The sequence below is a fragment of the Nostoc sp. LEGE 12454 genome (genome assembly GCF_056620565.1).
Window position 1 is genome coordinate 173,015 of sequence record NZ_JBWQXL010000001.1, and the last position, 57,671, is coordinate 230,685.

Here is a 57,671-nt window from a genome sequence, read left to right on the forward strand (position 1 = left end):
TGCCCCAGTTCCAATCAGCGTCAAGTTCTCTAGGTTATCTCCCAACGCCCAATTTACCGAAGAGTTAACTAAATCTGTGCCTGCATTTAAGCCTTCAACAATAACATCGCCGAGGTTGTCTACAGTGTAGATGTCATTGCCAACTCCACCATTAAGACTATCAATCCCTGCGCCTCCATCCAAGGTGTCATCGCCGGAACCCCCCAACAAAGTGTCATTGCCTGAATTACCAAAGAGGCTATCGTTACCATCTCCTCCGCTCAAACTATTAGCACCAGTATTTCCAATCAGGATGTTATTAAGGCTGTTACCAGTACCAGTGATTGCCCCACTTCCAGTCAGGGTCAAGTTCTCAAAGTTCTCTTCTAATACCCAATTTACAGCAGACTTGACTAAATCTGTGCCTCCATTTAAGCCTTCGGCAATAATAATATCGCCAAGATTATCTACGATATAAGTGTCATTGCCGGCTCCACCATTGAGAGTATCAATTCCTACACCTCCATCCAAAGTATCATCGCCTGCACCGCTTGACAAACTATCATTACCTGAACTACCAAAGAGGCTATCGTCACCATCTCCTCCACTCAACTTGTTAGCACCACTATTTCCAATCAGGATGTTATTAAGGCTGTTACCAGTACCATCTATTGCCCCGGTTCCAGTCAGGGTCAAGTTTTCTACGTTATCTGCCAACACAAAACTCACCGAAGACTTAACTAAATCTATGCCTAGATCTAAGCCTTCGACAATAATATCGCCGAGATTATCTACGATGTAAATGTCATTGCCTGCTCCACCATTGAAGCTATCAGCTCCTAAACCTCCATCCAAGGTGTCATTGCCTGCACCACCTAACAAGGTGTCATTACCTGTACCACCAACGAGGCTATCATTGCCATCTTCCCCGCTCAAGCTATTAGCACCAGTATTACCAATCAGGATATTATTTAGGCTGTTACCAGTACCATTGATTGCGTCGGTTCCAGTCAGAGTCAAGTTTTCTACGTTATCTGTCAACACAAAACTCACCGAAGACTTGACTAAATCTGTGCCTGCATTTAAGCCTTCAGTAATAGTATCGCTGAGGTTGTCTACGATGTAAGTGTCATTACCGATTCCACCATTAAGACTATCAGCTCCTAAACCTCCATCTAAGGTGTCATTGCCTGTACCACCTAACAAAATGTCATTACCTGCACCACCAACGAGGCTATCATTGCCACCTTCTCCGCTCAAGCTATTAGCACCAGTATTACCAATCAGGATATTATTAAGGCTGTTACCAGTACCATTGATTGCATCGGTTCCAGTCAGAGTCAAGTTTTCCAGGTTATTTCCCAATACCCAACTCACCGAAGACTTGACTAAATCTGTACCTGCACTGGCGGATTCAACAACAATGTCGCCGATGGTGTCTACAGTATAAGTGTCATTGCCTTTACCACCAATGAGGCTATCGTTACCTGTACCACCATCTAAGAAATCATTTCCATCGCTGCCATCAAGTGTGTCGTTATCACCTAGTCCGTTGAGCGTGTCATTGCCCAGCAATCCTGAGATGATATCCATGATCGCTGTACCATTCAGGCTGTCTGCACCTGAAGTACCATTAATCAGATTGAATTGATTAATGGCCAAATTTACAATGGCAGTACTGCTGCCACCCTGCCCATCACTTATGGTATAAGTGAAGCTGTCGGAGCCATAATAGTCTGGGACAGGGGTATAAGTGTAAGTACTATCAGGATTTTTAACTAAGCTTCCTTGGCTAGGTTGGGTAAAGCTAGTGATGCTCAATACGTCATTGTCCGCATCTGTATCATTGCTCAACAGAGTCGTAGCGTTAATGATAATAGGTGTGTTTTTGTTTGTGGTGATGCTGTCGTTAACAGCGACAGGAGCATCATTCACCGCCGTAATATTAATATTGCGGGTAATGACGGTACTACTAACAGTCCCATCATTAACTATAAAGCTGACAGTACGAGGTGTGAGACTGGGATTATCACTGCTGTTGGTATAAGTAATGGAACGTAGTGCAGTTTGATAATTAGCAGCACTAGAACTGCCAGTTAAAGTTAAGACACCTGTGCTGCTGTTATAGCTGCCTGTAATCTCATTTTGATTGATAAAGGCGAGGGTATCTTGAGCAGAGACAAAACCACTGGTAATGCTGATAGTGGCACTAACCAGGTTGGGGGAGTCTACATCACTAACGATGATGGCTGAGTCGATGGCTGTAGTGGCGTTCTCTGTATATGCCAGGGCAGAGTTAGTGGCAGTGGCAATGGGCGCATCATTCACTGCCGTAAAATTAATAGTGCGGGTAATAGCTGTACTATTATCAATTCCATCATTGACCGTAAAGCTGACAGTACGAGGTGTGAGACTGGGGCTATTAGTACTGTTGGTATAAGTAATGGAACGCAGTGCAGTTTGATAATTAGCAACACTAGAACTGCCAGTTAAAGTTAAGACACCTGTGCTGCTGTTGTAGCTGCCTGTAATGCCATTTTGCTCAGTAAAGGCGAGTATGTCTTCGGCAGAAACAAAGCCACCGCTAATCCTGACAATGGCACTAACTAGGTTAGGGGAGTCTACATCGCTGACGATGATGCCTGAGTCAATGGCTGTAATGGCGTTTTCGGTGTACAGCAGAGGAGAGGTGGTGGCAGTAGCAACGGGCGCATCATTCACCGCCGTAATATTAATGTCACGTGTTAGGGTTTTACTACTAACATTCTCGTCATTAACTATAAAGCTGATGGTACGAGACGTGAGACTGGGGTTATCACTGGTGTTGGTGTAAGTAACCGAACGCAGTGCAGTTTGATAATTAGCAACACTAGAACTGCCAGTTAAAGTTAAAACCCCTGTGCTGTTGTTGTAGCTGCCCGTAATCCCATTTTGGTTGGTGAAGGCGAGGGTATCTTGACTAGAGATGAAACCACTGGTAATACTGACGGTAGCAGTAGCCAGGTTGAGGGAATCCTCATCGCTGACAGTGATGGCTGAGTCGATGGCTGTAGTGGCATTCTCAGTGTATGCCAAGGGAGAGACAGAAGTAGAGGTGATTATCGGAGGAATGCCACTTTTGTATAGTTGGGCATATATTCCCCCCTTATTATCTATTTCTTCACCCTGGGCTATTGCCTCGTCTTGACCATAGCTAGTCCAGGAAATCACAAAGTCTCCCTTTCCATTCATCGCTACTGTGGGAGTACTTTGATCGTTGGGGGTGTAAGCATTGACCTGAAATTCGCTCCCTTGAGCCACACCATAACGGTTGTAGCGTTGCGCATATATCCCAAATCCAGAATTATCCTGATTATTACTTTGCCAGGAAATGATAAAGTCCCCATCTGTATCTATCGCTACTGTGGGGTTAACTTGATCGCTAGCTGTCTCGGTATTGACCCGAAATTCACCCCCTTGAGCATCCCCAGCACTGTTATAGCGTCGGGCATATATTCCATAACCAAATCCGTCCTGATTATTGCTTTGCCAGGAAATGATAAAGTCCCCCGTTGCATCCATCGCTACTGTAGGGTTAACTTGATCGCTAGCTGTCTCAATATTAACTCGAAATTCATCCCCTTGAGCATCCCCAGCACTGTTGTAGCGTTGGGCATATATCCCATTCCTAGACCCGTCCTGCTCAAAACTAGACCAGGAAATGATGAAGTCCCCATCTGCATCCATCGCTACCGCAGGGTTGTATTGAAAGCTGTCGATGGTAGTATTGACCTGAAATTCGCCCCCTTGAGCATTCCCAGAACTGTTGTAGCTTTTAGCATATATTTCATAGCTAGTTCCTTCCTGATTAAAACTAGTCCAGGAAATTACAAAGTCCCCCGTTGCATCCATCGCTACTGTGGGGTTAGCTTGAAAGCTAGGGATGTTGGTATTTACCTGAAACTCAGCCCCTTCAGCCACCCCATCACTGGTGTAGCGTCGGGCATATATCCCATTAGTTCCGCCCTCATCAAAACCATTCCAGGAAATTACAAAGTCCCCCGTTGCATCCATCGCTACTGCTATGGAGTTATATACAGTACCAGTAGTATAAGTATTGACATGGAATTCAGCCCCTTGAGGCTCCCCATCACTGTTGTAGAGTTGAGCATATATCTCAGTCCCGTCTTGAACATCACTTTGCCAGCAAATAATAAAGTTACCTCCTGCATCTATAGCTACTGTGGAGTTAGATTGATTGCCAATGGTGGTGGTATTAGCTTGGAATTCAGTCATGAAAAAACCTCTGAAAAAACTAAAAATTTGATTTCAACAATTACGGCCTGATTAAACAGATTTCTTACTCATTAGGAATCACTGCACTCGGTCGCAGCCAGTAGTTCAACTCTGGTGCAGTAAATGCTTGGCGGATTTCTTTTCGTTCTTGATTCAAAACCATCGGACGCTGCACACCAGCAAGAAACTGTACATCATAAAGTTCTTGACAGCCTGCGGTGAACTTCAGCATTCCCACCTGTTGCCCATTTCGCAAATCCACTACTGCCACGCCACATAGTAACCGCTTAAACCGTTGGGTTATGGGCAACCCTCCGAAAATATGCCGTTCCCGAATCTGGCATAGTCCAACTAGGGCGTAATATCCTACGCAGCACAGCCCCCGCAGAAATCCAGGGAGTACACAAACTACTTGTTGGTCTTCCGATTCTGGATGAATGCGCCATATTTCCCCTGCTCCAGAGTTGAGTAACCACAAAAACCCGTCATGCCAAATTGGGGAATGGGGCATTGATAATCCATTTATAATAATTTCATTGCTCTCTACTTCCACTACGACTCCACCGTTGGCTTTGCCCGACCGCCATCCTCCAACGGTATCTGTCGCACCGAGGGCAGTCACATACTTGGGTTTGCCATCCACCATCGCTAATCCATTCAGGTGACATCGGTCTTCTGGCACTACTTCAGAAATAAATTTCGGATGCCAACGCGGTACAAAGCTAAAGTCTGGACTCAAAGCAGAAAGACACGAAAAGCGGGTATTGACGATCCACAGCCCTTCTCTGCCAAATTCCAGGTCGTGAATATTAAGGTCGCCTGTAAAATATGTCATCCGTGGCAGATAAAGGGCATCGTAGCGTCCGGGCTGGTCTTCTAAAAACTCATAAGCTAAAGCGGGGGCATTGGCTAATAAACAGACTTCGTGATGGGTAGCCAGTGCCAGTCGTGAACCATTCACTGCCAATCCCATTGGTTTAGAAAATTGGCGTAACAACATGGTTATCTGTTCCCCATTCCAGCCTACTAGTGCCAGTTTTCCAGCTTGGTAGGTGCTGATGGCAATTGAACCTCCGGCTTGACTTAGCCAGGAAATAAATCCCTCATCGGCATCACATTGAATTAAGTTATTCTCTTCTGGCGCAGTAGTAGGAAAAGTGGACAACATAAATCAGTTGAATTAAATTTCAAATTTTGTTGAGGAACTTTAGACTTAGTTAGATACAAAATATACTCAGTGACTATAGCCCTTAAAATTGAGCGGTCAATTACCAACTACGAACCCCAAAAATTACTGGCACAAAGCACTAGTAAAGCATGGCGTAAATCCAGCTATCACCTCAATTAAGCAGAAAAGTTGCTCTGAGCAACTGATTAAAGGTGAACAAATTTATGCCAAAGTGTACTAGTGATTGATGTCATTAGTTTTGATGAGTTGTGAAAGTTTGTAGTTAGGGCTAAAACCCTTGAAATTGGCTGAGAAATCGTTCACTACGAAACTCTCAGAATTGATGACACAGACCACTAAGCGTGCCATCATTGTCAATAAACAAGCTTGTACCAGAAACAGTACCTAAAGGAATCGACCCCAGAAAATAGGTCGCGCCGCCATAAAGCTTCACTGGATCTAACTTTGCAAATATTTTGAACTTAGTTTTTTATAATGTCCTAGCGGTAAATATTGTTTGGTAATCTACTGTTATAATAAAGACTTTTTTGTTTAAAAATAAACTGTATATATACTGAATGTAAAAATTAGTTAAAACTTCAATAATTTAAAAACTCAATCGACAAGTTTTGTTACTATGAGGGCAAATTGCGTTGTTATGGTAGAGAAAATGCGTAGATGTAGCCCGTCGTATACATCGCCATCCTTCGTATTAAATATTTAGCCTAAATACGTATAACTATGCGATTTTTCACTTGAAATCAGTAGCGGTAAAAGTCGCAAGGTTGACATAGAGTACCTTGCAATTGCTGAAATTGCTGCTACAAAAGGATTATAAAAATAAAATTACTATTTGACCCACAATTACCTAAAAAAGCTTTTTTGGTGTGCCATTTAAAATTTACGACGAAAGTAGGATGAGACAACAAGAGTGTGGTGTGACAGTATGGTTCACTGGTCTGAGTGGTGCAGGTAAAACTACTATCTGTCAATTTGTGGAGAAGGAACTGCGGATACAGGGATATAAAGTTGAAGTTCTGGACGGTGATGCGGTACGTCAAAACCTATGCAAAGGATTGGGTTTCAGTAAAGAGGATCGAGAGGAGAATATTCGGCGCATTGGCTTTGTAGCTCAACTTCTTGCTAGAAATAATGTCATTGTATTGGTTTCGGCAATTTCACCGTACCGCAAAATTCGGGAAAAAGTGCGCCAAATGACTCCATTTTTTATTGAAGTTTACGTCAACGCATCATTGGCAGTTTGTGAACAGCGAGACGTAAAAGGGTTATATAAAAAAGCAAGAGCAGGAGAAATTAAGCACTTCACTGGTATTGACGATCCTTATGAAATACCACTCTGTCCTGAAGTCGAATGCAAAACTAACCAGGAAAGCGTTGCTCAAAGTGCAACTAAGGTCTTAGAAAAGCTAGAAGAGTTGGGTTATATAGTTGCTAGAATGAATGATTTATGAGTTAAATAAAGTTTTTAACTCATAACTTTTACTAAGATGCCAATAATTGCCGAATCAACCTGGCCACAGCTTTCTGCGTGAAGCGGTTGGCAATTTGTTGACCTAAACGTTGTACATCTGAATTTACCAATAACTGAGCAATTTGGGATGTAAGTTGCACTGGGTCAAAGCCTCTTGTTTCTCGGAGAATACCTAATATACGTTTGATATGCTCCAAGGTTTGTTGTTGCTCAACTGTAGCTGCTGGAGTTTTATTAACTGCTGTCAATCCTACCCGTTCTCGTAACAAGGAGGTAAAGTTATGCAAAACATTTTTACCTAAAGCATCGAGTCCGTTAACAGATTCATCTACTAGCTTGTCACGAATAAAAGCACCGCGTTCAGATGACAGAAATTCTATCCCCTGATTTAGCACTAAGTTAAAGTCGTAGTCTTGACTATTACGCGCATTTTTTAACAAGTTTTCTAAGCGATTCCAGCGAAATCTGCCATCTTTAAATAGCAAATCTTGCAATGATGCTCTTAATTGCGGTGCTGGATCTGTTAACAGGCGTTTAGAAACGTAGGGATAAGCTTCGCTGAGGACTTTAAAGTTTGGATCTATATATATTGCAATACCTTCCAGTGTCACCAGGGAGCGAATAATTAAGGCGTAGTAGGGCGGTACGCGGAAAGGATACTCATACATCAAAGCTGATAGTTCATCGGTGATGCTTTTAATGTTAAGTTCGGCAACGCTGGCTCCTTGAGCATCAGCAAAGACTCTGGCAAAAGCTGGGATAATTGGTGTTAAATCGGTTTCTGGTGATAAGAAATCTAACTTTACGTAGTCTTTTGCTAATCCTTCAAAGTCGCGGTTGACGACGTGAACGATCGCTTCTATCAAACCATAACGCTGTGGTGGCTTAATCTCGCTCATCATCCCAAAGTCGAGATAAGCTAACTTACCATCGGTTGTTGCTAACAAATTACCAGGGTGGGGATCGGCATGGAAAAATCCATGCTCTAGCAGCTGGCGCAGGGAACACTGCACACCCACTTCAATGAGATAACGAGCATCTATACCTTGGGCGCTAATTTCTTCTGTCTGGGTTAATTTAGTGCCGTTAATCCACTCCATCGTCAAGACGCGACGATTGGTGTATTCCCAGTAAATTTTCGGTACGTATACGTCTTTTATATGACCGTATAACTCAAAAAATCGTTCGGCGTTTTCACCCTCATGGATGTAGTCCATCTCTTCAAAGATGCGATCGCCTAATTCATCGAGAATCCCAACTAAATCACTTCTTACCCGTTTAACCCTTTTCTGCACCCAAGCGGCGAGGTTACGCAAGATATACAAGTCGATGGTGATCCCCTCTCTTAAGTCGGGGCGTTGAACTTTAACAGCAACTTCTTCACCAGTTTTTAGCTTACCTTTATAAACTTGCCCCAATGAAGCCGCAGCAATTGGATGGGCTGAGAGTTCAGCGTAAACCTCTTCTGGAGGTGCGCCTAATTCTTCTTTGATAAACTGGTAAGCAAGTTCGTTCGGAAAAGGCGGTAATTGGTCTTGTAGCTTAGTTAATTCTTCTAGGTATACGGGAGGAACTAGATCCGGTCTGGTAGATAAAGCTTGTCCAATTTTGATGTAAGCAGGCCCCAGTTGGGTCAGCAATACTCGTAGCTGGGTGGCTCGGCGGCGGTCATTTTTGACGACAATTCCCCGTTTACTATCCGACCACAACCCAAAAGCAAAGGATAGAGCTGGCCCCAAAACGGCAAAAATCCGCCGCAAAACTTGCATTTTTCTGTTTTGGTAATGCGCCGCTATGCCTACGGGATCGTAAAGAATCTCAGGTTGGGCTGTTGTCCTCAACTGTTGGGCTGCTAAGAGTCTTGGCGAGCGCACAACTAAGCTTGATGTACCATCTTCTGGCACTATATCAATAACGTCCAGTTCGCCTCGGCTATTTGTGCCGTTGCTACTGTCCTCCTGAATCGGTCGGGAACTAGGGGGAAGTGTCTTAACAATCATGAAGAATGGCCACCAGTCAGAACGATCACATTAAGTATTGTAACAATATGTTGATGGATTGGACATAGGCCATTAGGCATTGGGCATTAGGATTCAAAAATTCTTTTCCCTACCCAGTCGCCAGTACCCAGTGGTTTGCTACACTTAAACGGGCATACTAGTTCAATAGTATTAGGTATTGCTAGTTGCTCAACGATGAGACTTATTATCCTGTAAGTTGGAAGTATCCGGCATCTGCCCTCATGGAGAATTTGGCTTGATGTTGCTTTGCCTGCGAATTGAAAACTTTGCCCTAATTGACCAACTGGAATTGGAATTTGGCGCGGGACTAAATGTGTTAACAGGTGAAACCGGCGCTGGAAAATCGATTATCTTGGATGCCATTGATGCCGCCTTGGGCGGTAAAGTCTCTAGTAGAGTCATTCGCACGGGGACAAGTCGGGCGATGGTAGAAGCTACTTTCACCTCAAACGCTCCTCTAGCCGCTTGGTTGACTGAACAAGAAATAGATTTGCTTGATGAAAATTCTGTAGTCATTAGCCGAGAAATCACAGCCACTGCTAGTAATGTCCGCAGTCGATCGCGGGTGAATGGTGTGTTGGTGAATAGGCAGATCATGGCAGGAATGCGCGATCGCTTGGTGGAAATTACCGCCCAAGGTCAAACTGTACAAGTGGGACAATCTGCACAAGTCCGTGACTGGCTAGATTTATATGGCGGCGACTCCTTGATGCAACAGCGTCATAAGGTGGCCACGAGCTTCAGTGCTTACCAACAGGCGCATTTAGCACTAGAAAAACGCCGGACATCGGAACGAGAACGGTTGCAACAACTCGACTTGCTTACTTATCAAGTGCAGGAATTGGGAGCAGCCAATCTCAGCGAAACTAATGAATTGGAACAGTTGGGACAAGAACGGGAACGCCTAAATCATGTCGTCGATTTGCAACAGATGAGTTACAAGGTTTATCAAGCTTTGTATCAAAACGATCATGAAACTCCCGCCGCAGGTGATTTGTTGGGAGACAGTGAGGCGATATTAAATGACATGGTGGAATATGATACCCAGCTGCAACACCTGTTGGAATTGGTGCGGGACGCGCAAGCTGCGGTAATGGAAGTGGGAAGGCAGATTAATGCTTATGGGGATGGTTTGGAAGCCGATCCGCAGCGCTTGGAAGAGGTGGAAGAACGAATTCAGGAGTTAAAGCAAATTTGCCGCAAGTATGGGCCGACACTTACAGAAGCGATCGCTTATTACCAACGTATCCAAGCAGAATTAGCCCAACTTAACGACAGCGAACAATCTATCGAAAGTCTGGAACAGCAAGAAAAGGCGTGTTTTGAGAAACTTACCCAAGCAAGTAATCAGTTAACTCAATTGCGGAGTAAGGCGGCGGCTAATTTAGAATCACGTTTGATAGCTGAACTCAAGCCCCTAGCGATGGAAAAGGTGAAATTTCTGGTTGAAATATTACCAGCTTTCCCAACTGCGATGGGAGCAGACAAAATTACCTTTACATTTAGTTCCAACCCCGGAGAACCACTGCAACCTTTAACAGAAGTTGCCTCTGGTGGCGAAATGAGCCGTTTTTTACTGGCTTTAAAAGCTTGTTTTTCTCAGGTTGACGTGGTTGGGACAATGGTATTTGATGAAATTGATGTCGGGGTTTCGGGAAGGGTAGCCCAAGCGATCGCGGAAAAATTATATCAGTTAAGTCAACGCAACCAGGTGTTATGTGTTACCCATCAACCTTTAGTTGCGGCAATGGCCGATCGGCATTTTCGTGTAGATAAGCAAACTATCAATCAAGGCAAAGGTAAAAAAGCCAACAATGATAATGGCGAACAGCGTACCGTTGTTAGAGTTACTACCTTAGATAATTTAAACACCCGTCGGGAAGAACTAGCGCAGTTGGCTGGTGGTAAATCTGCAACTGATGCGATCGCTTTTGCAGAATCTCTATTATTACAAGCTGCTAATCACCGTCGTGGAAAGCATAATTGACCAAATAATTACGAATTACGAATTACGAATTACGAATTATAAATTTAGGCTGCCAATTCTGAAAGGCGTAAACCAGCAATATTTTCACAGGAAAAAGTCTCTTTGCCCATACATCGCCGACAGATTAGCTCTATAATTTGCCCTGCCCAATTGCGGAAAAACCATTGGCACAAGGAATCATCTTCTTGAGGAGTTAGAGACAGAGGAATAAAACCTTTTTTCTGCCATACTTCTGCTGCTGTATAGATCTCATCAACAAGAATGGCAACGTGATGGACAGTATTAAAACCTTGCTCCTGGAATAAGCTAGCAATCTGTTCATCTGGTGCGTTAGGCGCAAGCAGTACCAAAATCATGCCTGACGGCATTAATGCTGAGAGAAAGTACATGCTAGCATCTTCAGGCAATAGGTTTTGCTCAGGACAAAAATCATCAGGCCATTTTCCTGGCCCTTCAGTAATTTTAGCATTATAGTTAATCAGAGCTTTAGCATAGTCTGTAAGAGCTTCTGAATCAGGAAACAACACTACATAGTGATCTACGATAACTCGTTCACCAAATAGATGTATGCAAAAAGATGAGTTTAGAAATTCTGGAGTCTTGCACCCATCTTTATACAATAGTAATCCATCATTTTCTACAAAAGGCGACTCCTTATTCATTGAAGTTTCGGCTAAGTTAAAACCTTTTCTAGGATCTAATGAAAGGTTATTGTTCATAATGCTTACCTATAAAAACAATTTATAGTATTTATTCAAAATTGAGGCTTAGAGCTAATTTGTAAACTCAAGTAAAGTACTTGTCTAATAAGGGTTGCAGTAATTTAAGTCAATACAGCACTTATTTGCTGAAACTTAGACCTAGTAATGAGGTGAGTACTCTTAAGATTTTCTTTACAAATCAGCTCTTAAAAACAGGGTTTATGTTTATATCTACTATTATACTCAAATGCTTTGAGCTAATCTCAAACACCCGCAAGGCAATTATAGTAACTAAGAATACTAACTGTCTCTAAACTTGCGTCGAATAATTCCTAACTTATCTCTTCCTTTTATTCCTGATGAAAGGTACTACGTAGCTTGTCTCTTTGTATTCTTCTGAGCGAGACGCTGTACTTAGCAGGCAAGGAACAGCTTTGTTGCCCTCCCACTCTAGGTAATTTTTCAAGTATACGAGCAATCTGTTCTTTGAAATTTTCAATCAAATACAGCATTATAGTCTTTCTACTCATGAAGCCCATTTGTCAAGTCCGATCTATACAAATTTCAATGAGTTTACCCTGCAAATTTCAATAGAAAAAGTATCTAAAAATTTGACATAAGCATCTAAAGATTTTTCATTGTATAGATCGGTGATTTTTTATATATTTTTTATGTAAATAGCATTAATTATAAGTGTTTTTTAGAGTTAGTAAAATTCATAAAAATACTCTGTCATTTATTCCAAAAAGCTCAAAATTAGTAATTCAAAAAACAATAAAAAAGCTACACATGAAGCTTCGTTGTACTTTTTGATATTTATTAATGAAGCAAAATTTATATCCTAATAGGAGAATTAACTCTAATGGCATCTGATTCAAATTCTGTTTTTGGTAATACCGTTAATGGTGGTGGTCAGGGTAGCAACCTGAGCGATCCTTTCGCACCTGGAGGCGCTTTTGGCATCCCAACGGCTGACAGCTTCGATTTTGATAAGTATGGAATTCCCAAAGAAGGCAGCTTCGATCCTGCTAAGTATGGCATCCCAACGGCTGATAGCTTCGACCCTTCTAAGTATGGTATTCCAAAAGAAGGCAGCTTTAGTTTAGGTAGCTCTGGCATTCCAACGGCTGATAGCTTCGACCCTTCTAAGTATGGTATTCCAGCTGAAGGTAGCTTCAACCCTTCTAACTTTGGTATTCCAAACGGAGGCAGTGTACCAAATATTGGTGGTAGCCCAACTGCTTAGTATGGCAATTGGTAAATTTAAGTTAGACATAATCCTAAAACTCTGGGTTTGTCTACCTCTTAATTAAGCAATATGCAACTTCCACTAAACAAAAATCCCATCCTTTGCATAGGGTGGGATTTTTATTATCTATGGAAGACTTAGTAGTGGATATAACTCCATCATCTAATACTGCCATTTTAAATTTATTTATACTCTTGCAAAGCTCCTAACTTACGAATTCCTGGCCAAATCATTGCCGTAGCAATCACTACTACAATTGTGCCAATTCCACCACCCACAACGGAAATTACCGGGCCAAATAAAGCAGCAGTCAAGCCGGACTCAAAGCCGCCTAATTCATTCGAGGCACTAATAAACACGCTATTAATAGCAGCAACCCGACCACGCAAATTATCCGGTGTTCTGATTTGAACTAATGTGTGGCGAATCACAACGCTAATACTATCTAATGCACCACCAAGGATCAGCATCAACATAGACAGCCAAAAGGAACGAGAAAGTCCAAAGATAATTGTGACAACTCCAAAGCCAACCACTGACCACAATAAGGCTGGACCTGCTTTGCGTAACGGTGGTAAATACGCTAGGGTAATCGCCATAGTCAAAGCACCGATGGAATGGGCTGCTTGTAGATATCCCAATTCTACTGGCCCCACATGTAAAATATCTTTGGCAAAGATTGGGAGGAGCGCGATCGCACCACCCAACAATACTGCAAACATATCTAATGTAATCGCTGCTAAAATCAACTGATTCTGCCAAACAAATTTAGCACCAGCTGCAAGTGCTTTAAATGAAATTGGCTCGGTTGAGCGAATAGTTTTTTGCTCTTTGATCGCCAGCGTTAAAATAAAACACAGTAAAGCTGCGATCGCTGCTAACACATAAACTCCTGTAGCACTTCCCAACAGCGCAATCCCAAATCCTCCGAAGGCTGGGCCTATGACTGCGGCTAACTGAAAGCTACTACTATTCCAAGTAGCTGCATTCGTAAACGCACTGACAGGTATCAACTGCCACATCAGAGCATCACTGGCAGGTTTGAGGAATGCTCTCGCTACACCTGTTAATACCAAGCAGGCGTAAATTAGAAAAATTGCACCCTGAGTATAGGAAAGTACTGCTAAAGCTAGTGAGCAGAGAGCTAGCAGCATTACCGAGAGTAACATGGTCACTTTGCGATCGCGGCGATCGGCAACATCTCCGGCAATTAGGGTGAGAATAATCATCGGTAGGACTTGCGCCAGTCCTACACCACCTAAAGCGATCGCTGAGTTAGTCCGCTCATAGAGTTCCCAGCCAATCGCTACAGTTTGCATTTGCGACCCTATGAACAGCACCAGCCGTCCAATGGTAAATAGCCGATAGTCTCGAAACTTAAAGGCTGCAAAAGGATCGTGTTGTGCAACCTCAAAGTTATGGGGCTTTGAGTTCTGTTTTCTCGAAGACATTTTTTAGTAGAGTTAAGCCTTCTTCAATGTTGGAAATTTGGTCTTCTGAAAGACCTTTCAGCAAGTCGGTAATATGAGCGCGAGTTTGATCTTGGGATTGCTTAAGATGGTGTTTTCCATCTTCAGTTAAATTGAGCAGCACCCGCCGCCGCTCTTGAGGATGAGCAATCCGTTTCACGAAGTCGCGTTGTACCAAGCGTTCTATGGTTGCTGATGCCGTGGCAGAGGTGACACCTAAATGCTCTGCTAAGTCAGATAATGAAGCACCAGGATTCCGGTTGATAAATGCTAGCGATCGCAACTGAGGTATAGATAAAAAAGCGGCACTATGGGCACGCATATCCGCTCGGATAAACCGCATCACTAATGGAACTGTTTCCATTACTCTAGCGGCACATTCTTCGGAAGTTGCACCTTGATTAGGTTTATCCAAGGTCATGGGCTTGTTGTTCTCCTAGTTACATGGCTACCCGTGGATAAAGTTTTCCACCAAGGATGGCCAAAATTATTAATGTGAATAAGAGAATTGTACAATCCAGACCAAAGCCATAGATGCTAGTGCCGTTTAACAGCATGCTGCTACGTAAGCCGTCAACCAGATAAGTCAACGGATTTAAATGGGAAACGAACTTTAACCAATTGGGCATCAACGAGATCGGATAGATGGCATTGCTAGCAAAAAATAAGGGCATGGTTAACAATTGTCCAATACCCGTCATCCTTTCTCGGCTTTTCACCAAACAGCCAATAATTAATGAAAAAATACAAAATGTTCCCGCCCCCATTATGACTAGCAGCAGTACTTGGAGAATAGCTAGGGGATGAAGATTTAGTTTGACACCTAATAAAAATGACAATCCGTAAATGAATATTACCTGAGATAAGCACCGTACCCCACATGCTAGACCTTTGCCCAACACCATCGCTACACGGGGTGTAGGACTAGCTAAAAATTTATGTACAATTCCTAAATCTCGCTCCCAGATTAGCGTCATTCCACCACTGAAAATTGCCACAAACAAAATACTCTGAGCCAAGATGCCAGCAGAAATGAAGTCCAAATAGGGTAAGTCGCCTGTTGGAATCGCGCGAGTCCGGGCGAAAACTTGCCCAAAAATTAGCAGCCATAAAGCTGGTTGCACAGCCCGAACGACTAAATCAGTGGGATCGTGGCGGAGTTTACGGATTTCCAATTCTGCGATCGCCAGGGTTTTTGTAACTAGCTCTTTAATTGCAGAGATCAAATTTACTCGGACGGTGGGTGGTGCTTTAACCCAACCGTTGAGCAGCACGTCATGGCAATAAAGGATGTTCTTGCAGATTTCGAGGGAGATAATTTCGTCACTCCCAGAATTATTCGTGCTGTTCGCAGTTTTAATGGTCAAGGTACTTCACTTTATTATTATATTGATGCTAAAGATTCTGATGGGCTTGTTGCTGGTCTAAAACTAGACTTTTTTAAAGAAGTTCGCTTTACTAACTTTAAAAAACCTCATCCAACAGAGAAATATAAACCTTATTTTGATAAATTCATTTCTGGATGGACTTGTAGGCATGATGATGTGCTGCAATGTTTTACATCATCGAATTCAATAACAAAAGTGCAATTAGACAAGATGGCTAAACATTGGAAAATTCCTGTAAAGCGATTTATCAATACCTTGTTACTTGCATATATGTTGTTGTGCGATGCTGAGGATGATGACTGGATTGATGGAGCTGATTGGGACTGCGGAGATTTCGGGGGTTCCTTACCTTCACCAAAGCGATGAAGCGTCTTGCTGAAAAATAGTGCCATATTCTTTTATAAATAGTTAAAACACAGATGCTAATAATATTTATTATGGGCTACCTCTTATGTACATCAACATAGAGAATTTGGCGATAGCCTATATGTAGTGATAAGTGCGATCATAGCACTAAAATTAGAAAAGAAGCATTACTAATTACGAATTATATAACATTTCTAGTTATCTTCAACATTCGATTTCCACCAGGCTGTAGTTCGTATTCAACCTTTTCAATATCTACCTTGTAACCTTTTGAAGTGTAATATTTTACTATTTTATCTAAATGTTGTGAATGCTTCCACATTAAAGTTATCAGGGGAAATATTCTGACTTCTTTAGCAATACGCAGCATCTCACCTATAGAATCTAAGTGAAAATTGTAATCGAGATGGTCTGAATATAAAAACAATAAATGTGAACAAAGGGCTATATCAAATTCTTGATTATTAAATGCCAATTTTGGCAATTCACCGACTGTGTATCTGTTGGTTTTTTTGCCAATTTCATAATCAGACAGAAATTCTCGAATAACTTTCACTCTATTGTGTCGCAAATCATCTGGAGATTTATGATAACTCCATACCCAATCATTCGATGTAGCCTTGACTTGGTTAATGATGTTATCTACCACTTCATTAAATCTTTGCAATATCTCATCGCCAGAAAATTGGTAGAGTGGATCAACAGAAACTACACTTTTACCTTGACGTGTCATTTCTGCATTAAAGCTTGCTGGGCCATCTCCAATCCCAATAATTCTTCTATTTAAATCTGCATTTGTTAAATTGAATATTTTTATATATTCATCCATTGACCTCCCAAAAGGAACTACTTTATCTAGAACCATTGCCATAGAATTCATCTCATCAATAGACTGATTAAAGAGGATAAAATCATCAAAATGTTTTATTCACTGCGAGACGGCAATCATTCAGAAGTACGTCAAGTTCTTTTACAACTGTCAAGGGATTTTTACCTCTAAATACAGCAGCGATCGCAGCTTCATAAGGATTTCTACCTGTTTTTTTGACAGCATTTATTGCAGCTTGATTTGATAATCCTCGGACACTAACTAGCCATGCCGCTAATACATGTCCAGTACGTCCAATTCCACCAGAACAGTGTACAACAACTTTCTCATTTTGTTTATCAGCTTCTATTAAGAAAGGAAGTATTTTCTGTGTGAGGGTTTCTAAATCACATAGATGGAAATCTGCAATTGGTGCCCAACAAACTAGCTGATTCCCAAATTCTTGTTTATATATGCTTAGAAGATCGGAGTAAGAAGCTAGCTGTTGTTCAGCAAGAAGACAGCAAACTCGCTTGATATCTTGACGCTTGATGAATTCTATCCAATCCTGAACGTTCTTATCAGTATGTCCAGGTCGCGCAGCACCAAAGACTATTTGCTCCTTCTCCCAAGCTGGGGCAAATTTGTACATATTTAACTGTCTAGAGTCGAGGTTGATAAATCTCACTAATGGCAGAAAATAGCGATGGCAGTTTAAAAATCTTTCTACAGCCGATGCCAGCTAAAGTAACTATATCTAAAGTCCTAATACAATACCTACGTATACACGCTATATTACTTTAGAGTTATACTGTACTGATATAATCTACCTGGAAAATAATAAGGTAGAACGAATGCTAAAAATAAAGTTTTTCAAGAAATTTTATATTTTTGTGAATTGCTTTGCTGGCTATACTACCTCTAACGCTTGTTTTTAGGACTTTTGCAGCTTACTTTGCTAGCTCCAGTTGTTACCTTGACTAATCAATGAGGTTAAGAGAAACTAACTAAATACTGACGTATGTGCTTATAATATTAATAAGTTTTGTAAAGATTCTGAGATATATATGTTGAAACATGGAACATTAGTCAACAAATGGCAAGTTTGTATCTAAATATGTTCCTACGGCTATATTTTTAGCCTTCTGCTAAGGCAGTACAATTTAAGCGTACTTATCCTGGTTGACCAAAAGAATGGAGACATTAGAGTTCATAATCTATCCAGACGGTCGGGTACAAGAGAAAGTCACTGGCATTGTGGGTAATTCTTGCGCTGAAGTTACAGCAGCAATAGAAGCACAGCTGGGGCAAGTACTTAATCATGAGCCAACCTCAGAATATTTCGCCGCGAAGGTGCAGCAATCTAATGTGGCGAATACACACACCACTTACAGCGATTGGTAAGTTTTCACAGTAGTTTAGTGTTATTAATTCACAACCACCATGTCACACTTTAGCCAAATTAAGACTCAAATCCGTAACCTTGATTCTTTGAAAGATGCTTTAACTGAATTGGGCGTAGACTGGAAACCCGGCCCACGAGAAGTCCGTGGCTATCGCGGTCAAACCCATCCTGCGGAAGTTAGTATTGAGCAGGAAAATGGCTATGACATCGGCTTTAGATGGAATGGCAAGGAATATGAATTGGTGGCTGACTTGCAATATTGGCAGCAAGATTTGTCTGTAGATGGATTTTTACGCCAAGTAACACAGCGCTATGCTTATCAAACAGTTGTGAAAGAAACCGCTCGTGTTGGCTTTCAAGTTTCTGAACAACAAAAAAATGAAGATGGTTCAATTCGCCTGGTAGTACAGCGCTGGAGTGCGTAATGGCTGATTTTCTGCCGTCGCCGGAAGAACAAGAAGATAACCGTTCCGGTTTGGAACCAGAACTAGGGGGTTTTTTACGGGATGCCCCAGAACGTTCTGGTTTAGAACCGGAATTGGGAGGTGTCCTGCGCCAAAATGGTGTTTATGTTGACGAAATCACCTGTATTGGTTGCAAGCATTGCGCTCATGTTGCGCGTAACACCTTTTATATTGAACCAGATTATGGGCGATCGCGCGTGGTTCGGCAAGATGGGGACGCTGAGGAACTTATCCAAGAGGCGATTGACACTTGTCCGGTTGATTGCATTCACTGGGTTGATTACACTGAACTGAGAAAATTAGAAGACGAGCGCAAATATCAGGTAATTCCTTTAGTGGGTTATCCTGTAGAACAGGCAGTTGTTGCTAGCGAACGTCGGCGTAAAAAGCAAAAGTTAAAAACCAAAAAATCCCGTTATTAAGATAAAAACCTTAAATCAATATAATAAAGGACTGGTATATCCAGTCCTTTTATTTTTTGTTATGTAGTTAATTTCTGATGTCAGGGTAATTTTGAATTCCCTGTAAGAGCTAACTCTCTTCATTTTAAATTTAGAGGATCGTGTTGTGAAAGCAATTTTTCTACTTTTGCCTCGTCTAACCTAGCGGTTAATCTTCTAGTTTCGTGCAAGTCTCTAGTAGTTTTTGCCAAAGTAAAAGTTGAGCCAACAGAGAAAGCCATACCCATACCCATAAAGCCTTTCACCCAGCCATTTACAGGTAAATTTACAATACCGAAGGTGGTCATAGAAATAGAAATTACAAAAGCTGCCCAAGTTTGAATAATCCAAGCTGCACTATCTTTTTGGGTACCAATTGTTTGCATATTTTCTACCTTTGATATGAGTTATTAATACCAATTCTTAATTCGTAATTAAGAAGCGTAAGATTTAATCTGGGTTTCCAGACTTGTATCTATAGTTTAGTTTTGGAGAATTGGTGTTAACAGTAATTATATTTATTGGTAGGTTTACTGGTATTAATATTAAGACCAGTTTCATAACTGGACTTTAACAGGTAAGCTCAAGAACAATTGTAGTAAGTAGAAACTGGCACAAGATTTGTACCAGTTTTACAAGTGGCATTGAAAGGATGAGTTTAGTTATTCATCTGGAAAAGTCTGTACCTTGCCATCAGGACTGAGAACAACTCTAATTCTGACATTTTGTCCATTTTTATTAGCGGAAACAAAAGGTTTGCCAACTTCAGGCATCCCAGCGTTATCAACGAATTCTCTTGCTGCCTTATTAAGGGGGAAAATTCGTTCAATTGTGCCATCAACACCAACTATCAAACTGTACTCTAATGTTTGTCCCATTCCAGTAGGTGGTTGCCAACGCTTTGTTAGGTATTGTCTAGCTTCTGCTATTTGAGGTGTGTCAAATAATGTGCCAGTAGCTACTTCCCTGGATGTGGGGTTTTTACCTGCGTCCCCTAATTGATCGATAAATGGATTATTAGCAGCAGTTCTAGAGGAGGGAAGTTGTGAAGTAGGTTTCTCTCCAGCAGAAGATTGCTGTAAGGCACTGATTCTTTCGTCTAGCTGTTGTGAGGTTAGTGGGGAGGGTTGAGTTGGGGTATTGAGACGATTCTTATTGGGTATGGTGTCAAGAGATGGAGGCAGAACTGGTGAGATATTAGTTGGTAAGCTATTGGCGTTAGAAGATAGTCTGGGTGGCAAATTCCGCAGTTGGGGGATAGCACCGGGTTGGGAACTTGACCCAGTTGGATTCTGTGCCAGATTTGGTAATATGGCAATTTCCTGGCCTGGGATTTTGCTGGATGGTGAAGGCATCGCTCGATTACTAGGAAGGGTTGCAGTCGTCCCTTGAGGTATTGTCAATGTATTTGGTGGCGGTGCAGAGAAAGTACTAGAACTAGGGGCTGTTAGAGGTGCTTGGGGTAAAGTGGATGTGGAAAGTGGAGGGGTAGAACCTAGCAAATTATTTGATGGAGGGGTTAGCCCAGGTTCAGGGGTGGGAAAGTTTAGTGAGGATGAAGGTTCTAGAGCAGTTTTTACCGCTGTTGAATCTGAAGTTTTGGCTGTCTGCTGTTCCTTTTCTCTAATGTTGTTAGCATATTGCCAAGTAACGGGTAAAAAACCTATACCTAATACTAATACTGCGGCAACAGGTGCCCAAGCAGGAAACCTCAGAGTCGAACTCGTGTTGTTGAGAGTTGGGAGTGCCATCACATCAGTCGAGTATTCATCTAAAGCACTTGCCAAATCAAATAGTTGCAGTAAACTGAGTTGAATTACGGGGCCAGATGAATAGTTGGCCAGAGAACCAAGAAAGAGGTTGTGAGTTAAATAGCTGCTTGGTTCTAAGTGGATATTTGCCCCTGGAATCTGATTACTAAAAGCATTTAATGTTTTTGTTGAAGACTTTAATTCCGGCTCATCTAGTGCTGTGCTTGACTCTTGGGTACTGGAGAAACTGACCCAAAAGCTTTCTGGAGACTGTTGGAGGAATTGCTGTACATAGTTGGTGACAGCATCACATAAAGCTTCGAGTTGCTCGCGATCGCCCCGAATTGGAACTCTTTGTTCTTCTGGTAGTCGGGGATCGTCAAAACGTAGCTCAAAGCTCAAATGTTTGAGGACAGTTTTCCCCATCCAACGGGACAGAGCTGAGCTTTGCGCGAATACTTCTAGCGTGCAAGTCGGTGGTGTGTAGCAACGAATAACTGAATTTGATAGAGGCATGACAGGAACTACGAAGAAGACTATATTGGGATTTTGCAAAAATTGAGCCAGTTGCTTGCAAAGAAAAGTTGGAACGGTGGATTCTTCCACTCAGAAATTTGTCAGGTTCCTCCTGTTATGCAAACTGGCGTGCAAGCAGGAAGCATTGTTGATAGTGCATCGCTCAAGAACTAATGACCATCAAAAAGGTTTCCTGACCTAGCAAACTTTTGAAAACGAATTTTGGTTGAGGAATTTCAAATCTAAAATTTAAAATTTTGTTGAACGGTCTATAAGTGCTAGCCAGAGACGGCGATGCCCACCAGGAGCGCTGTAAAAAAGTAAATCTACAAGCAGTTTTAAGGCCAGGTTGGTTAGTAAATCAGTTGAGATTTGCTCGTCCTCTTCCATCCGCTCTTGGTAGGTGTTGCAAAAAGCATCAATATAGTCTCCAAGTAAAGCAGCCTGGTGAGGTTCCCGGTTATTTTCTGCCATTTGTTCTAACAGACCGACAGCACGGCGAATCAATTCCTGGTGCTGTTTGGCTAGGTAGCAGACGATCAAAACAAGCGATCGCGCTTCTTCGACATCTAGCTTTTTTCGCCCTCCTTGACCTTTGCGTAGAGGATTTGATTGGCGCAATCGCCATAAAGCTACGCGGTCTGGCACTCTTGACTCTAAATTCAGATCGGTTGCCGCCGAAAGCATTGCCTCTGAACCAATCCCAGTTAAGGTTTCTAGCGCTAACAGCACCAAGTCTAATTGGGTTTTGATATTGTCCCATTGAACTGTGTTTGGGGCTGGAAGCTTGATTAAATCCTCCCAATGGGAATTTGGAGTGGCTGAGTTGGCGGCCGAGTGCATAACTTTAAGCATAGGTGATCGAGCTGATAGGGGATGTTGCTGTTACCCATTTTGAAACCAGACTCTTAAGAATCAAGCTTGGTTTCCCATAGATAGCTATGAGCCAGAGGCTTCAGCTAGCTTTTTGATCTGGTAAACAGTAGGTATCTTTGTCTTACTCTAGATGAAAATTTATTTTCGACAAAGTAAAAAATTATCAATTCTAATTAAGGTTTACCCGACTTTCGCTGTTAGCTACGTATCAGAGTATAAATAAACTATTGTTTTAAATGCTAACCGCTAGCGATCGCTAAGTAATTATGTAGAATACCTCCTAATTTGTTTGCATTTTTAAATTTTGAAATTTCTTGATATTTATTACTTGGTCTTAATATATACATAATTACTCTACAAATATTTTTCCTGTTTGCTAAAGGCACTTTTTGCTGCTGGACATTACCCCAACTGAGTTTTACTTGTGTGCAGCCTGTTATTTCAGTATAGGCTGGGCAACATCAGGACGATTGACGCCTCCATGAATAAAACTGATGACAAACTTAAAAATTTGATAAAGTCAGCGTTTGAAGATGTTGGGTGATTGATTTATTCCAACTTAGTTGGTACTATTGCTCTAACCACAAACCACGCACATATCAGAACTCATTTATAAAGTTAATGGGCAGAGGTAATAGTTTAGACATTTACCAAAACCTATGCTTAAATATGGCTTAATTTCATTACTTCACCCAAGCGAATCACTCTATAATCATCACCAATCTATTTCAAATGGTAAGTTGAAAACACTTTCAGGAAGAGACTTTAGAGGATTTCCATAGAGAAGTATACTGTTCTTAAGTCCAGATAAATTCCCCATCCTATCTGGTAATCCGGTTAGCTGATTGTTTATAAGCTCTAATTTTTCTAACTTAGTCAGGTCACCTATACTCCCTGGTAATTGAGTTAATTTATTGTCATTAATAATTAGTTCTCTAAGATTTCGCAATTCACCAATACTCTCTGGCAAAGAACTTAAAAATCCCCTTTCAAGCCTCATAACTGTTAATTTTTGCAGTTTGCCAATAGTATCTGGTAACTGATGTACTTTGGGATTACGGCTGATTTCTAAATAATCTAAATTACTAAGATTACCTATAGTATTAGGTAGTGATTGTATAACTGTAGAGTTAATTATCAGTTCTTTCAAAGAACTAAGTTCTCCAATATTGTCAGATAAATTCTCAAAATTAGCAAGCGGTCTCATTGATTCCATCAACTCTAACCGCCTAAGATTTTTGAGTTTACCAATACTGTTTGGTATTGCTTTCAAGCGTGAACAATCAGCAATGTGCAAAACTTATAAATTTGTAAGATTGCCGATACTTTCAGGTAGATATTCTAATTCACATAAATCATAAATCTTAAGTATTTTCAAGTTAGTTAGCTTTCCAATAGTTGTTGGTATTTCTCCAATTCCATAAACTATATTGTGCGATTTACTATAAATTGTTAATTCTTCTAAGTTTAATATGTTGCCGATAGAATCAGGAATAACAGGATACCTATACCTATGAGAAAAACTCAAGTCTAGTCGCGTGACTTTGGCTCTTATGTCACTTTCAATTACTGCTTCAGCTTCTTGTAGAGTTTCTATTTCTATATCCATATAATTTATGATATATCTTATTTAATTAGAATATTAATGTCTGGTACTTATAGGTATTAGATAAAAGGTAAGTGGCGTGGTTTGCTAACCTGTAAACCACGCTTCGTGAATCTCCTAATGTTTAGTTTGGTAAGGGATAAATAGCAAAATATCACTATTTTTATCCCACTAGCCATAACTTTTTTGAGTAGGCATTTCTGACAATTTCAACTAAATCGGGCTACTAATTTGCTGTCTTATCCGCGCACGAAATGCTTTCATTGTCACATTTCTACCATTAGTTTTACTTAGGATTAAATATTCGGGAATTATTTTGGTAATGGGGAGATTAGTAAAAATAGAACTGATATTTGATTCTAGATATTTACTATCAGATAGCACATTTATTTCCAACTTGCTTCCGTTCCATCGCCATAGCTCTGGTACTCTTAAAGCTTGATAATTATTGAAACGAGTGCGGGAGGTAATATCAATTTCAATAGCTAAATCTGGAGGCGGGTCGGTTTCTAAATTTATTCTATCTTTGCCCCTAATTTTAGCTTCATTTTGGATATAGAAACAATCATCGGGTTCTACCCCAGCATCCATACTTTCCTTATCAAAAGTCGTAGAACCCAAACTCCAAAATTCCAGATCGAGTTCTTCTAATAAAACTTTTACCAAGTCGCCAATAATAACTTTAGCTACTTCATGCTCTGGCAATGGAGCCATTATTTCTAGCACCCCTTGACTGTAACCTATCCGCGAACTGCGATTGTCTCCTAATTCTGCTAAAATGCGTTTGTATGCCGACCAGGAGACATCTTTAATCAACAACTGATGACCGGCTCTAACAATTAGTTGATTGAGTTCAAGTAACATAGCATTCCTGCTTTTTATTTTATGTGAGCAACGGTAACACCAGTGCCGCCATCTGCTTGTTCTGCTGGTTCGTAGTTGTTCACTCTGGGATGCTGTTGCAAAAATGCGTGAACTCCTTGTCGCAGTTTGCCAGTACCGTAACCATGAATAATCCAGACTGGGCCTGTAGCTTCCGAAATGGCTTTGTCTAAAATGTATTCGGCATCAGCTACCCGTTTACCACGCAAATCAATGGTATTTTTGGAAGTCCGAATTTCTGGTACAGCTGGCGGTGGGGGGGTTACTGCTGCTGGGGCTGGTTTAGCTTTGACGACTGGTTCGGGTTTTTGACCATCTAAAGATTCTATATCTTCTAACTTCACGTTCATCTTCATTAGCCCAAAGCGAACGCTTAACTCGCCATCTGCATCGGGGGCGGCGATCACATCTGCTATCTGTCCCAATTTTGGAATGCGGACACGATCGCCTACTTTGGGCATAAACCCAACTTTGGGTTTTGCTGGCGTTGCTGGCTGATATTGCTGGCCAATTTGATTTAAAGCATTAGTTGCTTGTTGGGCCTCTTGGGCTGTAGGCGTACCTTTCTGCAAGCGGCGAATTACTTGGGCAATTTCACCTTTTGCTTGAGCGATCGCTTGTTGCACTGCTACTTCTTGTGAAGCCCGCAAACTGCTTTCCCTTTCCTCCAAACTTGCGGCTTTTGCAGATACTTCTTTATATAAACGTTCCGCTTTCTGCAACAAAACTTGGGCTTCCGCAGCTTTGGTTTCTTGACGGCGGCGTTGCGCTTCTAACCCAGCAATTACCTGGTTAACTTCATCTGTGGCTTCTCCAACTTGGGTTTTTGCCTGTTGTACCACTTCTGGTTTTAATCCCAAGCGCAGGGCAATTGTCAGAGCGTTAGAACGTCCAGGGATGCCCCACAGCAGACGGTAAGTAGGCGACAGAGTACTTTCGTCAAATTCTACAGAGGCATTTTCAAACCGATCGTCTTCGTATTTCAGGGCTTTTAGTTCGCCGAAATGAGTGGTAGCGATCGTTAGCTGGGAATGGTTGGCGAGATATTGCAACAAGGCGATCGCTAAAGCACTACCTTCCACTGGATCGGTTCCTGCGCCGACTTCATCAAGTAAAACGAGTGCTGAGTTAGAAGCAGGAAGTTCCCCCTCTACTCCTCGGTCACTGAGCGTAGCCGAAGTGCTACTCTCCTGCTCTTCTGCTTCCCCATTCCCCAATGCCTCTAAAATCCGACTAATTCGGCGGATGTGTCCAGAGAATGTGGATAAACTCTGCTGTAAGGATTGTTCATCGCCAATATCTGCCAACACCTTATCAAACCAAGGTATTTCTACTGGTTCGCGGGCGGGGACAAATAAACCCACTTTGGCCATCAATGCTGCTAACCCCAAAGTTTTTAAGGTTACAGTTTTACCACCAGTATTTGGCCCGGTAATTGTCACTACCCGAATTTGCGGACTGATCAGCAAATCTACAGGAACTACTGGTTGCCCTTGTTCGTGCTGTTGCTGCCACACTAACAGAGGATGTCGTAAGTTCCGCAAGGTAATCATTTCCCTGTCTTCGCGCTGGATAAATCGCGGGGGATTGGCTCCTAGCCAGAAACTATATCGCGATCTAGCGGTTGCCAAATCCAAAGTAGTAGCGATCGCTAACAATCTCTCTAAATCTGGTTTGACTGCGGCTACTTGTTCCGTCAAAACGCGGCGAATTGCTTCTTCTTCAGCTTGCTCTCTTCTGATAATCTGCCGCTGTTGGTTGCCTAGAGGCACTACTGAATTCGGTTCCACATATAGGGTGGCACCGCTGGTAGAGGTATCGTGGACTATACCGGGGATGGCATCTTTTTGAGGTGCTTTTACGGGGATAACAAAGCGATCGCTGCGTTGGGTAATCAGCTGTTCTTGAACTGCGCCAGATTTTGCCTGTAAGATATTTTGCAGCTTTTGAGTAATTTGGCTGCGTACTCGCCGCAAGTCTGTGCGAATTTCTCCCAGTTTTTGACTCGCGCGGTCAGTTACCTGGGCCCGTTCATCAATACAGCGGTGAATTTCCTGTTCTAGTTCGGGATAAGTCCGCAAATCGGCAACCAAATCAGTCAATATCGGCAAATCTTCTTGATTGTCGATGACACGGCGCAAATTTCTGGCACCAGCCAAGGTGGTAGCGATCGCTAACAGTTCTTCTCCTGCTAAAACTCCACTGCGTTCTGCTCGTTCTAGGGAATCGCCAATATCTTGAATTCCTTCAAATGACAGTCCCGTGGTCAGGCGAGTTTCCAGTTGGTAGACTTCTTTGGTTTGCTCTAACAACAGTTCGCTTTGGGTCTGAGAATCAGGTATTTTCAGATGACGCGCAGCTGTCGCCCCCAGCTTAGTTGCGGCAAAGGTAGCAAGGTGCTGGCACAGGCGATGCCATTCTAATAATTCTAAGGTTTCAGATTGGATCAAGGTTTCAACATCTAATCTGAAATTATGGTAACAATTCTAGCTCCTAGATGGCTAAATCTTAAAGGAGAAAATTTTGCTTTAATTCAATCAGCCAGCTAGTCCGTGGCAACAGCCAAGTAATAACTGGCACATTCAAATATCTTTTCTGAGAAAATACCCCAATACTGCCATCGAAAACAATACAGAAACGAATTAGGCAGCAACTATTTCTTGGGCTAAAACGTAAGGTTGAACGATGAGAGTATTAAATCGCTTATTGCGATCGCCATTCCATTCTCCCACTTGTACTGTTGTGGGTTTGGTAATCAATTGTTTATCAATCCACTGTTCCACTGATGGAATGTTATCACTGGCGATCGCTACTCCAACATCCACCAAGTCTAGCTCAAGCGCCACCAAAATTACTGCATCTCGTTGTACATGAGGAATTAACCATTCCCACTCTGCCTCATCCAAAATTTCTGTTAATTCCGCTCTTAAATCCGACATTACTTCCCAATGTTTATTTGTAAATGGCTATTTTTACATTATTCACTAGTTCCGAGTTCCTGACAAATGACCAATAACTAAACTTCAGATTTCATTTCATCTATTTCAAATAAAGACACAATTACTCCAGCTATGGGAATAGATATAAAAACACCTAATAATCCTGCTACTCTAGCCCCTACTAGTAAAGCAAAAAACACCACTACAGGATTAAGATTGAGCGCGCCTTGCATAATTCTAGGCGCAATCAAGTTGTCTTGTATCTGCTGGAGGACAATACAAGCTATTAATACTTTGACTGCTAACCATACACCTTGAGACAACACGAATAGAGTAACTGTGCTTACTCCTAATGTTGCCCCTATACCAGGAATAATATCAACAATTCCGACTATTATTGACAATATCAAAGCAAAAGGCACTTTTAATATTAAAAAAACTAGGAACGTCGAAATTGTTAAAAATCCACTTAATAGCAACTGACCTCTAAAAAATCCTAAAAAAGACTTTCTGATGATATTTGTAAATTTATTACGGCGCTGTTTTGGTACTATTTTTAAAATAAAATTCCACAGTTTATCTCCATCCAATAGCATGAAAAAAGCCACAACTGCAATCAATATAAAAGTTACAAAATTTGTCATAAACCCTTGTAGAATGGCTAAACTAGTTACAAGAGTTGATACAGCTTGATTTCGCAATTGTTCTTCAATAAAACTTAAATCTATCTGTAAATTACGGTTACGCAAAAATCCTTCTATTCCCTCTAATAAAGGTACTAAAGAATTTAAAAATGCAGTAATACTATTAATTAATTGTTGTCCTTGAGATAAAACCGTTAAGCTCACAGTAATTATCAGACCGCCTATAATCACAATACTGAGCAAGAAAACTACACCAACAGCTATACTGTGGGGCAAAAAACGCCGCAGCCCTTGTACGGGATAACTGAGCAAAAAAGCTAAAATTGCTGCAAATGTAAAAATAACAATGACCGATTCAAAATAAGCTAAAAGTTGTACAATTGCCCAGCCAGAAGCAAGCAAAAGCAAAAAGCGAACTAATGCCAGATTATTTAATCGCTCCCAAAAATTCTTGGCTTCAAAGCCGCTCATAATAATTCATAATTCATAATTCGTAATTCGTCGTAATTAAGCCATAAAAACGCTAGTTGTTTAGCGTGATAAACTTAGCCGCCCTGTAAGATTGAGAGTTATTTGTTGGAAGTCTTTTACTTTATTGCTAGAGGAATAGAGTTTAAGATTAAAGTAATCTAATAGCGATCGCTACCTCCCTAAAGCATACATCTCTTGCGTGTCTAACTCATCTTCCTAAATCATGCATTTCATTTATGACTGTGGCACACTTTTGTGTCAAAGCTTCCAATTCCTCTTTATTACTGGAACTAGGAGCATCAATCAAGTTACCAATTCTGATGGTGATGGGAACTGCGTGAGGTAGGGACGAGCCTTTTTGTAAAATCTTCTCAGTACCCCAGACACTCACTGGCAATATTGGGGCTTTTGCTTTCGCCGCCAGCAGCAGTGCGCCTCTTTTGGGGTCTGTAATTCGACCATCTAGGGTGCGAGTACCTTGCAAGAAAACACCGACAGCCCAACCTTTATTGAGATATTCTAGGGCGGAACGGATGGCATTGCGATCGGCATTTCCCCGACTCACTGGGTAAGCACCGTACAATTTAATCGCTTGCGCCAAAACAGGGATATTAAATAACTCTTCCTTAGCCATATACGCCACCGGACGACGTACACAATTAGAGACAATCGGCGGATCGAAGTAACTAGCGTGATTACTTACTACTAATAGAGGCCCTGATTTGGGGACATTTTCCGCACCATAAATATGGCCCCGAAAATAAGCGTGAAGCATGGGGCTGACGACTGACCATTTAAAGGCGTGGTAAAGTGCCAGACTGATCGACGGTTCGCGGTTTTTGTCCACAGAAAATAATGCAAATCAAACTGAATTTAGCATAAGCGATCGCAACGCCCAGATCAAACGCAAAAAAGCTATAGAGATGAATTGCTGCACCCATCTGGGAACACTAAATCTGGAAATCTTTAGGATTTAACAGTATGTTTATTACTACAGTCAGTATTCCTGGATACAAGGTTAGCGAACAACTTTACAACGGTTCTCGAACGCTGGTTTATCGCGGTTATCGAGAAACCGATCGAGAACCTGTAGTGATTAAATTATTGAAAAATCCTTATCCGAGTTTAAGCGAACTCTTGTCGTTTCGTAATCAATACACCATAGCTAAAAATCTCAACTCACCTCTGATAATTCAAACCTACAGCCTGAAACTGTATCAAAATAGCTATGCGTTGGTGATGGAAGATTTTGGAGGGATTTCTCTTAAAGATTATTTCATCTCTGTAGAGAGGCGATATATCACCTTTCTAGAAGAATTTTTATAAATAGCGATCGCCCTATGCAATATCTTAGATATACTGTACCGTTCGCGCATATTCATAAAGATATTAAACCCGCGAATATTTGAATTAATCCACAAACAAAACAAGTTAAATTAATTGACTTTAGTATTGATCTTTACTGCCACGGGAAACCCAAACGCTAATAAGTCCCAATGTATTAGAAGGGACACTTGCTTATATTTCTCCAGAACAAACTGGCAGAATGAATCGCAAAATTGATTACCGCACCGACTTTTATTCTTTGGGTGTCACTTTTTACGAATTGCTAACAGGAGAATTACCATTTCAATCAAACGACCCGATGGAGTTGGTACATAGTCATATTGCAAAACTTCCACAACTTTTAGGGAATTGGGAAAAGATTCCCCAAGTTCTTTGTAATATGGCGATGAAATTAATGGCGAAAAATGCTGAAGACCGCTATCAGAGTGCATTAGGACTGAAATTTGATTTAGAAAAATGTTTACATCAGTTAAAAGAAACTGGTAGGATTGAAAACTTTGAAATTGCCCAAAGGGATGTGTGCGATCGCTTTACTATCCCTGATAAATTATATGGACGAGAAGCCGAAATAGCCACCCTACTCGAAGCATTTGAAAGAGTTAGCAAAAATACAACTGAAATGATATTGCTAGCTGGTTTTTCAGGTATTGGTAAAACTGCCGTTGTTAACGAAGTTCATAAACCGATTGTGCGCCAACGTGGTTATTTTATTAAAGGCAAATATGACCGATTGCAAATGCAAATGGGATGACTTCTGAAGTAAAACATAAGATTTTTGATCGTTTATTTACTACCAAAGGCGTGGGTAAAGGCACGGGATTAGGATTAGCGATCGCTCGTCAAATCGTTGAAGAAACCCACAACGGTAAATTGACTTTGAACTCTGTTCTGGGTAAGGGTGCAGAATTTGTAATTGAAATTAATTTATAAAGGAATTAAACAGGTAAATCATTAGCCCTCTGGATATTTTGTAAAATTAAATCAGGGCTATTACGTTTAATCAAGCCAGTTAATACTTTACCAGGGCCAATTTCCATTACTCGCTCGATACCGTTGGCTGGTAATTGCAGACAAATTTCTCGCCATCTTACAGAACCAGTCATTTGTTTGTTCAGGCGTTGCTTTAACATCTCAGCATCAATAGACGGAATTGGTTCGACATTAGACAGCACTGGCACAATCGCGGGTTGAAATTCCACAGATTCTAAAATGTCTTGAAATTCCGCAGCTGCTGGTGCTATTAAATGTGAATGAAATGCTCCAGAAACTTTTAGGGGAACCGCACGCTTTGCTTTAACTTGAGTCATCACCGCTTGTACAGCCTCAGTCGTGCCTGAAATTACCACCTGAGCCGAACTATTATCATTTGCTATCACGACATCAGGCGTTAGAGAAATGGCTTTTTCTAGCTGTTCGCGGTCAAAGTTCATCAAAGCTGCCATCATCCCATCGATGGAACTATCCATAAGTTCTGCACGACGCTTCACCAGATATAAACCAGCTGACCACTCAAAGACACCCGCTACATAAAGAGCAGTATATTCTCCCAAACTGTGACCAGCAACTAAATCTGGCTGATGTCCTCGTTCTCGAAGCAGGTCAGCAAGAATGCTTTCAACCACATAAAGACTTGGCTGAGTATACAGCGTCTGTGATAACTTATCTTCTTGAGTTTGACAAATTTCAGTTACAGACCAGCCCAAAATATCCTCAGCTTTGGCAAGCTTGTCTTTAGCGGACGGTATATCTAGTAAATCCATTCCCATTCCCAGCGTTTGGGAACCTTGTCCGGGAAACACCCATGCAGTTTTTGTCATTTGTCAATAGTCATTTGTCATTGGTCATTTGTCACTTGTACTGAGCGTTCGCGTAGCGTCTCGTAGAGAAGCCGAAGTATTGGTCATTTGTCGTTGGTCATTAGTGAATAACAAAAGACAAAGGACTAATGACAAAGGACAATATATTATCTTCCCCATTGAAAGATTGCCGCGCCCCAGGTAAGACCGGCACCAAAGCCGGATGTAGCAACGATGTCATTGGTTTGAATTTTACCTTGTCGTACTGCTTCATCTAAAGCTAAGGGGATGGAAGCAGCTGAGGTATTGCCGTAATGGGCGAGATTACTAATAACTTTATGTTCTGGGATATTCAGGCGTTGGGCAACGGCATCGATAATCCGCTGATTGGCTTGATGCAATATCAGCCAATCTATCTGGTCAACGCTAAGGTTGGCTTGAAACAAAGCTTTATCAATTATTTCTGGCACTTTTTGGACAGCAAAACGATAGACTTCTTTGCCGTTCATCGTAATTGGTTGGTAAGTGCCTTTGGTGATATTTACATCAGTCACCAGTTCTTGAGAAGTTCCTGCATAAGCAAGGTTGAGGTAATGGTTTTGAGTACCATCACTTTTAAGTGCAAATCCTAATAAGCGATCGCTTTTGGCAGCCTGTAACACCACTGCCCCGGCACCATCACCAAACAATACACAAGTCCGCCGATCTTCCCAATCTACCCAGCGAGAGAGTATATCTGCCCCGATCAATAGTACGTTTCTATAGACACCAGTTCTAATGTATTGGGCTGCTGTAACCAAACCAAACACAAAGCCGGAACAGGCAGCGGTCAAGTCAAAGGCGACTGCATTAGTGGCTCCCAATTGCGCTTGTACTTGACAAGCACTACCAAACAAATCATCAGCGGTGGAAGTCGCTAGCAGAATCAGGTCTAGGTCTTCTGGTTTAATTCCCGCAGCTGCGATCGCCTGACTGCTAGCGGCAGTAGCGAGTACACTCAAGGACTCAGAAGGCAGAGCTAATCGACGCTCACGAATTCCCGTTCTTGTCGCGATCCACTCATCTGATGTTTCAACTAGTTCACTCAATGTCTGGTTGTGTAGGGAAGTCGCTGGTACTGCCGAGCCGCTTCCGGTAATTGCTACGCCTAAGTTTTGCACTCCTAATCTCCCAAGCTATCAGCTTTTTGTCTTTTGTCCTTTGTCCTTTGTCCCTTGTCAGTTGTCCTTTGTCAGTTGTCCTTTGTCCTTTACAAATGACGAATGACTAATGACCAATGACCAATGACTAATGACCAATGACTAACCACTCTCGCGCTCTAGGATATATTGGGACTGAATTCGTTGTATCACCTCGTTGTCAACAGCTTCTTTTGCCATGCGAATTGCATTGAAAATTGAAGGTGCTTGGGAACTACCGTGACCGATAAAACAGACTCCTGCCACGCCTAGTAGTAAAGCACCACCATGTTCTGCGTGATCCATTCGCTGCTTAATCCGCTTCAAGTTGGGTTTTAAGAGTGCGGAACCGATTTGACCGTGCAATCCTTGGGGTAATTCTTCCCGCAGAATTTGCAGAATCACTTCTCCAACGGCTTCGGCAAATTTTAACAGTACATTGCCTACAAAGCCATCGCAGACAATCACATCAAAGCGACCGGATAGCACATCACGCCCTTCAGCATTACCAATAAAATTAATTTGGGAATTTTCGCGTAGCAGTTGGTGGGCGCGGACGGCTGCATCATTGCCTTTAGAGTCTTCTTCACCGATATTCAGCAAACCCACCTTCGGTTCATCTGTACCCAAGACATACTTACTGTAAGCCGATCCCATAACGCCAAACTGCTCTAAAAACTTAGGGCGGCAATCTACATTTGCGCCAACATCAAGTACCAGCACTGGCTTACCAGCAATAATTGTGGGAAAAACTGTCCCGATCGCTGGGCGATCTATTCCTGGCAATCTTCCTAAGCGGAGCAAAGCTGATGCCATAGCTGCCCCAGAGTGACCCGCTGAAAATACGGCATCTGCCTTTTGCTGCTTGACTAAATCCATCGCTACATTGATAGAAGCCTTGCGTTTGCGTCTAACTGCATTTAAAGGCTCCTCATCCATCGCGATCGCTTCTTCAGCATTCACGATCTCTACCTGCCCTAAACTTGTTTTTGATGGCAAGGCAGCTTCTATTTGTTGGGGATCGCCAACCAAAAATATATCTACACCCAATTCTTCTCTTGCTCGCAATGCGCCAGCAACGATTTCACCGGGTGCATGATCCCCTCCCATTGCGTCAATTGCGATCCGTACACGAGTCGATCCCATTGCTCACAGCTTCTAGAAACCTTACAAATTTTACCAGATGGCAATGCCCGAAAAAGCTTAATTTTCTGACCGCCAAATTAATTCTGTTACTATTGCAACAATTTTTACTGGCAAGCTCAAGATAGCACGAATTGTTCGGTAGTAGGAGGAGGGCATTGGGCAGAGGGGCAGAGGGGCAAGGGAGCAGAGGGGCGGAGGTGCAGAGGGGCAAAGGGGCGGGAAACTGACTGCAACTTCTTTCTTGCTCCCCTGCTCCCCTGCTCCCCTGCTCCCCTGCTCCCCTGCTCCCCTGCTTCCTATTCCCCAATCCCCAACACCCAATCAACTAGCGTCCGAACGCCGTAACCAGTTGCCCCTGCGCTGTTGTAACCATTTTCTTTATCTGTCCATACTGGGCCAGCAATATCTATGTGCGCCCAAGGGGTTTGTTTGACAAATTGCTTGAGGAAAAGGGCAGCGGTGATTGCACCACCTGGACGCGGGCCTGTATTTTTCATGTCCGCAATACCAGACTTTAAGCCTTCAAAATATTTTTCTTCCATTGGCATCCGCCAAATCTTTTCTCCTGAAGTTTCCGCAGCTTTTTCGATTTGGGAAGCAACACCATCATCGGGAGTGTACAAACCAGCAATATCATCACCCAAGGCAATGACGTTGGCACCAGTCAGGGTGGCTAAATCAACGATCGCATCTAATCCCAATTTGTCGGCATACACCAAGGCATCTGCGAGGGTCAAACGTCCTTCAGCGTCGGTGTTGTTCACTTCGATTGTTTTGCCGTTTGATGCTGTGAGAATGTCTCCAGGGTGCATGGCGTGACCGCTAATCATGTTTTCAGCCGCTGCTGAGATGAAGTGAACTTCAACATCTGGCTTAATTTGAGCAATTGCTTTTGCTGCCCCCAAGGTAGCAGCTGCACCCCCCATATCCATCTTCATGGTTTCGATGCCGCTACCAGCACCTTTAATGTTGAGTCCGCCGGAATCGAAGGTTACACCTTTACCAATAATTGCTAATTTCTTTTTGGGTGTACCTTCTGGCTTGTAAGTTAGGTGAATAAATTTCGGTGGCAAATCGGAAGCTTGGGCTACTCCCAAAAATGCACCCATGCCCAACTTTTCGCAGTCTTCTTTTTCTAGAATTTCTAGTTGTAAACCGTATTCCTTGGCGATCGCTTGAGCAGTTTCGGCTAAAGTAATTGGTGTGACTGCGTTGGCTGGTGCTGCCACTAATTGCCGTGCCAAATTTACCCCAGAAACGATTTGATTGGCGCGGGTAATGGCAGCTTCTTGTCCACCGAAACCCAGTAAATCTATACTTTCTATTTGTGAACCTTTATCTTCTGGTTCGGATTTAAAGCGAATATCTTGGTAAAGTGCTAATTCCACACCTTCTGCGATCGCTTGGGCACTTGCTGCTGGATCGTTATTCCACAATGGAAAACTAAAACCCAGAATTTTGCTTTTTTGCTTTTTTCCTACCCTGGCTACAGCCGCAGCAGCGCGGCGCAGAGTATCTAGTTTTAGTGCATCTGGTTTACCTAAACCGACCAAAATCAATTTCCGCACTGGGCTACCAGCATTTACACGGGTGAAAATAGTGCTATTGGCTTTACCTTTAAATTCTTCTTCAGTAATCAGTTCTTTTAATACCCCAGAAAACTTTTGATCTAAAGTAGCTAGTTCTCCGGTTAACTCTACTGCATCTTCAAATAATCCAATTGCCAAACTATCGCCTGCCCACTCTAGTAAAGGCTTATCACTGGGTTGAATTGTCATTTTGGGATTTTGTGTAAATATTCCTTCTTGTACCAGTATTGCTCAAAATTCTTGTTTAATGGTGTAGGAACTTGGTATTGGGGATTGGGGGATGGGGACTAGGGATTAGAGGCTGGGGAGAAAGAGAATTAGAGACTCGTTAATCCACCTCAGAACTCCGTTAACGAGTATTTGATCCTCGTTAATCCACCTCAGAACTCCGTTAACGAGTATTTGATCCTCGTTAATCCACCTCAGAACTCCGTTAACGAGTATTTGATCCTCGTTAATCCACCTCAGAACTCCGTTAACGAGTATTTGATCCTCGTTAATCCACCTCAGAACTCCGTTAACGAGTCTTTGATCCTCGTCAATCCACCTCAGAACTCCGTTAACGAGTCTTTGCTACTCGTTAATGAAGCTATGCACTTTACTCTTTATATTTCCTACCACATGCCCACTTGCCCTGAGCGTTCGCGTAGCGTCTCGCAGAGAAGCCGAAGGGATGCCTTATACCCCAATTTTATTTGTATCAATGTTAAATTTTCTGGCGATCGCTGCTATTATTTCTTGCTCAAGTGGTGTAGTCTTATTGTCAAGCTGGGCAATTTTTTCACACTGAACGAGCAAGGGTATAGCAAAATCACGATTCAGCTGATTGAGCAGTATATCTAAAGACTTAGGTGATTTGATATTTTGGGCAATGGCATCCAACGAGGTAGGACTGAGTTTTACAGCTTGTAATTCTGGCAAAATTTCTTCCAAAGTCTTATCTGGATGGCTAGCCAAAATCATGTGAACTAAGATTTGATCCATGACGGCTTCTTGAGCGATCGCACTTTCTAGATACTTTTCACTTTCGGCTTTTAATGTTGCTAATGTCTGTGGCGATGCCAGAGAAGTAGATTCATCCAGCTTGGTTTCGTAAAATCTACAAGCAGCATACCCCAATGAATAGATCATCGTTGCATTGGAACTAGCTCCAATAACTGCACCCGCTAAGGGCACATTTCGCAGCAAGCCTAATCCCGCAGCTTTCAATAAACGCCCTCCACCCAAAGCCAACCCAAAAATTGCTAAAATTTCACCTTTCCGAGCAGGATCTTTTAAATCTAGCCCGTAGACAGATGCAATTTGATAAAGCATTTCTGACTGTAATTTTGTTGTGGCTGTTAAATCAATTGCCAACAATGCAACTGCTATACCTGGCAAAATACTAGTGGCTAGTCCAACTGTGGCTGCTTGAGTTGCTTTTTCCACCATGATTCGGTGAGCAAGCTGGCTGGGTGATTCATTTGGATACTGTTTCTTAAGCTTGTTTACCGCCGCTTCTGCTTGTTCTAAATCAACAAGGTTATTATCACTAATTAACCAATTGAGATTTAATACTCCAGATAGTTTTCTAATCAGCCAATTTTCGCTGAGGCGATTCACAACCTGACCGCTGGTTTGAGTTGTTTGCTCAATTAACTTGTGTGTTTCTTTTGCCGTCGCTTCTCCCACCCCTACTGCTGTGTCTAAAACTGCTTTGCCAGTCTGAGCAACAGTTTCAACAAAAGACTCTAATACAGACGGTTCCTTTTCTACTGATGATTGAGCCTGGATTTTTACTTCTGAAGTTTCTCTGGGTGAATTAACTAATTTATTCACTTCTATGTTTTGGGGTTTGTCTGCCATTGCTTGACACCATCTTGTAAAGCCTCTCTATTTTTGTTTTAGCGAAGTTTGAGGGGCTTTGACATCTCTCGATAAGCACAATTCGTCAGAGCAAATAGGAATGATTCGGAGCCTTAACTATAAACATACAGGATGACAGAGGTTCTGATTTTAAAGCTGATAACCTAATGCCAACAACACTTTACCTTTTAGGGCAGTGAGTATTTCTAGAGTCAGAACGCTCACTTTTATTTGCAATCTTGTTTTATCAATTACCCGCAATTAGTGGCAAAGACCAACTGAATCTCATTCTGATCGACCTTCACCACTTTGAATTAATAAACAGGTTGGTGAAGATACACGACGTAAATTTATTCAGAGGAATAATGATTAGTTTTGAACTTTATCCATGTCAGCTTTACTTTCTAAAAAATCGTTATCTTTAAGAATTTCATAGAGATTAGTATCTTGCTCTAGCAAACAAGCGTGTCCGCAATTGGGCAACACTACAATCTTGTTATTTGGTAAGATTTTCCCTATCCGGTTCACTTCGCTTACAGAAGGCAAAAGACGATCGCTAGCACCAGCAATCAACAAAACTGGTTGAGTTAAACGCCTTAACTTTTCCTCATCAATATCAAACTCTCGCAGTAAAGACAACCGCCAAAGAACGGTTTCTGCCGGTACAGAACGCATCGTTTTTAGCAAATCGTGGCGATCGCTCCGAGAAATGCGTGACAAAGATGCTAAAAATGGCAACAAGCCTAGTGCGCCAATATCATATAATCCTGTTGGCACTAAGTAAGTTAGCTGGGATGCCCAACTTAACCAAGGGCGAAGATGAAAGGACGAAGCTGGGTTAATTATGATAATTCGCTTAAATAAATCGGGTGCTTGGATTGCTACTTTCATTGCCAAGCAACCACCAAAGGACTCGCCACACAAGTAAACTGACCTCTGAGAGCTTTTTTCTAATTCGGCGTCGATCAAGTCCAATACACTCTTAGTTAGGGCATCCCAAGTGTTAAGGTCTTTCCGGGGGAGCGCCAAAGAGCGCACATCAAAGCCAGTTTCTAATCCTGCGGTTTGCGATCGTAATAGTTGACCAGTTCCATCCATTCCTGGCAAATATACCAAAAGCGGATACTCTGGCTGCACTCGTTTAGGAGTCAGGAAACAAGGGTTTAGCTCAACTTCTGTAATAGTCATTGGTCATTAGTCATTGGTCATTGGTCATTGGTCAATGGTATAAAACTTTTGGACTGCGAATTGTTGCTTTTATGAGCTTCGGTACTTTTGAGCAAAAACAAAAAAGTCTCGGAACAAGCTACTCAAAGTTGTGCAGACAATCCAAAATTGTTCGACTGAGCGGAGCCGAAGTCCAAATCAAATGGCTCTAATAGCAACCTTGACGCAGTAAATTGCTAATTTCGCCCTGACAGTGTTCTGTCAGTTCAGCCACAACAGTTCTGGCCTGTTTGCCATGATATTTTTTATGATGTTGGGGCGTAATCCAATAAGGACGACCGATTAACACCGCAACTCGACGATAAATTACCAAGGGATGCCAACCATTTTGATTAAATAAAGGTTCTGAAGGGTCGAATACACTCAAAAGTCTTAATGGAAAGCCATTGGTGTTTACTTCTTCTAAGGAAGCGATCGCGATCGGCAAAATAGCTAAATCCGGCACATTCGCTCGTAATGCCAAATGGGCAAATCCCCTCTGAAACTCACCTACCTGGCTTGGCTGAGTAAATTTCACCATTGGTGCAGTCCCTTCTGGAAATACTCCCACCATCTGCTTAGACTGCAATAGCAATTGTGACTGCGAAAAAAAGCTTTGCTGGCGGTTTTGAGTTTCTTCCAAAGGAAAACACCCCAATTGACCGGTGACAATCTCCCGCATGACCGGAACTTGTCCCATGTAGTGATGGCAAGCAAAGCGAATCGGACTCGATAACGCTGCCATTAAAATCAGTGCATCCATAAAGCTGCGGTGATTGCTGACTACCAAGACGCTCGCATCCTGGGGAATGCGGTCTTCGTAATAGCGGAACATTTGCGTTGAGAATGCCGCCACCAAAGCGCGAGAAACCTCTAGGGGGCTATTTCCACTCATACCTAATCAATATATTTTCCGGTAAATATGGCAAATTGTCTTAATTTAATTTTTACATTTCTTTACTATTGCCATGACCGTCTTAAGATAGAAATATCTAATCTACAAAAGTAATTAGATTTTCTGTCTTCTCGATTATGTATTCTCGATCACAATAATATCTAATAGAAACTATTCGAAAAAATTATGATTAGTTAATTTCCATTTTTTAGGTAAAAATGAGTTTAATTGATGCATATTAAAAAACAATTCTGGACTTGATAAACTTGCTAGTATGGAAGATGTTATTGGAGAAAATGGTAATAATATTGTATAATTACCTGGTTTTGCCGATAAAAGCTAAGATGTAAAACGTTTTAATAAGTTAATTTTTATTTTGTATGAATCTAGTGAATAAAAAAGAATTGACATTTGCGCTGACCACACCCCTATATTATGTAAACGATGTCCCTCATATAGGCAGTGCTTACACGACGATCGCAGCCGATGTAGTGGCGCGATTTCAGAGATTACTGGGACATCAAGTATTACTAATTACAGGTACAGATGAACATGGGCAAAAAATTCAGCGCTCGGCAGAAAGTTTAGGGAAAGCGCCACAAGAATTTTGCGATGAAATTGTCCCTAGTTTCGTGAGTTTATGGCAATTATTAGATATTCAATACGATCGCTTTAGTCGGACTACTGCGCCTCATCATCAAGCGATCGTTAAAGAATTCTTTGAGCGAGTCTGGGAATCTGGTGATATTTACCAGGGACAACAACAAGGCTGGTACTGCGTTTCCTGCGAAGAATTCAAAGAAGAACGGGATCTACTAGAAGGACACCGTTGCCCAATTCATACTAACAAAGAAGTGGAGTGGCGAGACGAACAAAACTATTTTTTCCGCTTATCCAAATATCAAAGTAAGCTGACAGAATTTTATCAATCTAAACCGGATTTTATTCAACCAGAAAGTCGGCGCAATGAAGTTCTCAGCTTTGTCAATCAAGGACTGCAAGACTTTTCCATTTCACGAGTGAATTTAGATTGGGGTTTTCCCGTACCAGTCGATCCCAAGCACACTCTCTATGTCTGGTTTGATGCGCTGCTAGGCTATGTCACAGCATTACTAGAACCAGATGCAGAACCGACTTTAGCAAATGCTTTAGAAACATGGTGGCCGATTAACTTGCACTTAATTGGTAAAGATATTCTACGCTTCCATGCAGTTTACTGGCCAGCAATGCTGTTGTCGGCTGGCTTACCCTTGCCAGAGAAAGTCTTTGGGCATGGCTTTTTGACTAAAGACGGTCTAAAGATGGGCAAAAGTCTGGGTAACACCCTCGATCCTGTGGCATTAGTTAAAAGCTATGGTAGTGATGCCGTTCGTTATTACTTCCTTAAGGAAATCGAATTTGGCAAGGATGGAGATTTTAATGAAGTTAGGTTCATTAATTCTCTGAATGCAGATTTAGCAGATAAATTAGGCAATTTGCTCAATCGTACTTTGAGCATGGTGAAAAAATACTGTGCTGAGAATAAAGTACCATCAATCGGCAATGAAGCGATTCCTGACGAAAATCCTTTGAAAGCCATTGGTTTACGTCTAGGGGAACAGGTGAAACAAGCATACCAGGAGCTAGCTTTCAGTCAAGCTTGTGAGGCTATCCTTTCACTGGCGCAAGCCAGTAATAAATTTATTGATGAACAAGCTCCTTGGTCATTATATAAACAGGGACAGCAGGAATCGGTGGAAAAGGTTCTCTACGCAGTTTTAGAATCAGTTAGACTAGCAGCTTATCTGCTATCCCCAATTATTCCGAACATTAGTAGCGATATTTATCAGCAGCTAGGCTTCAGAATAAATTTTAACGATCAAAAACAAAGTTCAGTTACCGCTCCTTTTGCCATCCATGCTAAATGGGGACTACTATCGAGCAAACAACAATTGGGTACACCCCAACCGATTTTTAAACGAATAGAACCCCCGAAAAACGATTAGTCCTTATCAAACTCTGATTTTGTTCAATTTTTTTATTTTCTCACAAAATTTATCGTGGCTCAATTTAAATTAGCCGCGGAACATTATCATAAGCCGCTGTGACTAGCATCTAAAAGTTGGTAATTTGTATCAAAAATAACAGGGATAAAAATTGAGGTATCACAACGATGTTGAATAATTTGGAAAACGATTCAATATTTACGCCAGAACAAGTTTTAGAGAATCGGGGTAGGGTCGCCATATTTATTGATGGCTCAAATTTATTTTACGCTGCATTGCAATTAGGGATTGAAATCGATTACACGAAGCTATTGTGTCGATTAACTGGAGGTTCTAGATTACTGCGTTCTTTTTTCTACACTGGTGTAGATCGGACAAACGAGAAGCAACAGGGGTTTTTGCTCTGGATGCGTCGCAATGGCTATCGAGTCATTGCTAAGGATTTAGTCCAGCTACCAGATGGCTCTAAAAAAGCTAACCTGGATGTAGAAATAGCAGTAGACATGATGGCACTTGTAGATTCTTATGATACCGCAGTTTTAGTTAGCGGTGATGGGGATTTGGCTTATGCGGTCAATTCAGTCAGCTATCGTGGCGTGCGGGTAGAAGTTGTGAGCTTGCGTTCGATGACCAGCGACAGCTTAATTAATGTAAGCGATCGCTACATTGATTTAGAAGCCATCAAAGAAGATATTCAAAAAACTCCTCGCCAAAGCTATCCATACCGCCCATTATCTGGGATCGGTTTTTTGGAAGACCCCAGAACTAGTGATGGACACCTAGAAATCCAAGAATAATGGCGTATCAATTTCATAAAAGAGGGAGATGGGGAAAGAGAAAAATTCAAATTTTCTCCTCCACTCCCTCCTTTCTTATTTTTCCTTTGACCTTTTTCTTGGTATTTGGTTTAGTCGCCTGCGGGGGGAAATCCCCGCCAGATTCCCAACAAAATACTGCGGATTCATCTAATAAAGATAGCAATTTGACTTTCTTTGATGTCACCCTAGAACAAGCAGATGAAGTGGGAAGACCAATTTGGAAAGTCAGGGCTAAAACCGCACAATACACCAAAGAAAAACAAATTGGCCAGGCGGAAAGTCCTTATGGTGAACTATATCAAGATGGTAAAATTGTTTACCAAATCAAGGCAGATGTAGCAGACATTGAACAAGATGGGAAGCAGTTGTTTCTTAAAGGTAAGATATTTGCCACAGATCCTAGTAATGGGATTGTGTTGCAAGGTAATGAATTAGAATGGCGTCCTAAAGAAGATTTGTTGATTGTTCGTAACAAGATTAACGGCACCCATAAAAAACTACAAGCAGTAGCGCAGGAAGTGCGAGTAAAAACCCGCGAACAGCGGATGGAATTTTCTGGAGGAGTGGTAGCAAATTCTATCGATCCCCAGATGCAAGTGAGAACTGAACATTTAATCTGGAATATTAAAGAAGAAAAACTGATTGGCGATCGCCCCCTAGAAATTGACCGTTACAAAGATAATAAAATTAGCGATCGCGGTAAAGGAAATTCTGCCGAAGTCAACTTAAAAACAAAAATTGCCACTGTCCAAAAGAATGCTCAACTAGAATTACTAGACCCACCAATGCAAATATCTAGTAATTCTATGACCTGGAACATGAACGCAGAAACTGTCACTACAAACTCACCTACGCGAATGTTCCAGCGTGCCGAAAATGTCACTGTGACAGCCAATCAAGGTGAAATGAAAATACCGCAAAAAACCGTTTATTTAAAAGGTAACGTCAACGCAGTTGGTCAGCGTCGCCAGTCTCTAAGATCCAATACACTAACTTGGTATTTAGATAATAAGTTAGTTGAAGCTCAGGGAAATGTTGTTTATCGGCAAGTTGACCCACCATTAAATTTTGTGGGTGAAACAGCAGTTGGTAATCTGCAAACAGAAAATATTGTTGTCAAAGGTGGCAGTTCTAGCGGTAGGGTAGTAACGGAGATTATTCCTCAAGAAAAAGCCAATCGTCAGTAGTAAAGTTAGGGTGAATGGGGCCTGCCTTCACCCATAAGTTTTGGGTTGGTTGAGTACTAGACTAGGATCTTAGTAATACAAGCCTTTTGATAGCCCATGAATGGATCAAACCGATTAGGTAAGAAATCCTTGCCAACATCCCAGCAAGCAGAACATTCCCACTATCACGATACAGACCACGAGCATACAGATGGTACTCATGGGACTGGAGACTTGGCTCATCCCCATATCCATAGCGAAGAGTCTTTACGGCGAATTGTTAATCGATTATCGCGTATAGAAGGACATGTTCGTGGTATTAAGACAATGGTGGAGCAAAATAGCCCTTGTCCTGATGTTCTACTGCAAATTGCCGCAGTGCGGGGCGCATTGGATCGGGTAGCACGAATTGTTTTGGATGAACATTTAACTGAGTGTATTGCTAGAGCCGCACAAGAGGGTAATATTGATGTTGAAATTAAACAGTTAAAGGCTGCTTTAGATCGATTTTTACCTTAAAAATAAGAAAAATCATCTAAAATGCGTCAGCACAATTAGTGATGCACTAGCAGCGATGCATTAAAATTCCATAGTGCATCCTGACATTCACTCCAGCGACATCATATTGCCAACTGGTAGACAATCTATTTTTATAGACTTTCCTTTCTTCACTTTTTCTAAGAGGCAACGAGGGAAAAAATTATTCCATCAGATAATATGCTGTGTAATGATGATTTTTGCCTAGACTATGATCTTAGAAAATTATCAATTTCATTATTCTTTAATTAACACTATAGATAAACCACTAATTCTTTTTTTGCATGGCTTCATGGGTAACATTGATGAATTTGATGAAGCCATAAAATTACTATTTAAAGAATTTTCCTATTTAACACTGGATCTTCCCGGACATGGCAAAACCAAAGTTTTGGGTGAGGATGAATACTATACAATGGCAAACACTGCTCATGCTTTAATCAACTTACTAGATGAGTTAAAAATTGCCAAATGCTTTTTAGTTGGTTATTCAATGGGTGGAAGATTGGCTTTATACCTAGCCCTGAATTTTCCAGAACGTTTTTATAAAGTTCTGCTAGAGTCAGCTTCCCCAGGTTTACCAACAACAACAGAACGATTAGAACGGATTAAACTTGATACACAAATAGGTAGAAAATTAACAAGATATTTTGAAAAAAGCGATTTTGCTGCTTTTCTATCAAATTGGTACAATCAGCCGATTTTTGGTGATATAAAAAATCATCCAGAATACGATCGCATGGTAGAAAGTCGGTTGCAGAACAATCCACAGGAATTAGATAAATCACTGCGCTTTATGGGTACTGGATGTCAGCCTTCTTTATGGGAAAAGCTACAATTAAATACAATTCCCATACTTTTACTAGTCGGTGAATACGATCAAAAATTTATATCTATTAATACAGAAATAGCTAAAATATGTGAATTTGCTCAAATAAAAATAATTAGCAATGCTGGGCATAATATCCACTTTGAAAATACCTTGGCATTTGTGGAAAATATCAAAAGTTTTTTGTCCGCAGCAAATTAAAAATTAAGATAACCTCACTACTTCTTCACTGCCTTGCTAGAAGGAGTTGGGGATGGTGGCAAATTCGGGGATGTTGGTTGTTTAACTGCGGTCAATTCTTCTTGCAACATTTTTTGGTAAACCTTGGGCAAAGAGTTACTAACAGAATTAGTTTCTATGCCATATCCTAGACTTGTCCAAGTGGGAGATAGTCGCCGCAATACATCATTTAACTTTCCCTGATGTAACAGTTGCGAAATATTAGTTCCCCAAACTTTAGAATCATTTAACCAACGGTAAACTACTATATCTTGATATTCTGCTTCAAAACTATAAGTAGTCCAAAACATCATTCGCATCGGCTTTGGGTGATAAAGAGGGGCTAAACGATACCAAGTAATGTTGATAATTTGATATCTGCCAGCAGCGGTAGAACAATTACCTGTATTGGGGCCTGTGACAATTGTGACGCATATCTCAGGATGTCGGCTAAGGTCGTTGACTTGCTGCCCACCATATAACAGCGAATAGGGACGGTTTCCACTAGCCTCACTTGCCGAGATGGTTCGCATTAAAGCGCGGATATAAGGGTCGCCCTCTTTCATCACCAAAGGCGGCTGTTTATTTTCAAAGATGGGATCGGAAGGCGATCGCAAGTCTCCAATATACCATTGCAACAAATACACAAAGCCGAGAAGCGCGGCTATTGGACCGATAAGTTTTTCAACACCTTTGAATTCAAAGCCTTTCAGAGTCTGACTCCTTCAAATTCACTCTTTTTGCTAACAAAAATCACCGACGAACTGATTCCAGTAAAATTCACATTTGATTGTTAGTTATTATTTCCGATTTGCTCATTTTTTTAGGAATTAACAAAAAAGAGTATAAATACCGGAGTTTGCAATATAAAAAGTTTCTAACTCCTGCCTCAAAACCCGTACCTTTCTACTTTATGCAAAAGAAAACTACTGTAAGTATAGCAAGCGAGATACTCCCAAAAATCCCGCTCAAGTATAAACTCAATTGCTTATAGTAGCATCTGATCTCAGTAATCATTGCTTCCTTGCTCAAATCTGGCGATAAGTCTATACAACCTCATTGCAAAGGTTTTTATTTCAGTTGATACCGATGCACATCTGTGAAGCACTACAAAAGGTCTGTATTACGACCGATTGAGAAATGCAATCAGGGAGATTGGGTAATTAACGAGTCTGTTCCTCTAGCCCCGCATCAAATTTGTATCTTAAAATACCAGGATTTTCCTGAAGACACTGGAGATAACAAATGTTACTGTGGGCTAGTTGAAAACCAAGAGGCAGATAGCCTTTACCAATATTGAATCTGCTTTGTGTTTTTACACAATAGTCATAGTCATGGGCACAATATTCAAGTAGCTTGAAATATGAAAATCACTCGTATTCTCCACCAGTTTGAAAAACTATGGTTAACCGTTTTACTTCCGTGACTACTGCTCTCACACTTAAGGTAGTTGGAATAATCTGCATTTTGTCCTTTTTCGTTGACTTTTTGATTCTGTTGTTACCCTTTCAACCCACCGATCGGGTATGGCAAATCAATTTGGGAACAGCGCTCGTCGATCGAGGAATTGTTCCTCTAGTCGGTTTGGGGCTTCTGTTTGCTGCCTATTGGATTGAGAATGCCGATCCAGCAAGCGATCGCCCCCAAGGTATCGATTTAAGATTTCCCGCCGCGATTATCTCCAGTATTTTAGGATTGATGTTCTTGCTGATTTTTCCCTTGCACCTAAATAACGTCAATCAAGCCAAGACTCAAACACTCAACCGAATTACCCAAGAAGCAGATCAGGCAGAAACTCAACTAAACACTCGGTTATCGCAATTGCAAGCACAACTGAATACTGAACAAGGAAAAGCGCAACTAGACCAACTGCGAAACCAAACCAAAGCTCAGTTTAGTGAAATCCTCAAAGATGACCAAAAATATAAGCAAGCAATTGAAAGCCCTCAAATTCCTGCAAATATCAAAGAGTTACTCAAGAAGGCTAAAACAAATCCCCAAGTACTTGACAAAGCTATCGAACAACAAACAGATGTTCAAACGCTGCAAACTCAACAACTGAGCCAAGTTCGCCAGCGCCGAGACGAAGCACTGCAACAAGCTAAAGATACTGCTTGGAAATCTGGACTGCGGATTGGTATTAGCAGTTTGCTATTGTCTATTGGTTACATTATCATCGGCTGGACAAGCTTAAGAGGTAGGGGTGCTGTACAAGGTGGTAAACCTAGAACTGCCGCACGCTAATCCACTATTGGCATGGCAGTAGGACGTATCCAAAAATTATTGACGGCTGATACTGCCATGCGTCTAATAGCTAACTAACTAATAACAAGACAATTATCGCTGAGTAAAATCCCTATAAAACTTGAGTAATGTTCTCAATTTACATACTGACATATAACGAAGAACTAGATATTGCTGCTTGTATCGAATCGGCGATGTTATCAGATGACATCATTGTTGTGGATTCATGCAGTAGCGATCGCACTGTGGAAATCGCCAGTCGTTATCCCATCCGCGTTGTCCAACACGCTTTTGAAAGCCACGGACGCCAGCGTACCTGGATGTTAGAGTCTATACCCCCAAAGCATCAATGGGTTTATATCCTCGAAGCTGACGAGCGTATGACACCAGAACTGTTTGCGGAATGCGAAAAGGCAAGTCAGAATCCAGACTACATCGGTTACTACGTGGCTGAACGCGTCATGTTCATGAATCGCTGGATTCGCTACAGCACACAGTATCCCCGTTACCAAATGCGACTCTTCCGCCACGGGAAAGTGTGGTTTACAGACTACGGTCATACTGAGCGAGAAGTTTGTGAGGGTGCAACTAGCTTTTTAAAAGAAACATACCCACACTACACTTGTAGCAAAGGTTTGAGCCGCTGGATTGACAAACACAACCGTTATTCTACGGATGAAGCTCAAGAAACATTGTATCAGTTAGAACAGGGAAAGGTGAACTGGCAAGATTTATTCTTTGGCAAATCTGAAGTCGAAAGACGGCGTGCCTTGAAGGATTTATCTTTACGTTTGCCCGCCAGACCGTTGCTACGGTTTATATATATGTATTTTATCTTAGGCGGATGCTTAGATGGACGCGCCGGAGTCGCTTGGTGTACATTGCAGGCTTTCTACGAATACCTGATTTTGCTCAAAGTCTGGGAAATGAAGTATCTACCAAAACCTAATTTAGATACAACAGCAATTTTGGTACAAGAGAGTACGCAACAGTTGCAGGGCGCGGATTCTGAAACTACACATGTTGATGCGGCGTGAAGATAGCTGGAGATTAGAAGAATTTCCTGTATAGCGATCGCAAAATCATAGGGCACACAGATGTGCTACACAGATTCCTGACTTCGTAAAAGTTGTCGGGGATCTTGTTTTTCATGATTCAAGACTAGATAAAAGAGACTTCTAAATCAAAAACATCTCAAATTTTCTAGGGAAATGATTGTCCCCATCGCTTCTATATTCAGGACGGGCAGAATACTCACCCACAAGATGGATAATTTATTTCTTGGAAATCCCTAACAAATTAATATTTTTAACAGAACATTTTCATAAAAGCCACTCCTGCTCAAAAGTGAGTGACTGACCAGATAAAATAATTTATTAGTTTACCCTATAGTACTTTCACAATCATGAGCAGCTTTTGATTAAGCGCGCTAGATTAATAATAGCCAAGAACTTGCAACAATTATTTACAAATTTTATAAATAAAAGTAACATCTAGAACTTACGCATTGACAAAGACAGCCAACTGTGGAGTACCTCTCGTTACAAGGCTCTGCCTTTGTAATGCTCTTATGGGAGGCTCTGCCTCCCGTCAAACAAGTAGGCTCTGCCTACTCGATCGAATTCCCAGGCAGAGCCTGGGAACGAGGCAGGATAAGACTTTTCGTTTAACAAGCTGACTTCTCACATAATGGTCAATGTGTAAAGTGCGTAAGTCCTAACATCCTCTAAGAATAACCAGTCGCCATCGGATTGGTTAATGTCTATGTGTATGCTTATAGGAAAATAGCTGATTTCCAGCAGCAGGAAACTTGCTAACGTTTTAGACAGTTACTTGCGGCAGAATCTGCCAAAGTTAAAGCCTTCGGAATTTGACGAATCTGCTGGTATGGATACGAATAACAAAAGTTCCTCTAGCTTAAAACAGGAGAATCGGGGCTTGGTAATCGATCGCCTAAAACAGGATTTAAAAAACGACCTGATTGCTGGTTTGTTGGTAATAATTCCCCTAGCAACCACTATCTGGCTGACAATTACCATTGCGACTTGGGTAATCAACTTCCTCACCCAAATTCCTAAACAATTGAATCCCTTTGATGGGTTAAACCCAGCTTTAGTAAATGTACTTAATTTATTAGTAGGGTTAGCTGTACCTTTACTAAGTATATTGCTGATGGGCTTGATGGCTCGGAATATAGCTGGACGATGGTTGTTAGATTTTGGTGAGCGATTATTACAAGCAATTCCTTTAGCAGGACAGGTATACAAAACTCTCAAACAGCTTTTAGAAACAATATTAAAAGATTCTAATGGCAAGTTTCGCCGGGTAATTTTGGTAGAGTATCCTCGCCGAGGAATTTGGGCGATCGCTTTTGTTACTGGTGCAATCAGCAGTGATATCCAAGCCCAGATATCTCGCCCCGTGCTAAGTGTTTTTATCCCCACCACCCCAAATCCGACTACCGGATGGTACGCAGTCGTTCCTGAAGACGAGGTGGTGAACCTTTCCATGTCGATTGAAGACGCCTTTAAAATAGTTGTATCAGGTGGCATTGTCGCCCCCAATACGCCTTTGGTTTTTTCCAACGAGTCCACATTGGAAGTGAAACACAAAGAGATCGAGCAGCAGGTTATTCCCGTTGAAGAAACGTGAACAAGACAGGAGGCAGGAGGTTGGAATAAAGAATAGCAGATCGCACCCCATCGAATTCCAAGCCACTAACTCGGAGATTTTGGCGATCTTGACTTAAACTCCAAGAAAAGCCTTGGTTGCGGCAAGAGACATAGGAGTGTATTTCTCCTGCCGACGCTCTCTGCGAGACGCTACGCGTAGCTTGCTTCTCTGTAAGAGTACGCGGACTCGCTAACGCTGCGCTATCATGCCCTCTGCCTCTTTGAAATCAATCTGGCATAGTCACAAGCAAATGCGTAATGTTGTTGTTTAACTGTGCCAAAATTGATAGGCTTATAAGTTTGTCTTGCCTAGTAAATTCAGTTCTCGCACAATCACCCCTCAGTTTTATGCAACCTCGTAAACCCCAGCAAATTGCTCGTGAATTGGCGCTTTTAAGCCTTAGCCAATTGCCAGTCAACCCAAAGAAATTAGATAAATTGGAAGACGACCAACTAGTATCCAAGTTGGTACTAGGTGCAGTACGCACTCTGACCTCAGAAGTACAAGATACCCTCGATAATGCCGCAGGTGAACTGCAACGCAGTAACGATCGCCTCTTAAGTAGCCAAACTCGGGCCTCCGACCTCAATACTGCCAGAACAATGCTTCAAGAAGCGATCGCTTGCACCCAGACAGCAATCAATCAGTTGGGTACAGCTGTTGATTTCCCAGTATTGATTCAGTTAGCTAATCAGGATAAGGGAGTTCGGAATTACGCTAAAGAGCTTGTGATTACCGTCAACGAAAATCGACACATTATAGATGAACTAATTTCTGCTGCCTTAGTAGATTGGCAAGTAACTCGTCTCGCCCAAATTGACCGCGATATCTTGCAAATCGCGGTTGCAGAAATGAAGTTCTTAGGAGTTCCAGACAGTATCGCCATCAACGAAGCCGTGGAGCTAGCCAAACGCTACAGTGGAGACGATGGTCATCGGTTTATTAACGGTGTTTTGCGCCGAGTCACTGAGCAGAAAAAAACTGCGTAGTACCGCTGCGGAATTAATAATTTTTATACTGCTGTGGAGAAAAATCTGTAGCCGCTTCTGCGGCTTCCTCCAAGCGAAACTTCACTCAAAGTGAGACGCTGCGCGATCGCAAAAAACTCTCTATTGTCACGATTTTCCTTAAACTGGCGTTGAAAGGTGAGGATAACTCGGAAGTTTTCACCCCAAGAAAAAGTGCAAAGTTAAATTAAACTCATAATTCATAACTCATAACTCATATAAACAATACTGCTGCAATGGTTTTTAATTGGTTCCGTCGTCAACATAACGATTCCTCTAACACTCCCTCTGATAAGAAACAGGAAGAAACTCCTCCTGTAAAAGAACCCCAACCAGAGCCAGCCGAAACCTCAACACCAACTGCTGAAACTACACCAGACACAACGGCAGACTTATTGGCATTTGCAAAAGCTGCCTACAAAAATATTCAGCAAAAACAGCAAGTCGAGGTAGTAGAAACTCCACCCGATCCAGCAGATACCTTAGCACCATCAATACAACCTGAAACCGTAGAAACGGTAACTGCGGAAATAGCTGAACCAGAAGCAACTGAGCAAGCTGCTAATACAACCGTAGAAACAGCACAGCCAGAAGTTATCCAAGCTGCTAGTCAGGAAGAAATTACAGAAGATTCTTCAGTGGCAGCAATTGCTGAACAGCCAGATGTTTCCACCATAGAACTCACGGCAAGCGAAGTTGAACTAACACCCACCGAACCACTAGCTACGCCAGAGGCAACACAGCCAACAGCATCAGCTAACTTATCCTTTTTAGAACGGGCGGCGGCAGAACGGCAAGCCAAGCTAGAACAACTAATAGCCACCGCCATTGAAGTTCCAGAACCGGAGGTAGTACAGCCAGTAGCGACAACCTCAGAAACAGGAGAGGAAATTCCCGGACTGCTATTTGATGATGGGTTTGTCTGGTCAGCGAAAGTTCTAGCAGCTCAAGGTAGGAGTGCAGAAGACGTTTCTATTGAAGAAATTACCTGGCTGAAAAAGCTCCGGCAAGGGTTAGACAAAACTCGCCGTAGTATTCTCAATCAACTGAAGGCGATCGTTGGTCAAGGGCCGCTAAACCAAGCTGCTGTGACAGAAATTGAGGCATTGCTTTTGCAAGCTGATGTGGGTGTAGAAGCGACAGACTTTATTATCAATGCCTTACAGACAAAATTGCGAGAAGAAGTTACCGCACCTGAAGAAGCGATCGCTTTCCTGAAAAAAATCCTTCGGGATATGCTGGATGCACCAAACAAAACCTCCCACAAAACTACTTTTACTCCAGAAAAAGAAACCTTAAACATTTGGTTAATCACTGGGGTAAATGGTGCCGGTAAAACCACCACTATTGGCAAAATTGCCCACCTGGGACAAAAATCTGGCTATAAATGCTTGATTGGGGCAGCAGACACCTTCCGCGCCGCTGCTGTCGAACAGGTGAAGGTTTGGGGTAGTAGAAGTGGTGTGGATGTAATTGCTAATCCGGGAAAGAATACAGATCCAGCAGCAGTTGTATTTGATGCGATCGCAGCCGCCCAAGCGCGTCAAACCGAATTGCTTCTGGTAGATACAGCTGGGCGACTGCAAAACAAGAAAAATTTAATGGACGAACTCGGTAAAATCCGGCGAATTATCGATAAAAAAGCCCCAAATGCCAAAGTAGAATCTCTTTTGGTTCTAGATGCTACTTTAGGCCAAAATGGACTGCGGCAAGCTGAAGTTTTTTCTCAAGCTGCTCAACTCAGTGGTGTTGTCTTAACCAAGCTAGATGGTACTGCTAAAGGCGGCGTTGCCCTTGCCGTTGTGCAGCAGCTAGGTTTACCCATTCGCTTTATTGGTGCTGGTGAAGGAATTGAAGACCTCCGCCCCTTTTCGAGCTATGAGTTTGTCGAAGCTCTCTTGAGTGGTTAGTTGAAAAATTTCGAGTGAAAAATTTTTCTTAACAGACTTAGGACTTACGCAATACTGTATGATTCTTCTCTGGGAGACACTGCGCGTTAGCGTCAGCCTCTGACAGAGAAGGAGGTTCGATAAATTAAGCTTTTTAGCTATTTTTGCGTAAGTCCTAAAACTGATAAATTTAGGGATGACCGATCTGGTATTATCACTTGAACTAACTAGAAACAGCTCAAGTCCTAAAATTATGAATTTGTCACAATAAATAGGTGACTTTTGCTAAAATTTCTAGCTAATGCCCTTTTTGAAGTCTGAAATGGGCTTTTTAAATGTAGCAGCACGGTATTTAGTTGCGACATAGAAAATCCCCTAGACTTTCATCTTGCAGCAATTGAAAAGGGAATCGAGACGCTCACGCCCACAATATACAACTCTATTGTGGGATAGACAGCAGTCCCAATGGTGAGCAGTGCATTGGGGAACCAGCGCGGGTGATTTCAGCGCTGCGGGAGGTTTATTCCTCCATAGGTGTTTGGTGTTGGCTATGGCGACTTACTCGTGCAACGTCTATTGAGAGGTTGGAATTCTGATGGTTAAATGAAAACACTCTTTCTGGCTTTTGACTTAAAGTTCTTAGAAGATATTTCTTCTATTTTTAGTGTCATCTCTTCTATTCATATCTTACACTTACCAAATGACTCACCCCTAGAATAAATTACAGGCTAATGGTTTAACTCTGTTACCTCTGACTAAGAAGATCGAGTTACTTCACTTTTATCCAGTTTTGATGGATTTAAATTTTGCGTATTCAGCAACTCAAAATTCACAAAACGAGAAATTAAAAATGGAAAAGCTCAATCTTGGCGATTATCCGAGCATTTATGGTATACAAATTAAGTATTTGAAAACTTCTTAACAATATTCTCAGGTTTGGGAACGAGTGTAGTTCTGTTTTTGAGCAAATCAAGCTCGATTTGAGCGCTTATAGAGGTTTTTACTCAAAAGACTTCTAGTCTTCTAGTTACTTCTGCCCAAAAAGTCTCTCTGAGAACGTTATAAATTATTCTTTGAATAAAGTATTTTTATGACTTTAGAGATATGCTTTGGTAATTAAGTTATGAAAAAATGAAAAACTTTCTGATATATCAGCAAAACTAGTAATTTTTACGGGTAGAATTTGGACTAAAAATACATGATTTGAAATTATTAATATTCCATCAAAAAGACAATAAGCAAATAAAATACTTATAAAATTTGCCTGTTACGTCTTTATACTCTTGCTAAAATGGCAAGTCTTGCCTAAATATGGTTTAGCAATGCCAAAGCCAAAAGATTTATAACTAATCTAAAATCTGCCAATATAAAGTGCAATAATACCCGTGCCTGTGTCTCAACTGCCCTCTCAACCCACTGATAATAGTAGTAGTGCCGCGACGGATGTCACACCAGTCGTGGCACTCAAAGAACTCGTGGCAAGGTTGCACCGGGAACAGAACAAAATTCAAGATTTGCTAAGTTCTTTAGGATTTGCCCTGAGAAGTTTCAATAATTTGAATCAGTTTTTGGAACTGATTCCGCTGATGGCAACAAGAGTGACAGATGCAGACGGTAGCGCCCTGTTTCTCTACAAACCTAATGGTCAAGTCAGGTTAGAACAGTTACATTGGCAAGATAGTGGCCAGCGCAAGAATATCCGCAAAGCGCTAGAAATAGCCAGTAGTCAAATCACACTTTTGCCCAATACTGCCCCCCTAGCGAATGCCACGGGGATTTTGGATGACCAAATGCATCGCTATTTGGGTCCAGATGTGCAAATCTTTGGTACGGCGATTCTGGTAAAGCATACAGAACGAGGATGGCTCTATGTCTTGAGCCGCGATCCAGAATATAGTTGGACAGAAACCAGGCAAAAGTTAGTTAGGTTAGTGGCAGACCAAACAGCAGTAGCGATCGAAAACGATGAACTAGCTGTAGAACTAAGAAAAAAAGAACGCTTAGACCAAGAACTAGAAATTGGCGCAGAAATCCAACGGCGACTTCTACCACGTCAATGCCCGACAATTCCCGGTGCAGTCCTAGCGGCACGCTGTAAACCTGCCAATCGCGTCGGCGGAGACTACTACGACTTTATTGCTACCAATCATAATAAGATTCAGCCCAAGATCAAAGGTGGCAGCGAAACTAGTCGCTGGGGTTTGGTTATTGGAGATGTCATGGGCAAAGGTGTCCCCGCTGGGCTAATTATGACGATGATGCGGGGAATGCTACGGGGAGAAGTGCTACATGGTAATTCCCCAGCCGGAATTCTACAAAACTTAAATAGAGTTATGTATGCGGATTTGGAAAATTCCCACCGCTTTGTAACGCTATTTTACTCAGAATATAATCCCCACAGCCGAATTCTGTCTTATAGCAATGCGGCACACAATCCTCCCTTGTGGTGGCACGCAGCGACAAAAACTGTCACCCGTTTAGATACTTTGGGAATGTTAATTGGTTTGGATGCTAACAGCCAATATGAAGATGCTCAGGCACAGCTAGAGCCTGGAGATACAATTATCTACTATACAGATGGCTTGACTGATGCCGCTGCTGCTGGTGGCGATCGCTTCGATGAAGACAATTTTGTTGCTGGCTTCAATACTGCTTGTAAATACTGCAATGGGCCAGAGGAAATTGTGGATTACCTATTTGACCAAGTTCAGCAATTCATCGGTGCTGATAAACAAAATACTGATGATATGACACTAGTTGTTCTGCAAATCTTATAATCATTGGCTATTTATACTCGATCGAGTCCATTAGTCAATGCTTGAGTTTATGGTGACAGAGGATTCACCACAGTGATTACACTAAATTTAATTTTTTATTTATTTTTCTTTTAATTTTCATAGCGATCGCCCAAATGCTTGCACATCAACCTTTTTTGGGAACTTGTTTGTATTTAGCCTTTAGGATAATACATAAAAAATGATCGTTAGAATACTTTTCTGTTCAATTAAAAACTATATATTTTGCACATCTAGCACAGTAGGAAACGCCAAGGGGGAGAGCAGGTAAAAGGTAAAATGTACAAGGTAAAAAGTAAAAGGTAAATTTACTTCTTCATTTTTGCTTTCTTTCTATCCTTGTGACGCAAGCATTTGGTCTGCTCCCTTTTGGCGTTTTAATTTTTCTTTCTCCGCCGTAGCAAGTTCACAACAGCTACGACGGAGTTTTGCTTTCTTTGTTTATTCGTCCTAAATTTGGTTTTTTTAAACTTCCTTAGTATTGAAGCATCTAGCTTTCATTTAATTATTGGTCAAGATATTTCTGAAAATATTTTAGATGAAGAATTTAGATGGCTATTCTTGTGCCCCAGCTTTTTGCAGACTCCGTACCACATTCTTATAACCATTAAATTCTGCAATCATCAAAGCAGTATAACCGCCTCGGTTTTTCAAATTCACATCTGCCCCAGCTTGGAGTAATAACTGTACAATTTCGCCATAACCTGCTGAAGCAGCCCACATTAATGATGTGGCCCTCGCTGAGTCTTGAAAATTCACATCTGCCCCCTTTGTTAGCAGCAAATGTACGATCTCTTTGTGTTTGCGTTCAGTTGCCTTAATTAAAGCAGTTTTGCCATCATCCCCAGGAATGTTGACATCAGCACCATAGTCTAACAACACTTGTACCGTTTGGGTGTGTCCTTGTGATGCAGCCAACGTCAAAGGAACTTCACCAAGATTTTTCCCATTTATATCTCCGCCAGAACGTAGCAGTGCCTCGACAATTTGGCTATGTCCCTGCAATGCTGCTACAAGCAGTGGTGTATCGCCCAGGTGGTTGCTAATTTGGACATCTGCACCCTTGTTAAGTAATATTTGCACGACATCAATGTAGCCTTCCACAACGGCAAGGTGTAAGGCAGTTTCACCATCTCTATCTTGAAGATTAATCTGGGCACCTCGATCTAGTAAAGCTGCTGCGATCGCACTGTGTCCAGCCGCTGCTGCTGCCGATAGGGCAGTTCCACCATCAGCGTTTTTCACATTCACATCAGCCCCTGCTGCTAGCAGTGCTTCCACAATCTCCAAATGTCCCAAGTCTGCCGCTAGCATTAAAAGTGTCTCACCCTCCTCATCTGGAATATTGACATCGACACCAGTTTGGAGAATTGTTTGTAAAACTTCTATTTTTCCCTGCTTAACGGCAAGTTTCAACGCCGTATCATTATCTTTATCAGCGATATTAACTTGGGCACCAGCAGCCAATAAAACTCGCACTACATCGACATAACCTTTGAGGACTGCTGCCATTAATGCTGTACTGCCATCTTCATTAGTGGCATTGACATCTGCACCTTTAGATAGTAAAAGTTGCAAAATGTCAAGCTGTTTGGCACTAGCCGCCAACA

Annotated in this window: 48 protein-coding genes and 1 pseudogene (2 of these 49 running past the window's edge); 20 read left to right on the forward strand and 29 right to left on the reverse strand. The window is 41.7% G+C overall.

What is annotated here, in order from left to right; translation table 11 throughout:
• Positions 1 to 4,254, reverse strand: the 5' portion of a protein-coding gene (locus tag AC1F2U_RS00765) for a beta strand repeat-containing protein (protein WP_480259404.1). The gene continues 501 nt to the left of window position 1, outside the view; the window shows 4,254 of its 4,755 coding nt (coding positions 1–4,254); its start codon is at positions 4,252 to 4,254; its stop codon lies off the left edge, out of view.
• Between the two features lie 64 nt (positions 4,255 to 4,318).
• Positions 4,319 to 5,422, reverse strand: a complete 1,104-nt coding sequence (locus AC1F2U_RS00770; protein ID WP_480259405.1) for a TIGR03032 family protein — start codon at positions 5,420 to 5,422, stop codon at positions 4,319 to 4,321.
• Between the two features lie 899 nt (positions 5,423 to 6,321).
• Here AC1F2U_RS00770 and cysC point away from each other — a divergent pair.
• Entirely contained in the window at positions 6,322 to 6,894 is a 573-nt protein-coding gene (cysC, locus tag AC1F2U_RS00775) for an adenylyl-sulfate kinase (RefSeq protein WP_480259633.1), read from the forward strand.
• 31 nt (positions 6,895 to 6,925) lie between these two features.
• On the opposite strand, the gene AC1F2U_RS00780 is transcribed toward cysC, so the two are convergent.
• Positions 6,926 to 8,914, reverse strand: coding sequence for an ABC1 kinase family protein (locus tag AC1F2U_RS00780; RefSeq protein WP_480259406.1), 1,989 nt, complete (start codon positions 8,912 to 8,914; stop codon positions 6,926 to 6,928).
• A gap of 259 nt (positions 8,915 to 9,173) precedes the next feature.
• On the opposite strand from AC1F2U_RS00780, the gene recN reads away from it, so the two are divergent.
• Positions 9,174 to 10,922, forward strand: a complete 1,749-nt coding sequence (recN, locus tag AC1F2U_RS00785) for a DNA repair protein RecN (protein WP_480259407.1) — start codon at positions 9,174 to 9,176, stop codon at positions 10,920 to 10,922.
• 44 nt (positions 10,923 to 10,966) lie between these two features.
• Here recN and AC1F2U_RS00790 read toward each other — a convergent pair whose 3' ends face one another.
• The gene (locus AC1F2U_RS00790) at positions 10,967 to 11,641 is read right to left on the reverse strand and encodes a hypothetical protein (RefSeq protein ID WP_480259408.1); all 675 of its coding nucleotides are present in this window, start codon (positions 11,639 to 11,641) and stop codon (positions 10,967 to 10,969) included.
• An 844-nt stretch (positions 11,642 to 12,485) separates the two neighbouring features.
• On the opposite strand from AC1F2U_RS00790, the gene AC1F2U_RS00795 reads away from it, so the two are divergent.
• Positions 12,486 to 12,869: a hypothetical protein gene (locus AC1F2U_RS00795; protein ID WP_480259409.1), complete on the forward strand. Its 384-nt coding sequence runs from the start codon at positions 12,486 to 12,488 to the stop codon at positions 12,867 to 12,869.
• Positions 12,870 to 13,054: 185 nt separating this feature from the next.
• On the opposite strand, the gene AC1F2U_RS00800 is transcribed toward AC1F2U_RS00795, so the two are convergent.
• From AC1F2U_RS00800 to AC1F2U_RS00810, 3 genes are read right to left on the reverse strand one after another with little or no spacing between them, the layout of a single operon-like run.
• On the reverse strand, positions 13,055 to 14,323 hold the full coding sequence (locus tag AC1F2U_RS00800) for an MFS transporter (RefSeq protein WP_480259410.1): 1,269 nt from the start codon (positions 14,321 to 14,323) through the stop codon (positions 13,055 to 13,057).
• The gene (locus tag AC1F2U_RS00805) at positions 14,289 to 14,762 is read right to left on the reverse strand and encodes a MarR family winged helix-turn-helix transcriptional regulator (protein WP_012410989.1); all 474 of its coding nucleotides are present in this window, start codon (positions 14,760 to 14,762) and stop codon (positions 14,289 to 14,291) included. The genes AC1F2U_RS00800 and AC1F2U_RS00805 overlap by 35 nt, the downstream gene beginning before the upstream one ends.
• 19 nt (positions 14,763 to 14,781) lie before the next feature.
• Positions 14,782 to 15,612, reverse strand: a complete 831-nt coding sequence (locus AC1F2U_RS00810) for an ABC transporter permease (RefSeq protein WP_480259634.1) — start codon at positions 15,610 to 15,612, stop codon at positions 14,782 to 14,784.
• A gap of 6 nt (positions 15,613 to 15,618) precedes the next feature.
• Here AC1F2U_RS00810 and AC1F2U_RS00815 point away from each other — a divergent pair, with 6 nt between their 5' ends.
• Positions 15,619 to 16,095 (forward strand): hypothetical protein, encoded by a 477-nt coding sequence (locus tag AC1F2U_RS00815; protein WP_480259411.1) that lies wholly within the window; start codon positions 15,619 to 15,621, stop codon positions 16,093 to 16,095.
• A gap of 181 nt (positions 16,096 to 16,276) precedes the next feature.
• On the opposite strand, the gene AC1F2U_RS00820 is transcribed toward AC1F2U_RS00815, so the two are convergent.
• Both AC1F2U_RS00820 and AC1F2U_RS00825 read right to left on the reverse strand, forming a co-directional pair.
• Positions 16,277 to 16,966, reverse strand: a complete 690-nt coding sequence (locus AC1F2U_RS00820; RefSeq protein ID WP_480259412.1) for an SAM-dependent methyltransferase — start codon at positions 16,964 to 16,966, stop codon at positions 16,277 to 16,279.
• A 43-nt stretch (positions 16,967 to 17,009) separates the two neighbouring features.
• Positions 17,010 to 17,555, reverse strand: coding sequence for a protein-tyrosine phosphatase family protein (locus AC1F2U_RS00825; RefSeq protein WP_480259413.1), 546 nt, complete (start codon positions 17,553 to 17,555; stop codon positions 17,010 to 17,012).
• 542 nt (positions 17,556 to 18,097) lie between these two features.
• Here AC1F2U_RS00825 and AC1F2U_RS00830 point away from each other — a divergent pair.
• Genes AC1F2U_RS00830 through AC1F2U_RS00840 form a run of 3 tightly spaced genes read left to right on the forward strand, consistent with a single transcriptional unit; the run spans position 18,098 to position 19,194 of the window.
• Positions 18,098 to 18,307: a DUF2997 domain-containing protein gene (locus AC1F2U_RS00830; RefSeq protein ID WP_094328129.1), complete on the forward strand. Its 210-nt coding sequence runs from the start codon at positions 18,098 to 18,100 to the stop codon at positions 18,305 to 18,307.
• 39 nt (positions 18,308 to 18,346) lie between these two features.
• Positions 18,347 to 18,733 carry a DUF1257 domain-containing protein gene (locus AC1F2U_RS00835; RefSeq protein ID WP_012406942.1) on the forward strand — a complete coding sequence of 129 codons (387 nt, stop codon included), beginning with the start codon at positions 18,347 to 18,349 and terminating at the stop codon, positions 18,731 to 18,733.
• Positions 18,733 to 19,194: a ferredoxin gene (locus AC1F2U_RS00840; RefSeq protein ID WP_480259414.1), complete on the forward strand. Its 462-nt coding sequence runs from the start codon at positions 18,733 to 18,735 to the stop codon at positions 19,192 to 19,194. The genes AC1F2U_RS00835 and AC1F2U_RS00840 overlap by 1 nt, the downstream gene beginning before the upstream one ends.
• Before the next feature lie 119 nt (positions 19,195 to 19,313).
• Here the strand turns inward: AC1F2U_RS00840 and AC1F2U_RS00845 are convergent, their stop codons facing one another.
• The 10 genes from AC1F2U_RS00845 to AC1F2U_RS00890 form a co-directional block, all read right to left on the reverse strand.
• Positions 19,314 to 19,598, reverse strand: coding sequence for a YiaA/YiaB family inner membrane protein (locus AC1F2U_RS00845; RefSeq protein ID WP_480259415.1), 285 nt, complete (start codon positions 19,596 to 19,598; stop codon positions 19,314 to 19,316).
• Between the two features lie 276 nt (positions 19,599 to 19,874).
• On the reverse strand, positions 19,875 to 21,479 hold the full coding sequence (locus AC1F2U_RS00850; protein WP_480259635.1) for a DUF4335 domain-containing protein: 1,605 nt from the start codon (positions 21,477 to 21,479) through the stop codon (positions 19,875 to 19,877).
• Positions 21,480 to 21,728: 249 nt separating this feature from the next.
• Positions 21,729 to 22,334: a DUF3038 domain-containing protein gene (locus tag AC1F2U_RS00855; RefSeq protein ID WP_480259416.1), complete on the reverse strand. Its 606-nt coding sequence runs from the start codon at positions 22,332 to 22,334 to the stop codon at positions 21,729 to 21,731.
• A gap of 736 nt (positions 22,335 to 23,070) precedes the next feature.
• Positions 23,071 to 23,652, reverse strand: a complete 582-nt coding sequence (locus AC1F2U_RS00860) for a leucine-rich repeat domain-containing protein (RefSeq protein WP_480259417.1) — start codon at positions 23,650 to 23,652, stop codon at positions 23,071 to 23,073.
• A gap of 3 nt (positions 23,653 to 23,655) precedes the next feature.
• Positions 23,656 to 23,964 carry a hypothetical protein gene (locus tag AC1F2U_RS00865; RefSeq protein WP_480259418.1) on the reverse strand — a complete coding sequence of 103 codons (309 nt, stop codon included), beginning with the start codon at positions 23,962 to 23,964 and terminating at the stop codon, positions 23,656 to 23,658.
• A gap of 210 nt (positions 23,965 to 24,174) precedes the next feature.
• Complete coding sequence (locus AC1F2U_RS00870; RefSeq protein WP_480259419.1) at positions 24,175 to 24,825, reverse strand: Uma2 family endonuclease; 651 nt, start codon at positions 24,823 to 24,825, stop codon at positions 24,175 to 24,177.
• Positions 24,826 to 24,839: 14 nt separating this feature from the next.
• Positions 24,840 to 27,293 carry an endonuclease MutS2 gene (locus AC1F2U_RS00875; RefSeq protein WP_480259420.1) on the reverse strand — a complete coding sequence of 818 codons (2,454 nt, stop codon included), beginning with the start codon at positions 27,291 to 27,293 and terminating at the stop codon, positions 24,840 to 24,842.
• A 192-nt stretch (positions 27,294 to 27,485) separates the two neighbouring features.
• Positions 27,486 to 27,782, reverse strand: a complete 297-nt coding sequence (locus AC1F2U_RS00880) for a DUF2288 domain-containing protein (protein ID WP_480259421.1) — start codon at positions 27,780 to 27,782, stop codon at positions 27,486 to 27,488.
• 77 nt (positions 27,783 to 27,859) lie between these two features.
• A complete protein-coding gene (locus AC1F2U_RS00885; RefSeq protein WP_480259422.1) occupies positions 27,860 to 28,897 on the reverse strand; it encodes an AI-2E family transporter in 1,038 nt (345 codons plus the stop codon).
• Between the two features lie 208 nt (positions 28,898 to 29,105).
• Positions 29,106 to 29,744: a lysophospholipid acyltransferase family protein gene (locus AC1F2U_RS00890; protein WP_480259423.1), complete on the reverse strand. Its 639-nt coding sequence runs from the start codon at positions 29,742 to 29,744 to the stop codon at positions 29,106 to 29,108.
• A gap of 134 nt (positions 29,745 to 29,878) precedes the next feature.
• On the opposite strand from AC1F2U_RS00890, the pseudogene AC1F2U_RS00895 reads away from it, so the two are divergent.
• Both AC1F2U_RS00895 and AC1F2U_RS00900 read left to right on the forward strand, forming a co-directional pair.
• Positions 29,879 to 30,980, forward strand: a pseudogene (locus AC1F2U_RS00895) (protein kinase domain-containing protein); the annotation flags it as partial.
• Positions 30,981 to 30,991: 11 nt separating this feature from the next.
• Positions 30,992 to 31,174, forward strand: a complete 183-nt coding sequence (locus tag AC1F2U_RS00900) for an ATP-binding protein (RefSeq protein WP_480259424.1) — start codon at positions 30,992 to 30,994, stop codon at positions 31,172 to 31,174.
• 5 nt (positions 31,175 to 31,179) lie between these two features.
• On the opposite strand, the gene fabD is transcribed toward AC1F2U_RS00900, so the two are convergent.
• The 8 genes from fabD to AC1F2U_RS00940 form a co-directional block, all read right to left on the reverse strand.
• Positions 31,180 to 32,061, reverse strand: coding sequence for an ACP S-malonyltransferase (gene fabD / locus AC1F2U_RS00905; protein WP_480259425.1), 882 nt, complete (start codon positions 32,059 to 32,061; stop codon positions 31,180 to 31,182).
• A 146-nt stretch (positions 32,062 to 32,207) separates the two neighbouring features.
• Positions 32,208 to 33,200, reverse strand: coding sequence for a beta-ketoacyl-ACP synthase 3 (locus AC1F2U_RS00910; RefSeq protein ID WP_480259426.1), 993 nt, complete (start codon positions 33,198 to 33,200; stop codon positions 32,208 to 32,210).
• 141 nt (positions 33,201 to 33,341) lie between these two features.
• Positions 33,342 to 34,364 carry a phosphate acyltransferase PlsX gene (gene plsX / locus AC1F2U_RS00915; RefSeq protein WP_480259427.1) on the reverse strand — a complete coding sequence of 341 codons (1,023 nt, stop codon included), beginning with the start codon at positions 34,362 to 34,364 and terminating at the stop codon, positions 33,342 to 33,344.
• Positions 34,365 to 34,421: 57 nt separating this feature from the next.
• Complete coding sequence (locus AC1F2U_RS00920) at positions 34,422 to 34,685, reverse strand: hypothetical protein (protein ID WP_480259428.1); 264 nt, start codon at positions 34,683 to 34,685, stop codon at positions 34,422 to 34,424.
• Complete coding sequence (locus AC1F2U_RS00925) at positions 34,661 to 36,142, reverse strand: leucyl aminopeptidase (protein ID WP_480259429.1); 1,482 nt, start codon at positions 36,140 to 36,142, stop codon at positions 34,661 to 34,663. Before AC1F2U_RS00925 ends, AC1F2U_RS00920 begins: the two co-directional genes overlap by 25 nt.
• A 489-nt stretch (positions 36,143 to 36,631) precedes the next feature.
• Positions 36,632 to 37,798: an EcsC family protein gene (locus AC1F2U_RS00930; RefSeq protein WP_480259430.1), complete on the reverse strand. Its 1,167-nt coding sequence runs from the start codon at positions 37,796 to 37,798 to the stop codon at positions 36,632 to 36,634.
• A 369-nt stretch (positions 37,799 to 38,167) separates the two neighbouring features.
• Positions 38,168 to 38,986, reverse strand: a complete 819-nt coding sequence (locus tag AC1F2U_RS00935; RefSeq protein ID WP_480259431.1) for an alpha/beta fold hydrolase — start codon at positions 38,984 to 38,986, stop codon at positions 38,168 to 38,170.
• 187 nt (positions 38,987 to 39,173) lie between these two features.
• A complete protein-coding gene (locus tag AC1F2U_RS00940; RefSeq protein ID WP_480259432.1) occupies positions 39,174 to 39,899 on the reverse strand; it encodes a lysophospholipid acyltransferase family protein in 726 nt (241 codons plus the stop codon).
• A gap of 380 nt (positions 39,900 to 40,279) precedes the next feature.
• Between AC1F2U_RS00940 and metG the strand changes: the two genes are divergently transcribed.
• From metG to menH, 5 genes are all read left to right on the forward strand, one after another.
• A complete protein-coding gene (metG, locus tag AC1F2U_RS00945) occupies positions 40,280 to 41,884 on the forward strand; it encodes a methionine--tRNA ligase (protein ID WP_480259433.1) in 1,605 nt (534 codons plus the stop codon).
• A 167-nt stretch (positions 41,885 to 42,051) separates the two neighbouring features.
• Positions 42,052 to 42,681, forward strand: coding sequence for a LabA-like NYN domain-containing protein (locus AC1F2U_RS00950; protein ID WP_094348455.1), 630 nt, complete (start codon positions 42,052 to 42,054; stop codon positions 42,679 to 42,681).
• A complete protein-coding gene (gene lptC / locus AC1F2U_RS00955; protein ID WP_480259434.1) occupies positions 42,681 to 43,889 on the forward strand; it encodes an LPS export ABC transporter periplasmic protein LptC in 1,209 nt (402 codons plus the stop codon). Before AC1F2U_RS00950 ends, lptC begins: the two co-directional genes overlap by 1 nt.
• Before the next feature lie 96 nt (positions 43,890 to 43,985).
• Positions 43,986 to 44,387, forward strand: coding sequence for a metal-sensing transcriptional repressor (locus AC1F2U_RS00960; RefSeq protein ID WP_480259435.1), 402 nt, complete (start codon positions 43,986 to 43,988; stop codon positions 44,385 to 44,387).
• Between the two features lie 229 nt (positions 44,388 to 44,616).
• Positions 44,617 to 45,435 (forward strand): 2-succinyl-6-hydroxy-2,4-cyclohexadiene-1-carboxylate synthase, encoded by an 819-nt coding sequence (gene menH / locus AC1F2U_RS00965; protein WP_480259436.1) that lies wholly within the window; start codon positions 44,617 to 44,619, stop codon positions 45,433 to 45,435.
• A 17-nt stretch (positions 45,436 to 45,452) separates the two neighbouring features.
• Here menH and AC1F2U_RS00970 read toward each other — a convergent pair whose 3' ends face one another.
• Positions 45,453 to 46,100, reverse strand: coding sequence for a glycoside hydrolase family 24 protein (locus AC1F2U_RS00970; protein ID WP_480259437.1), 648 nt, complete (start codon positions 46,098 to 46,100; stop codon positions 45,453 to 45,455).
• Between the two features lie 754 nt (positions 46,101 to 46,854).
• Here AC1F2U_RS00970 and hpsJ-B point away from each other — a divergent pair.
• From hpsJ-B to AC1F2U_RS01000, 6 genes are all read left to right on the forward strand, one after another.
• On the forward strand, positions 46,855 to 47,697 hold the full coding sequence (gene hpsJ-B / locus AC1F2U_RS00975; protein ID WP_480259438.1) for a hormogonium polysaccharide biosynthesis protein HpsJ: 843 nt from the start codon (positions 46,855 to 46,857) through the stop codon (positions 47,695 to 47,697).
• Positions 47,698 to 47,825: 128 nt separating this feature from the next.
• Positions 47,826 to 48,734 (forward strand): glycosyltransferase family 2 protein, encoded by a 909-nt coding sequence (locus AC1F2U_RS00980; RefSeq protein ID WP_480259439.1) that lies wholly within the window; start codon positions 47,826 to 47,828, stop codon positions 48,732 to 48,734.
• 850 nt (positions 48,735 to 49,584) lie between these two features.
• Positions 49,585 to 50,349 carry a DUF502 domain-containing protein gene (locus tag AC1F2U_RS00985; protein WP_480259440.1) on the forward strand — a complete coding sequence of 255 codons (765 nt, stop codon included), beginning with the start codon at positions 49,585 to 49,587 and terminating at the stop codon, positions 50,347 to 50,349.
• A 368-nt stretch (positions 50,350 to 50,717) separates the two neighbouring features.
• Complete coding sequence (nusB, locus tag AC1F2U_RS00990; protein WP_292787087.1) at positions 50,718 to 51,359, forward strand: transcription antitermination factor NusB; 642 nt, start codon at positions 50,718 to 50,720, stop codon at positions 51,357 to 51,359.
• 254 nt (positions 51,360 to 51,613) lie between these two features.
• A complete protein-coding gene (gene ftsY / locus AC1F2U_RS00995) occupies positions 51,614 to 53,287 on the forward strand; it encodes a signal recognition particle-docking protein FtsY (protein WP_480259441.1) in 1,674 nt (557 codons plus the stop codon).
• Positions 53,288 to 54,651: 1,364 nt separating this feature from the next.
• Complete coding sequence (locus AC1F2U_RS01000; protein WP_480259442.1) at positions 54,652 to 56,043, forward strand: PP2C family protein-serine/threonine phosphatase; 1,392 nt, start codon at positions 54,652 to 54,654, stop codon at positions 56,041 to 56,043.
• Between the two features lie 573 nt (positions 56,044 to 56,616).
• Here AC1F2U_RS01000 and AC1F2U_RS01005 read toward each other — a convergent pair.
• Positions 56,617 to 57,671: the 3' portion of an ankyrin repeat domain-containing protein gene (locus AC1F2U_RS01005; protein ID WP_480259443.1), read on the reverse strand. It continues 229 nt past the right edge of the window; 1,055 of the gene's 1,284 nt are visible here — the last part of the coding sequence; its start codon lies off the right edge, out of view; its stop codon occupies positions 56,617 to 56,619.

Coding starts and splice junctions, on each gene's coding strand:
- AC1F2U_RS00770 (WP_480259405.1), bottom strand. CDS start 5,422: ATGTTGTCCACTTTTCCTACTACTGCGCCAGAAGAGAATAACTTAATT.
- AC1F2U_RS00780 (WP_480259406.1), bottom strand. CDS start 8,914: ATGATTGTTAAGACACTTCCCCCTAGTTCCCGACCGATTCAGGAGGAC.
- recN (WP_480259407.1), top strand. CDS start 9,174: ATGTTGCTTTGCCTGCGAATTGAAAACTTTGCCCTAATTGACCAACTG.
- AC1F2U_RS00790 (WP_480259408.1), bottom strand. CDS start 11,641: ATGAACAATAACCTTTCATTAGATCCTAGAAAAGGTTTTAACTTAGCC.
- AC1F2U_RS00795 (WP_480259409.1), top strand. CDS start 12,486: ATGGCATCTGATTCAAATTCTGTTTTTGGTAATACCGTTAATGGTGGT.
- AC1F2U_RS00800 (WP_480259410.1), bottom strand. CDS start 14,323: ATGTCTTCGAGAAAACAGAACTCAAAGCCCCATAACTTTGAGGTTGCA.
- AC1F2U_RS00805 (WP_012410989.1), bottom strand. CDS start 14,762: ATGACCTTGGATAAACCTAATCAAGGTGCAACTTCCGAAGAATGTGCC.
- AC1F2U_RS00815 (WP_480259411.1), top strand. CDS start 15,619: ATGGCAATAAAGGATGTTCTTGCAGATTTCGAGGGAGATAATTTCGTC.
- AC1F2U_RS00820 (WP_480259412.1), bottom strand. CDS start 16,966: ATGGCAATGGTTCTAGATAAAGTAGTTCCTTTTGGGAGGTCAATGGAT.
- AC1F2U_RS00825 (WP_480259413.1), bottom strand. CDS start 17,555: ATGTACAAATTTGCCCCAGCTTGGGAGAAGGAGCAAATAGTCTTTGGT.
- AC1F2U_RS00830 (WP_094328129.1), top strand. CDS start 18,098: ATGGAGACATTAGAGTTCATAATCTATCCAGACGGTCGGGTACAAGAG.
- AC1F2U_RS00835 (WP_012406942.1), top strand. CDS start 18,347: ATGTCACACTTTAGCCAAATTAAGACTCAAATCCGTAACCTTGATTCT.
- AC1F2U_RS00840 (WP_480259414.1), top strand. CDS start 18,733: ATGGCTGATTTTCTGCCGTCGCCGGAAGAACAAGAAGATAACCGTTCC.
- AC1F2U_RS00845 (WP_480259415.1), bottom strand. CDS start 19,598: ATGCAAACAATTGGTACCCAAAAAGATAGTGCAGCTTGGATTATTCAA.
- AC1F2U_RS00850 (WP_480259635.1), bottom strand. CDS start 21,479: ATGCCTCTATCAAATTCAGTTATTCGTTGCTACACACCACCGACTTGC.
- AC1F2U_RS00855 (WP_480259416.1), bottom strand. CDS start 22,334: ATGCTTAAAGTTATGCACTCGGCCGCCAACTCAGCCACTCCAAATTCC.
- AC1F2U_RS00865 (WP_480259418.1), bottom strand. CDS start 23,964: ATGGATATAGAAATAGAAACTCTACAAGAAGCTGAAGCAGTAATTGAA.
- AC1F2U_RS00870 (WP_480259419.1), bottom strand. CDS start 24,825: ATGTTACTTGAACTCAATCAACTAATTGTTAGAGCCGGTCATCAGTTG.
- AC1F2U_RS00880 (WP_480259421.1), bottom strand. CDS start 27,782: ATGTCGGATTTAAGAGCGGAATTAACAGAAATTTTGGATGAGGCAGAG.
- AC1F2U_RS00885 (WP_480259422.1), bottom strand. CDS start 28,897: ATGAGCGGCTTTGAAGCCAAGAATTTTTGGGAGCGATTAAATAATCTG.
- AC1F2U_RS00900 (WP_480259424.1), top strand. CDS start 30,992: ATGACTTCTGAAGTAAAACATAAGATTTTTGATCGTTTATTTACTACC.
- fabD (WP_480259425.1), bottom strand. CDS start 32,061: ATGACAAAAACTGCATGGGTGTTTCCCGGACAAGGTTCCCAAACGCTG.
- plsX (WP_480259427.1), bottom strand. CDS start 34,364: ATGGGATCGACTCGTGTACGGATCGCAATTGACGCAATGGGAGGGGAT.
- AC1F2U_RS00925 (WP_480259429.1), bottom strand. CDS start 36,142: ATGACAATTCAACCCAGTGATAAGCCTTTACTAGAGTGGGCAGGCGAT.
- AC1F2U_RS00930 (WP_480259430.1), bottom strand. CDS start 37,798: ATGGCAGACAAACCCCAAAACATAGAAGTGAATAAATTAGTTAATTCA.
- AC1F2U_RS00935 (WP_480259431.1), bottom strand. CDS start 38,986: ATGACTATTACAGAAGTTGAGCTAAACCCTTGTTTCCTGACTCCTAAA.
- AC1F2U_RS00940 (WP_480259432.1), bottom strand. CDS start 39,899: ATGAGTGGAAATAGCCCCCTAGAGGTTTCTCGCGCTTTGGTGGCGGCA.
- metG (WP_480259433.1), top strand. CDS start 40,280: ATGAATCTAGTGAATAAAAAAGAATTGACATTTGCGCTGACCACACCC.
- AC1F2U_RS00950 (WP_094348455.1), top strand. CDS start 42,052: ATGTTGAATAATTTGGAAAACGATTCAATATTTACGCCAGAACAAGTT.
- lptC (WP_480259434.1), top strand. CDS start 42,681: ATGGCGTATCAATTTCATAAAAGAGGGAGATGGGGAAAGAGAAAAATT.
- AC1F2U_RS00960 (WP_480259435.1), top strand. CDS start 43,986: ATGAATGGATCAAACCGATTAGGTAAGAAATCCTTGCCAACATCCCAG.
- menH (WP_480259436.1), top strand. CDS start 44,617: ATGATCTTAGAAAATTATCAATTTCATTATTCTTTAATTAACACTATA.
- hpsJ-B (WP_480259438.1), top strand. CDS start 46,855: ATGGTTAACCGTTTTACTTCCGTGACTACTGCTCTCACACTTAAGGTA.
- AC1F2U_RS00980 (WP_480259439.1), top strand. CDS start 47,826: ATGTTCTCAATTTACATACTGACATATAACGAAGAACTAGATATTGCT.
- AC1F2U_RS00985 (WP_480259440.1), top strand. CDS start 49,585: ATGGATACGAATAACAAAAGTTCCTCTAGCTTAAAACAGGAGAATCGG.
- nusB (WP_292787087.1), top strand. CDS start 50,718: ATGCAACCTCGTAAACCCCAGCAAATTGCTCGTGAATTGGCGCTTTTA.
- ftsY (WP_480259441.1), top strand. CDS start 51,614: ATGGTTTTTAATTGGTTCCGTCGTCAACATAACGATTCCTCTAACACT.